The sequence below is a fragment of the Glycomyces sp. NRRL B-16210 genome (assembly GCF_000719515.1).
Taxonomy (GTDB): Bacteria; Actinomycetota; Actinomycetes; order Mycobacteriales; family Micromonosporaceae; genus Glycomyces.
On sequence record NZ_JOGR01000016.1, the window covers coordinates 1 to 57,671 of the forward strand.

The window sequence follows — 57,671 nt, forward strand, 5'->3', positions numbered from 1 at the left end:
GGGTGGGGGGGAGGGAGGGGGGAGGGCCCCCGGGGCGCAAGGTCGCAACCTGGTCGACTCGGCCGAGGCGGTTTGATCACAATGGCGTGTGTCCCGGGCCCGGGGGTAGCGGCGGACGCCCCCTGTATGCCTACACTCGCGCAATGGAGAAACACCGCTCTTCACCTGCGCAGGCGTCCGCCACCCGGTCGCCCGGCCGCCGCACCTACCTCATGTGCCGCCCCGCCTATTACGCGGTCGAATACGCCATCAACCCATGGATGGACACCACCGCGCCCGTCGACGCCACCCTCGCCTGCGCGCAGTGGGAAGAGCTGGCCGACGTCTACACCCGCCTCGGCCACGAAGTGCTCCGCATCGAGCCCGAGCCCGGCCTGCCCGACATGGTCTACGCCGCCAACGGCGCCTTCGTCGTCGACGGGATCGCCTACGGCGCGAGCTTCCGCTACCCCGAGCGCCGCCCCGAAGCCGACGCCCACGAGAAGTGGTACCGCAGCGCCGGATGGACCGTCGCCAAGCCCGAGTTCATCAACGAAGGCGAAGGCGACTTCACCTACCTGCCCGGCCGCGAGCTCATCCTCGCCGGATGGGGATTTCGCACCGACGCCCGCGCCCACGCCGAGGCCGCCGACGTGTTCGGCCGCCAGGTCGTCTCGCTCCGCCTCGTCGACCCCCGCTACTACCACCTCGACACCGCGCTCGCGCCCCTCGACGACGACCGCATCGCCTACTACCCCGAGGCCTTCGCCCCCGGCAGCCGCCTGCTCCTCGAACGGCTCTTCCCCGACGCGGTGATCGCCGACGCTGAGGACGCCGCCGGATTCGGCCTCAACTTCGTCTCCGACGGCCGCAACGTCGTCATCAACGCCGAAGCCACCGGCATGGCAGCGAAGCTCGGCGACGCCGGATACGAGCCCGTCCCCGTCGACCTCTCCGAGCTCAAGAAGGGCGGCGGCTCGGTCAAGTGCTGCACCGCCGAACTGCGTCGCTGACGCGGCGCCGGTGATCGCACCAACGTGACATGCGAGTGGGCGGGTGCTCCAGCAATGCTGGAGCACCCGCCCACTTTCTTCATCGACCGCGGCCCGCCGCAGGAACGGGACCGGTCTCGGACATCTGCCCGGATCGCGGGCCGGACGCCGCACGGCTCGCTTCAGTCGCCGGGCCCCACCAAGGCCCGGCGCCACCGCTAGACGATGGCCAGCGCGGTGTCGAGGTCCGTCGGCTGCGGTGCGAGGTGGCGCGGCCTCGTCGCGTGCCGGGGCGGGTTCTGCGCCTGCGCCAGCGCGGCGTGGGCTTCGATTCGGGTTTCGGTCTTGGGTTCGGCGCCGGGCTCGGCCTGGGGGGCCGTCTGCGCATCGGTCTGGGGTTCGACGGCCGCGTGGCGCGCCGGGGCCGCGTGCCTCGGCGCGGGCATCGGGCTCGCCGGGTGCTTTCCCGCCTCGGAGAACACCGCGTCGGCCATCGGCGCCGGGAGGATCGGGAACACCGCGCTCGCGGCGTCGACGGCGTTCGGGACCAGCGCCGGGTGCGGCGGCCGGACCGTGCGGGGCGCGTTCGCGGGCCGCGCGATCGCCTTCGGGCGGTGGAACGCCCGCGCCAGCAGCGCGTCGATCCGCCACACCCGCTTGGCGTGGCTCGCGGGGAGCCAGAAGTGCCAGCGGTGCGGGTCGGTCGCGCCCGGCCCTTCCATCACGGTGAAGTTCAGTTCGACGCCGGGTCCGGCCGGGTCGGCCGACCAGCGGAGGTTCTCGACGGCCGACACGGGCGCGTCCAGGCACAGGCGCACGCGCCCGAGCAGTCGGGACTGGCGGGTGACGACGATCCGCTCGCCGGTGAGCATGAGGACGTGGTCGCCGCTGCCGAGGCCGTCGGAGCCGACGCACCGGCCCAGGAGCGACACCTGGTCGCCCGGTCGGACGTTGCGGCGCAGGAGTGGAACGTGCCGCGACAGTGCGGTCGTGGTGAGTCCGGCTTCGGCCGAACAGGCGAGCATGGTGCGTGAGAAAGGATCCATTAGCTTGTACCCCACCTAAATCCGTGTGCGTTTGTCGCTCAGCGACGCGCTCTCGAAATGGCTAACGGCAATCCGCATGTGCAAGTTACGGCTTCGGCGTGTCCTTCCCCACAACTCACTCCTTCGTGCGAGTCTTCTCGGAAATGGTCCTCGCGTTGGGGTATCCGAAACTCGCGGTAAACGGGGCAAGCCCGGGGCCCTGGGGGTGGCCCGAAGCGGGTCAGTCGAGTCGGTTCGGCTCGGCGTCCTCGGGCTCTTCGTGCAGGTCACGGCCCTCGTCTTGGGTCCGGTCGCGGTCCTGGCCCTCGTGGTCGCCGTTCCAGTCGCGGCCCCACACGCCGTCCCAACCGTTCCAGCCGTCCCAGGCCCAGTCGTCGTTCCAGCCGCCGGGCCAATCGCCGTCCCAGCCGTGCTCCCAGCCGCCTTCCGGACTCTCGGCGTCCTCCCCGGGGTCGCACTCGGTCTCGGGATCGGGTTCCTCGACCGGCACCAGCTTCGGCGGCTCGGCCGACTCGACCGGGGCGCTCTCCTCGACGCGGTCGTGCTTCTCCACCGGAACCAGCTCCACCGGGGGTTCGACCGGGTCGGGCCTGCGCTCCGCCTCGGTCTCCGGCTCGCCTTCGGGCTCGACCGGGAACTCCAGGTCGTCCGGGCTGCCCAGGTCGATCTCGCCGCCCGTCCGCCCGTCGCCGCCCTCGGTCCCGTCCTCGCCTCCGGCCGGGTCGCCGCCGGGCGGCTCCTCGGCCTCGATGACGACCGTCCCGGAGTCGAAGGCGAGCGCCTCCCCGGCCTCCTCGCCCTCATAGAGCCCCATGGCGAAGGTCCACCCGACCATCCCGAAGGACGCGACGGTTCCCGCGCTCACCCCCACCAGGGCGAGCCACATCCCCACCGGCCAGCGTCCGCCCTGGTCGCTGCCTCTGCCGCGCACCGCGCGCTCCTTCCCACCACCCCCGTGCGACGAAACGGCCGTTCAGGACCGATGATGACGGAGGCTCAGCCGGTATCGGCTACTGAGTGTCAGACTTCAGCCCCGAATAGTAATCGGGTACCCGGTGTGACGCGCACCGCCCAGGGCTTTGGGATGCTTGGATATACCGGAATACGAATATGAGGAGGCAATCATGGGCGACCAACAGCGTCCTGCCAGGAAGACGGCCAAGAACCGTCCGAAACCCGCCTCAGCGAACGAACCAGAGTTCGTGCAACTGCTGACCCCCGAGGGCCGGCGCGTCAACCGTCCCGACTACGACCTCACCCTGACCGACGAGGAGTACCGCGGCCTCTACCGCGACCTCGTCGTCACCCGCGAGCTGGACGCCCAGGGCACCGCCCTGCAACGCCAGGGCCAGCTCGGCCTGTGGCCGAGCCTCCTCGGCCAGGAGGCCGCGCAGGTCGGCTCCGGCCGGGCCCTCAAGTCCCAGGACACCGTCTTCCCGGCCTACCGGGAGCTCGGCGTCCAGTGGTGCCGCGGTATCGACCTGATCTCGTCGTTCGCGCTCTTCCGCGGGACCGACCTCGGCGGGCGCGACGTGGCCGCCGACCGCTTCAACATGTACGCGATCGTCATCGCCTCCCAGACCCTCCACGCCGCCGGCTACGCCATGGGCGTGGCCATGGACGGCGCGGTCGGCGGCGAGGACGGCGAGGCCGTGGTCGTCTACCACGGCGACGGCGCGACCAGCGAGGGCGACTTCAACGAGGCCCTCATCTGGGCCGGGGTGTTCAATGCCCCGCTCGTGCTGTTCTGCCAGAACAACCAGTACGCGATCTCCGAGACCAACGCCCGCCAGTTCCGGCTCCCGCCGTACCGGCGCGCCGAGGGCTTCGGCGTGCCGGGCGTGCTCGTGGACGGCAACGACGTCCTCGCGACCTACGCGGTCACGCAGGCCGCGCTCGACCGCGCCCGCCGCGGCGAGGGCCCGAGCCTGGTCGAGGCCTACACCTACCGGATGCAGCCGCACACCACCTCCGACGACGCCACCCGCTACCGCGACGAGGCCGAGCTGGACTTCTGGCGCGCGAAGGACCCGATCGTCCGCTACCGCAAGTGGCTGACGAACGAGAAGCTCGCCGACGAGGCCTACTTCGCGGGCGTCGACACCGAGGCGGGCGAGCTCGTCCGCGAGCTGCGCGCCAGGGTCATGGCCCTGACCGACCCGGAGGTGACCGAGATGTTCGACAACGTGTACGCCCAGATGCCCCCCGGCATCGCGGCCCAGCGGGCGGAGGCCCTCGACTTCCAGGCCTCCCTCGAAGAGGGGAGCGAGGTCCGATGACGACGATGACCATGGTGAAAGCCCTCAACGAAGGTCTGCGCCGAGTACTCGAGGACCAGCCGAAGTCGCTGGTCATGGGCGAGGACGTGGGCCGCCTCGGCGGCGTCTTCCGCGTCACCGACGGCCTCCAGAAGGACTTCGGCGCCGACCGCATCATCGACACCCCCCTGGCGGAATCGGGGATCATCGGCACCGCGATCGGCCTGGCCATGCGCGGCTACCGGCCGATCTGCGAGATCCAGTTCGACGGCTTCGTCTACCCCGCCTTCGACCAGCTGGTCTCCCAGCTCGCGAAGATCCCCAACCGCTCCGGCGGGCGCGTGCGCCTGCCGGTGGTCGTGCGCATCCCCTACGGCGGTGGCATCGGCGCGATCGAGCACCACTCCGAATCGCCTGAGGCGTACTTCGCGCACACGGCCGGCCTCAAGGTCGTGACCTGTTCGAACCCGGCCGACGCCTACTGGATGATCCAGCAGGCCGCCGCCGGGGACGACCCGGTGATCTTCTTCGAACCCAAGCGCCGCTACCACGCCAAGGGCGAGGTCGCGACCGACGCGGCCGCGCTGGACCTGTTCAGCGCCCGCACCGTCCGCGAGGGCCGCACCGCGACCCTCATCTCCTATGGACCCACCGTGGACGTGGCGGAGAACGCCGCCGCCGCGGCGGCCGAGGAGGGCCTGGACCTCGAGGTCGTGGACCTGCGCTCGCTCTCCCCGATCGACTGGGAGCCGCTGTTCGCGTCGGTCCGCAAGACCGGCCGCGCCCTCGTCGTCCACGAGGCCCCCGGCAACGTGGGGATCGGCGCCGAGATCGCCGCCCGCCTCACCGAGGAGTGCTTCTACTCCCTGGAGGCCCCCGTGCTGCGGGTGACCGGCTACGACGTGCCTTACCCGGCGAGCCGCCTCGAAGACGACTACCTTCCGAACCTGGACCGGGTGCTCGACGCCGTCGACCGGTCGCTGGAGTACTGAGGAGCGGGACATGGGTCAGAAAATCACGTTCAACCTGCCCGACCTCGGTGAAGGACTCACCGAGGGCGAAGTCGCCGCCTGGCTCGTGGAGCCGGGCGGCTCGGTCGTGCTCAACCAGCCGTTCGTGGAGGTCGAGACCGCCAAGGCGCTCGTCGAGGTGCCCAGCCCTTACGACGGGGTGCTAGCCGAGCACCACGCGAAGGCCGGGGAGACCGTCGACGTCGGCTCGCCCCTGGCGAGCTTCGAGGTCGAAGGGGCCGAGGCCCCCGCGCCGCAGAAGGAGGAGAAGCGCACCCCGAACCTCGTCGGGTACGGCGCCCGCGAGGCCGGCTCCAAACGGCGCAAGCGCCGCCCCGGACCTGAGTCGCCGGTCGCTCCGGCGCCGGTGGTCGAGGCGCCGCCGGCCCCGGTCGCGGCCCCCGCGCCGCCGCCCCCGGTCCCGGTCCCGGCGGCCCCCGCCGCCGGACCGAACCTCGGCGGGCCCACGCTCGCCAAGCCCCCGGTCCGCAAGCTCGCCAAGGACCTCGGCATCGACCTCGCCGCGGTCACCCCGACCGGCCCGCACGGGACGGTCTCGCGCGCCGACCTGGAGGCGTTCTCGCAGGCCCTCGCGAGCCCCGGTGCCACCGCGCCCGAGCGAGAACGGCCCTCCGGCGAGGACGAGCGCATCCCGATCAAGGGGGTGCGCAAGCTGACCGCGCAGAACATGGTGGCCTCGGCGTTCACCGCCCCGCACGTCACGGTGTTCCTCACCTGCGACGTGACCGAGATGATGGACACCGTCAAGGCCTTCAAGGCCCGCAAGGAGTTCGCCGAGGTCAAGGTCTCGCCGCTGCTGTTCGTGGCCAAGGCGGTCCTGCTGGCCGCCCGCCGCCACCCGATGATCAACGCCCGGTGGGACGAGGCCGCCCAGGAGATCGTCGTCAAGCACGACGTGAACCTCGGCATCGCCGCCGCCACCCCCCGCGGCCTGGTCGTCCCGAACATCAAGGCCGCCCAGGAGCTGAGCCTGCTCGGACTGGCCGAGGCGCTCGGCGCCCTCGCCCGCACCGCACGGGAGGGGAGGACCCCGCCGTCCGACATGACCGGCGGGACCATCTCGATCAGCAACGTCGGCGTCTTCGGCGTCGACACGGGCACGCCCATCCTCCCTCCGGGGGAATCGGCGATCCTCGTGTTCGGCGCCGTCCGCCCGCAGCCGTGGGTGCACGAGGGCGAGATCGCCGTCCGCCAGGTGACCACGCTCGGACTGTCGTTCGACCACCGGCTCATCGACGGGGAACTCGGCTCGCAGTTCCTCGCCGACGTGGGCGCATTCCTGCAACACCCTGGGGAAACACTGCTCGCCTGGACGTGATCGAGAGCACCGACGATTCGTTGGCAGATCTCAGTATTCGGTGTTGTAATTGAGGCACGGAAACGACGAGGAAACATGACATCGAAGTTTCCGACCGTCTCGACCTCGGCGAAACCGGTGATCCACCGGCCTCCCGGGCACTGAGACCGCGAACTTCATCTCCTCCATGCGGTGTGGCGGACAGCGCCGAGTCCACACACCGCGGAGACCCTCTCCAGGGGGTTCTCACACCGGCCGGGTGCCGCGATTGCCATGAGGGGTGGGCAACCGCTGGCACCCGGCCTTTCTCTATGCCCGGATCCGCCCGAGGCGACCGCGGGCGCGGCGCTTTCCCGCCGCCCTCCCCACCGCCGGATTCGCCGCTCCGTTTTAACCCTGTCGAGTGAGCGTGAGCGCCGCTGCGGTAGCGTGTGACCCGTCTGGCGTGCCCCCAAGACGCCAGGCCGGAAGCAGCATTGAGGAGCAGCCGTGACCTCCGAGCAAGGCAACCCGCCAGCTAAGGGCGAGGCCCCTGACGACCGAGAAGTCGACCGGGCCCCCGAGACCGACGCCGCCGCCGAGGCGGGTTCCGCCGAGAGCCCCGCCCCCGAGGCGGCGAGCGCGGACGAGAGCGCCGCCTCCCCGGAGGCCGCCGCGCCCGAGTCCGCTGCTCCCGAGACTCCCGTCGCCGACGCCGAACCGGCGCCCGCTCCCCAGGCCCCTGCCGCGGAAGCGGCCCCTGAGCCGGAAGCGCCCGCTGAGCCGCCGGTCGAGGACACCACTGCGAACACTGCTGAGGCCGCTCCGAGCTCCGAGGCCTTCGACGTCCCCGCCGAGCCCGAAGCGCCGGCCGCTCCCGCGGCTCCTCCGGTCGACGAGGGCACCGCGCAGTTCGCGCCGCCGTCGGCGACGCCCGGTTTCGACGTGCCGCCGGCCCCCGCCGCCGACACCGCGCCCGAGCCGCCCGCTCCCGCGGCCCCCGAGCAGGCGCCGCCCGCGGTCTTCGAGGCCCCGGCCCCCAGCGCCGAGAGCGCGCCCTCCGGCCCGCAGTTCGACGAGGACGGCACCCAGATCCTGCGTCTGGGCCCCTCGCAGCAGTCCTCGCCGCCGGCTCCCGACGTGAACGAGGAGCGCACCGAGGTCCTGCCGCCCCAGGGCATCTCGGGCTTCAACGCGCCCGCGCCCTACGGCACGCAGCCGCCCTCGCCAGCCCAGCCCTCGACGCAGCCGTCGCCGCCCGCCTCGGCCTGGCCCTCCCCGCCGCCGAACCCGCTCGTGAACCCCGGCGCGGTGCCCCCGCCGCCGGCCTCGCCGTACGCGCAGCCGCAGTCGGCGTACCAGTCGGCGCCGCCGACCGGGCAGCAGCCCTCGCCCGCGCCGCAGGCGCAGTCGGACGACACCCAGAAGCTCATCATCGCCGCGCACAACCCGCACAGCGAGCCCCCGCCGACGCCGTACGCCGGGCCTTCCCAGCCGCCGCCGACCGGCCAGCAGCAGTACGGGCAGCAGCAGTACACGCAGCCGGGCACCGGCTTCCAGCCGACCGCGCCGCAGCTGCCCCCGCCGGCCCAGGGCGGCCGCAACAAGGCGCTCGTGCCGATCCTGGTGACGCTGGCGGTCCTCGTGGTCGCCGCGGCCGGCGTCGGCGCGTACTTCCTGTGGTTCTCCCCGCCCACGTTCGAGGCCGGCGGTTGCGTCACCAAGATCGGCAACGAGCAGGCCGAGGCGATCGACTGCGAGGACGCGGTCGACGGCGAGGACTACGAGATCGTCGACCAGGTCGACGACGGCAAGGACTGCGGCGACGCGGGCCGCGAGACCCTCAAGACCGAGTCCGAGACCTACTGCCTGCGCCTGCTCGGCGCCGACGAGGACGCCGGGAACGAGGGCGCCGACGACGGGGCCGATGACGAAGGCGCCGAAGAAGGCGAAGAAGCAACCGAAGACGAGTGACGAACCATCCCGAAGGCTGATAAATCACGATATATCCGGCCTTAAGGGACCCCTGGTTCAAAAATACCGCGCAGGTACGACAAGGCTTTCGGGGCCGACGGGCACGCCCGTCGGCCCCGGCCCGTAACGTGAGCGTCCTTCATCACCGTGGGATCGGCCGCCGACCGCGCTAATCTCGTCCGGTGACAAGTTCTCGCGTGCGCGCGGCCCGGCTCGAAGGCCGCGGCTGGCTCAACACCGGCGGCCGCGCCCTCGACCTCGAAAGCCTCCGCGGCAAGGTCGCGGTCCTCGACTTCTGGACCTTCTGCTGCATCAACTGCCTGCACGTCCTCGACGAACTGCGGCCCCTCGAAGCCAAGTACGGCGACGCGCTCGTCATCGTCGGCGTCCACTCCCCGAAGTTCGAGCACGAGCGGGACCCGCAGGCCCTCGCCGCCGCCGTCGAACGCTACGGCGTCGAGCACCCCGTCCTCGACGACCCCAATCTGACCACCTGGGACGCCTACGCCGCCCGCGCCTGGCCGACCCTCGTCGTCATCGACCCCGAGGGCTACGTCGTGTCCACCATGGCCGGCGAAGGCCACGTCGAAGCCCTCGACGCGATCATCGGCGACCTCGTCGCCGCCCACACCGCCAAGGGCACCCTCGACCCCGAGGGCAGCCCTTACGTGGCCGCGCCGCCCGCCGACACCCCCCTGCGCTTCCCCGGCAAGGCGATCGAGCTGCCCGGCGGCGACGTCCTCGTCACCGACTCCGCCCGCCACCGCCTCGTGCGCCTCGCCCCCGACCTCCAGACCGTCCGCGCCCGGATCGGCTCCGGCGAGCGCGGCCGCGCCGACGGCACCGCCGAAGCGCGGTTCAACGAACCGCAAGGGCTCGTCCTCCTCCCCGAAGCGGTCGCCGCGCAGGTCGGCTACGACCTCGTCGTCGCCGACACCGTCAACCACCTCCTGCGCGGCGTGCGCCTCGCCGACGGCGCGGTCACCACCGTCGCCGGCACCGGCCGCCAGTGGCGCATGGACGGCGACACCGACGCCGCCCTCGACGCCGACCTCTCCTCCCCCTGGGACCTCGCCTGGTTCGAGGACCGCGTGATCATCGCGATGGCCGGCATCCACCAGCTCTGGTCCTTCGACCCGGTCGCGGGCACCGCGGCCGCCTACGCCGGCACCACCGTCGAGAGTCTCAAGGACGGCCCCCTCGACCAGGTCTGGATGGCCCAGCCCTCCGGCCTCGCCGTCGCCCGCACCCCCGCCGGCGAGCGCCTCTGGCTCGTCGACTCCGAGACCTCCGCGCTCCGCTACGTCGAGCACGGCCGGATGCACACCGCGATCGGCCAGGGCCTGTTCGACTTCGGGCACGTCGACGGCCCCGCCGCCGAGGCCCTCATGCAGCACCCGCTCGGCCTCGCGGTCCTCCCCGACGGCCGCGTCGCCGTCGCCGACACCTACAACGGCGCCCTGCGCGCCTTCGACCCCGCGACCGGGAACGCCGTCACCCTCGCCGCCGGGCTCGCCGAACCCAGCGACGTGCTCGCCCTGGGCGAGCGGATCGCGGTCGTCGAATCGGCCGCCCACCGGCTGGTCGTCCCCGCGCTCGACGAGGCCGCCGTCTCCGGGCGCCACCACCGCGTCACCCGCAAGCGCACCAAGGTCCGGCCCGGCGCCCTGCGCCTCGAAGTGCTCTTCGAGCCGGCCGCCGGCCAGAAGCTCGACTACACCTACGGCTCCCCGATCCAGGTCACCGTCTCCGCCGACCCGCCCCAGCTCCTCGCCGAGGGCGCGGGCAAGGGCGAGGAGCTCGGGCGCGACCTCGTGCTCGCCGAAGGCGTCGAACGCGGCGTCCTCCAGGTCGTGGCCCAGGCCGCGACCTGCGACGCCGAGGCCGAGCACCCCGCCTGCCACCTCACCCGCCAGGACTGGGGCGTGCCGATCGAGATCGCCGAGGACGGCGTGCCCGCGCTGCGCCTGGTCCTGCGAGACTGAACGCGGCGACCGCACCGCCGGCCCGCGCAGCGGCCCGCATGTCGGGGCGCGTGCGGTGGGAACGCCCGTCGCGATCCGATCCGTATTTCCGCCGCCGGCCGCGTGTCATGAATCCGTGCAGCGCTCACGGAGGATTAGGTTGTTCGGATCGCGTCATCGCCCGAACCATCGCTTGCACCACCACGAGTCAGGGAGGAAACCGCTGTGACCGCCGAGGCACAGGCCGAAGAACGCTACTCCGAGTACGAGCACTGGCTGGTGCTCAACGCCGCCGATCAGATCGTCACCGTGGGCAGGCTGCTCGAACAGCAGGTCCGCACCCTCGAATACCTCACCCCCGACCAGGTCGGCGGCCTCGCCGCCTTCGAACCCGACCTCACCGGCCTGCGCCCGAACGGCTGACCCGACCGGGCCGCCCCGGCGGGCCGCCCCGGCGGGCGGGACCGCCGGGCGGGACCGCCGGACCGGTACGCAGTGGACACCCGGCGGCACCCGGCGTCACCGGCGCCGGGGCGGCCCCGAAGCCGCCGCTACGCTGACAGCGAAGTCGCGGCACAGCGGCGCGGGCGCGGCGCCCCGCGCTGATACCGTCGATGGGTGGAATCCTTCGAGAGGCCCTTCGGCGACGAGACCGGCCCCGTCCAAGCCCCCATGCACCCCGCGTGGATCCGCATCATGCCGTGCAGCATCGAGTTGTTCCGCACCGTCCCCTCCGTGAACCCGTTCCCGGCGACCTGGTGGGCGGACGCCTTCCCCGAGGACGACATCTGGAACGAGCCGGTCTGGTGCGACCCGGGCGACGTCGACGACTGGATCGCCGAGGCCACCGAGCACCACCTCGGCGCCTCCCCCGAGGTCATCGAGAAGGAGGCCCGCGAGGAGTACGACCGGGCCACCGCCGAGCGCAGCGAGCGCATCGACACCTTCACCACCCACTGCCGCCGCGCCGGCCTGCCCGTCCCGCACACCGTGCGCGACCTGCTCGAATTCCTCCTCGCCCTGGGCCTGTACCGCTCCGAGACGCGCGACGGGAAGCTTCTGGTCGCCCCGCTGCTGTACATCAACCCGTTCGACGTGCTCGCCTTCGACAAGGTCGAGGCGCTCGAGGAGGCCGCCGACCAGCGCGGCGACCTCGAAGAGCTGACGGCCATCGCGATCCGCCGCGTCGGAGGCCTCGACTTCGAGGTCGACGACGAGGGCCGCTTCATCCTGCCGGGCAACGCCAAGTCGGCCACGGTCCCGGTGAGCCTGGCGGCGCTCGCCGAGGACGCGGGCGTCCCCGCGCCGGTCATCCGCGGGATGCTCATGGAGCTGGCCGAGGACGGCGACGTGGCCGGGTCGGTCGACCTGGGCACCGTCCCGATCCAGGACGAGTTCAATCTCACCGCCTCCGACGACCTGCTCGGCGGCTACCCGAACGACGAGCTGCTGCCGCCCGAGCACGCCTGAGGGGCGCCGATCTTGCCTTGCGGCAGGTCGCAGCCCTAATGAAGGGCCGCGCGGCGGCGACGGCCCGGCCGGTCGGCGAGGCCCCCACCGGAGCATCGATTCCATTCACTCCCAGTTCACCTGCACGTCCTCCGCCGTGCACCTGCGTCGCGTTCCATGAGGGCAGGACACGTTAACGGCGGTTGACATTCGGTGATTGGAGTTCGGGTGACCGTGAACGAGAGTGGTATCCGCACCAAGGCCCCCATCGCGGGCCTGGCCCCGCAGGGGCGCGCGGCCTCGGGTACCGAGACGCAGACGGTCATCGACCTCAAGGGCGTCGGCATCCACTACGGCAAGGTGCACGCCGTCCGCGACGTCTCCCTGCCCGTCGCCCGCAACCAGATCACCGCGATGATCGGCCCCTCGGGCTGCGGCAAGTCGACCGTGCTGCGGTCGATCAACCGCATGAACGACCTCATCCCCGGCGCGAAGGTCTCCGGCGAGATCACCTACCACGGCACGGACATCTACGGCTCCGGCGTCGACCCGATCGCGGTCCGCCGCCACATCGGCATGGTCTTCCAGAAGGCCAACCCGTTCCCCAAGTCGATCTTCGACAACGTCGCCTACGGCCTGCGGATCAACGGCATGAAGGACGACCTCGCCGACCGCGTCGAGCGGGCCCTGCGCGGCGCGGCCCTGTGGGACGAGGTCAAGGACAACCTCAAGAAGAGCGCCCTGGCGCTCTCCGGCGGCCAGCAGCAGCGCCTGTGCATCGCCCGCGCGATCGCGGTGCAGCCGGAGGTCCTGCTCATGGACGAGCCGTGCTCGGCGCTCGACCCGATCGCCACCGCGCGCATCGAGGAGCTCATGAACGAGCTGGTGCGCGACTACACGATCGTCATCGTCACCCACAACATGCAGCAGGCCGCGCGCGTCTCGGACGCCACCGCGTTCTACTCGGCCGAGATCGACGAGGCCGGTGAGCGCTACGGCTTCCTCGTCGAGTTCGACGAGACCCAGCGGCTGTTCTCCAACCCGTCCGACCAGCGCACCGAGGACTACATCACCGGCCGCTTCGGCTAGCGGCCCCCGAACGCCCGAGCGGCGGCGCGACCAGTAGGTCGCGCCGCCGCTTCGTGTTCCGGTCCCGGCCGGTGGTCCGCGAGACCGGTGTCCTGCGCGTCCGTCGCCGTATCCCTCCCGGACGTGCGCGAGCGGGGGCGGCCTCAGGCCGCCCCCGCTCGCGAGTCCCTCGCAGCTCGGTCCGCTGCGTCCTGCCGGCTACACCTCGTCCGCGCAGATGATCGCCGTGGTGAGCCCTTCGGTGTTCTTGATCTGCCAGTACCACTGGCCGCCGCACGTGGCGTTCTCGGCGGCCTCTTCCTTGCTCATCTCGACCGGGTCGTCGTAGAGGACCGTGGCGACCACGACGTACGCGGCGATGGAGGAGGAGCAGGACACGATCCACCAGTCGTCGGCCTCGTCGAAGCAGTCGCCGGTGTCGGGGATGTACGGCAGGTGCTCGGGCTCGTTGGGGTCGGGCGCGCCGGTCGCCTGGATGCAGTAGAGCGAGTCCAGGTAGCCCGAGGAGTAGACGTAGTGCCAGTTGGTCCACAGCTCGCCGAGGTGGTTCGAGCCCCAGTCGTCGCCGCACAGCGCGAACGCGGGCGCGGTGTCGGTCAGGTTCCCCTCGCTGTCGACCGCGACGTCGCCGACGTCGTAGGTCTGCGCGGTGATCTTCCAGAACGCGGTCGTGTCGGAGCAGTCGACCAGTCCGAGGCCGTCGCCGGAGATCTGCGGCTCGTACGGCAGGCACTGGCCCACTTCGGTGGACGCCGCCTCCTCGGTGGTGGGGTCCTCCTCGGGCGAGGTGGGCTCCTCCTCGGTGGCCGACTCGGAGGTCTCGTCGCCTCCGGCGAGGTCGTCCTCCTTGCCGCCGTCGCGCAGGTTCAGCGTCAGCAGCAGCGTCCCGCCGAGCAGGACCACGGTGGCGGCGACGACGGCCGCCCCGATGAGGCCGAGGTTGCGCTTCGGCGGCTCGGGCGGCAGGGGAGCGCCGTAGGGCGCGGTCGGCTCCTGGCCGAACCGCGGGGCGGCGCCGAACTGCGGTTGCTGCGGTTGCCCGCCGTAAGGGCTCTGGCCGCCCGGCTGCGACGACTGGAAGCCGTGGCCGGGCGTCTGCGGCTGCTCCGGCGGGGGACCGTAGTTGGGAGGGACAGTCATGCCAGCCACGCTATAGGGGCTTGTCAAGCGCGACCTGCGTCAGGGTCCGGAATCAGTAAGGAAAATCGCAGCTTAACGGGGTCGGACGTGTCCGAACGGCCCGGCTTGTCGCCGATGCGTGGTGCGTGACCGGTCGGCGTCTTCGGGCCCGGCTGTGGCAGCCGGGCCCGCACTAACCGAATCCGCGGCTCAAAGAGTGTCCGGAAGGACGAGGACCCGGTCGACCGTGTAGTCCTCCATCGCCGACCGCACGCCCTCGCGCCCGACGCCGGAGGCCTTGACCCCGCCGTAGGGCATCTGGTCGGCCCGGAAGGAGGGCACGTCGCCGACGACGACGCCGCCGACCTCCAGGGTCCGGTGGGCGAGCATCGCCTGCGGGAGGCTCTCGGTGAACACCCCGGCCTGGAGCCCGAAGCGCGAGTCGTTGATCGCGGCGAGCCCGTCCTCGAAGCTCTCGACGCTCGAGAGCACCAGGACCGGCCCGAAGACCTCCTCGCGAAGGACCTTCGCGTCCGGGCGGACGTTCGCGAGGACGGTCGGCTCGATGAGCGCGCCCTGGCGCGGACCGCCGCCGCACAGGACCTTCGCGCCCTCGTCCACGGCCTCCTCGATCCACGCCTCGACGCGGGCGGCCGCGTCGGCGTTGATGAGCGGCCCGACCTTGCACGCGGGGTCGTTGGGGTCGCCCGAGGGCAGCGCCTTCACCTGCTCGACGATCCGGCCGGCCACGTCGGCGTAGGCGGGCGCCTCGATGAACACCCGCTGCACCGCGATGCACGACTGCCCGGCCTGGTAGTTGCCGAACATCGCGATCCGCTCGGCCGCCCAGTCGCGCTTGGGGTAGTCGGCGGCGATGAGGGTCGCGCCGTTGCCGCCCAGTTCGAGCGTCACGTGCTTCTCGGGCACCCGGCGCAGGATCTGCTGGCCGACCGGGCCCGAACCGGTGAAGGAGACGACCGGCAGGCGCGGGTCGTCCACGAGCTGCTCGGCCCGGTGGTTGGGCACCGGCAGCACCGACAGCATCGCCGGGGGCAGGTCGGTCTCGGAGAACAGGGCGCCCAGGTGCAGCGCCGACAGCGGCGTGGCCGGGGCGGGCTTGAGCACGATCGGGCATCCGGCGGCGATCGCCGGGCCGACCTTGTGCGCGACGAGGTTCAGCGGGAAGTTGAACGGGGAGATCCCCAGGATCGGCCCGCGCGGGAAGCGCCGGATGATCGCCATGCGCCCGTCCGCGGCCGGGTCGGTGTCGAGGCGCTGCACCTCGCCGCCGAAGCGGCGCGCCTCCTCGGCGGCCCACCGGAACGTCGAGACGGCCCGGCGCACCTCCACCCGGGCCCACGAGATCGGCTTGCCCGACTCGGCGGTGATGAGCTCGGCGCAGGTCTCGGACTCCTCGTCCAGTCGCCTGCGCACGTGTTCGAGGGCTTCGGCCCGCACATGGGCGGGGAGGGCGGCGCACTCGGCGGCGACGCCCGCGGCCGCGGCCACGGCGGCCTCCACTTGGCCCGAGGTGGCCCAGGAGGTCGCGCCGACGGGGGATTCGTCGAAGGGGTGGGTGACGAAGAACTCCTCCTCGCCGTGCTGCGGACGGCCGGCCACCCAAATAGGAGAAACGGGTCGGAGACGTTGCGTCATGGCTCCAGACTACGGGTTCCGAGTCCCGGGATGCCCCCGATGGGCCCGCCGAATCCGGTCGGGGCCGAAGCCGAAGGGCCCGAGGAACGGTTCCGGGGACGCCGCAAGTGTCCGGACCAGCTTTGTAACCCGGATGCGCACATTTGCCTGGCCAAGGCATGATGAGGTCATGAGTGAACAGCAATCAGGTGCGGGGTATCCGCAGCAGCCCACTTCAGCCCAGCCTCAGCAGCAGCCGTACCAGCAGGCGTACGCCTCTCCTCAGGCGCAGTACCAGGCACAGCAGCAGTATGCGGCCTACGCCCAGCCGGGGCCGTCGCTGTTCGACCGGATCGGCGTGCCGGCGATGCCCGGGATCCTCGGCCTCGCCGGTCTCGGCACGTTGGCGCTGACCGGTCTCATCACCGGCACCAGCGACAGCACCACCCTTGAAGGAGAGGTCGCCGGGTCGCTCGGCGGCGGCGTCCTGTCGAACCTGTCGGCCGTCATCGTCATGTTCGCGCTGACGCTGTTCGCCGGCGAGCGGTTGCGCGGGCTGTGGAAGGCCCTGACCGTGGCCGCCACCGGTGTGTTCCTGGCGGGCTTCCTGTACGGCCTGCTGTCGCTGCCGGACAACAACTCCGCGTCGGACGCCTCGGCCTGGATCGGTGCGATCCTGCTCCTGGGCACCTACGCCTTGTTCGTCACCGGCGCGATCCTGGTCCCCGGCTCCTCGAGCGCCGCCCAGCCCGCCGCGCCGCAGGCCTACCCGACCGGGCAGCAGCCCGCGGTGCAGCCGCAGCAGCCGCCGCAGGCCGCCCCGGGCCAGCAGAACCAGTGGCCGCAGGCCCCGCAGCAGTAGCGACGACGAGAGCGGCGGCGCGACCGACAGGTCGCGCCGCCGCTCTCGTGTCGATTGGATCTGGATATCGCGCCCGCGCCGGTATCCGAACTACGTGTGCGACCGCCGCCGCCGCGTGCCCCAGGAACGACACGAGGGGCCGGTTTCGGATGCGGGATGGTACGGGCGCCCGCGAGGGCGCCTGTTCGCACTGGATATGGAGATCGCGGGTTTCGGTCGGCCAGGCCCGCCTGGTCGGCTCACCTTCGGCTGCGATGCGGGGCCGCCGCGGACGCTCCTGCGCACAGGGAGTCCGCCTGCGGCTCGCAGGCGTCGCCGAGGCTCGCTAACTGCTTCCTCGGCGGGAGCCAGTCATCTTCACGGAGGTCGTCTTCGTCTCCGTCGTACCGATCGTCGGCGTAAGCGTCATATGGGCCCGACTCCTCTTCTTCAGGAGGCTCGATGTCCCCGACATCCTCATGACCGACCGAAAGCTCGCGCTCAAGCGCGCGCAGGTCGGTGTTCGGAGCATGGTACTTGAGCTTCCGGGCCACTTTGGTCTGCTTTGCCTTAGCTCGGCCGCGCCCCATATGGCTCGACCCCCTCGCACAGAAATCATCGGGGCAGCCGATAAGGCGCCCCGGAATGCTTGCAATCTCTTCGTGGGTCCTACGGTACAACCTCACGGCGCCTCACTGCATCCCGGCCCATGAGTTGAATGCCACAGATTACCGGCGATGGACACCAGACCGGGACGAACACCCGCCCGAATCGTGAGAAGGGTTCTCACCGTTCGTAACCGGGCGGCGGCGCCCGGCGAGGGCGGTGAGACCCGCCACCCGCCGCGCGGGGTCCTACCCGAACAGGCGTACCCGCTGGAGGCGGCCGACGGCGGCCATCCGCTCCTCGGCCATCGCGTTCGCGGCGGCCAGGGGCGTGGCGCCCTCTCCCTTGGCCCGCTCCAGGATGCGCGCGGTGGTCTCGAAGATCCCCGCGGTGCGCCGCTCGGCCCGCTTGAAGTCGAAGGCGCCGTCGTACTCGTCGGCGACCTGGATGACCCCGCCGGAGTTCACGACGTAGTCGGGGCAGTAGAGGACGCCGGCCCGGTCGAGCTCGTCGGCGACGCCCGGCTCGGCGAGCTGGTTGTTGGCCGCGCCGCAGATGATCTCGGCGTCGAGGGCCTTGAGGGTCCGCTCGCTGAGGACGCCGCCGAGCGCGCAGGGGGCGTACACGTGGATGCCCGCGGCGATGAGGTCGTCGGCGCCGTCGACCAGGCGCACCTGCGGGAAGTTCGCGGTCGCCCAGCCGATCGCGGCGGGGTCCACGTCGCAGGCGACGACGTCGGCGCCGGCCTCGATGAGGTGCGGCAGGAGGTGGCGCCCGACCTTGCCCAGGCCGGCGACGCCCACGGTGCGCCCGTTCAGGTCCACCGCGCCCCAGCGGTGCTGCGCGGCCGCGCGCATCGCCTGGAAGACGCCGAAGGCGGTCAGGATCGAGGAGTCCCCGGCGCCGCCCGCCTCGGGGCTGCGGCCGCTGACGTGGCGCGTCTCGCGGGCCACGTGGTCCATGTCCTCGACGTAGGTGCCGACGTCGCACGCGGTCACGTAGCGCCCGCCAAGGGCCTCCACGAAGCGGCCGTAGGCCCGCAGCAGCGCCTCGCCCTTGTCGATGCCCGGGTCGCCCCAGATGACGGCCTTGCCGCCGCCGTGGTCGAGCCCGGCGATCGCGTTCTTGTAGGACATGCCCTCCGACAGGTGGAGCACGTCGGTGAGGGCCTCGTCCTCGGAGGCGTAGGGGTAGAAGCGGGTGCCGCCCAGGGCCGGGCCGAGCGCGGTGGAGTGGATCGCGATGATCGCCCGCAGTCCCGACTCGGGGTCGTTGCAGAACACGACCTGTTCGTGGCCGCCGGCGTCGAAGATGCTCATGGCTTGCTCTCCAGTTCTGGAACCGTGCGGAGGCGGCCGGGTCTCGGCCGACTCGTCTCTGTAGCGCGGGTGTGCCTACGCCCTCAGCATATGACCGCCCGTTCGCGGCCAGAGCCCGGTCCTCGGGCGACGGGCGCTCCGCGGCGGTGACGCGGCGTCGCGCCGCCGCGGTCGCGCACCCCGCGGTCCCCGCCCATCAGGGCGCAGGGGAGGCGGATGTGGAAGTATTCGCTTCGTGTACGCACCCAACGCGTCCTATCTGCGCGTCTACGAGCCGGCGGCGGCGTTCGCCGACGCCGACTACTGGCGCGCGTACGCCGCTTCGGGGCGCGCGGCCGACCCGCTCGAAGGGCCGCGGCTGCGCCGCGAGGCCCTGTACGAGCGCATCGGCTGGCCCTGGCGCGGCGTCCCCTCCTTCGGGCGCGAGGCGTACGTCATCGACCGCGGGCGCGAGGCCGACCCCCTCATCTGCCCCTGGAACCTGCGCTACCGGATCGCCGCCTCCGCGCTCGAAGTACGGCGGCTGACCCCCGAGACGGTGGCCGAGGCGCTGTTCCCGCCGGAGTTCCTGGCCTCGGCCGAAGAGATCGTCGCGCTCGACGACGGCGCCGACCGCCGCGACCCGCCCGCCGACTCCCACGAGCACGTCGCCTCCTGGTCGGTGCCGCTGCGCTGGTTCGCGTGCGTGCGGCCCGAGGACCGCGAGCTGGTCATCCAGCCCGGCCACGCGCAGCTGCGCTACCGGACCCCGATCACCAAGTCCCGCACCGGGCTCGCGGTGGCCCGCAACCTGGTGCGGGCCGAGTTCGGCGAGGGCGCCGACCTGGTCGAGGCGCTCGCCGACACCGGCAAGTGGCTCGACGGCTTCCACCGCGACTCGGTGGTCGAGCTCGACTACGGCGGGCTGGTCGCCCGGCTCGGCGTCGAGGAGCTGCGCGACGAGGACTCGGTGGACCTCACCTGGCAGGCCCTCGACCACCTCGGCGCCTCCGAACCCGAGGACGCCCAGGAGTGCTACGCGCGATTGATCGACCGATGGCGTGATCGTCGTCTCGCCGAGCGTTTGAACTGACCTCGGACGCAGCGGCACCGCAAGCCCGCTACCAGCGTGTTCGCTTGTGGACTGATCACTCGGATGAGGGAGCCGAGCGGAAAGTCCAAGCAAATTCGGCCGTTCGGCCTATGTCGGACACCTAGGACAAGCCGGACGATTAGCGGTAGGAACGAATCAAGGCTCGGCGCCGGTGATTCGCAGCCCGTCTGTGGAGGAGAAGAACGATGACGACAGAGCTGAACCTTCCGGTGGAATCCGAGGCCCTGCTCACGCCTTCCGAGGTCGCCGCGATGTTCCGCGTGGACCCGAAGACCGTGACCCGCTGGGCCAAGGCGGGGAAGATCTCGGCGATCCGGACGCTCGGCGGCCACCGCCGCTACCGCGAGTCCGAGATCCGCGCCCTCATCAACGGTGACATCCCGACCCAGCGCGAGGCCGTCGACTAGCCCCGGCGTCCCCAGCGGTACTGCGCCGAACCCGGACCACTGCCGTCAGTGTCCGAAAGCAGCAGTCGCACTACGTAGGCCGGACCACCCTTCCGGCCGCCGCCCGATCGAGACCGCGGACGTCGGCGCCGCGGACAGCCCGATCTTCGAGGAGGCGGGCCCTCCCTCAGGGCCCGCGCCGCGAACGCACCGGTTCCCGCCCCGCCGGTGCGAACCCGAGACATCGAACCGCCACACCGAGGCCGCCCGGCCCGGTAGGGCGGTTCCTTCGTGTAGGCCCGAGCCTTCGTTTCGGGCTGCACCGCCGTTTCGGCATGGACCGCCCGGAACGTCCCCCGCCCACTCCGCTGGCGCTGCCGTTCCCGTGCCGATTGGCGGGTGTTCCCGATGCGCCGCCGGGGAAGGCGTGCCACGCTTGAGTCGTGTCACGCAAGAGGAGCCTCGCCGTCGCTGCCGCCGTCGCCGCCGTGGTCGTGCTCTTCGCACTCGGCGTCCCCCTGTTGAACAAGGCCGTCTCGCCCGCGGTCGATGTGGGCGGTGAGACGTTCGTGCTCGCGGGCGTCACCGTCACCCTCCCCGAGGAGGTCTGGATGCGACCGGGCCTGTACCGGCCCGAGTCGGGCCGCGCGGAGTTCCTCGTCGGCAACGCGGAGGTCGACATCGTCGTCGCCGGCCCCTACAGCTTCGACGCGGAGTACCTGGCGGCGGAGATGGTCCGGCTCCTGGAGGTCCAGCCGGGCGTGCAGCTCACCGAGCCGCGCGAGTGCGCCGCGGACGGCGTCGAGGGTGCGGGGCAGAGCTTCGTGACCGAGACCGGGGCGGGGTTCGCGTGCGCGTTCGTGCATGACGAGATCCGCGCGGAGGTCACGGCCACCGGCGCGTCGCTGGATTCGGGCACTGTGGACAGGATCGACGCGCTCATAGCCCAGCTGTCCTTCGGGGCGGCCTGATGCGGCCGGATCCCACCTCGCCCACCCAGTGGACGGCCGTGCTGCTCATCGGCGCGGCCGGGATTCTGCTGCTGTACAACACGCTGCCGGTGGCGCTCGCGTATCCGCGGGCGGGGACGACGGCGCTGGTGCTGTTCTCGCTGTTCGCGGTGCCGTTCTGGTTGCTGCGGCGCCGCTTCGCCGACCGGCTCACGCTGCCGGCGGGCGCTCTGGTGCTGGGGCTGATCTGGGGCGCGACGGTGGCGGTGATGTCCTCGATCTTCGGTTCCCGTGCGCTGCACGGGTTGATGGCGACGGCGTGGGGGCCGGGCTGGGCCGAGCGGTGGTCGCCGGTGCTGGCCGCGCCGCTGGTCGAGGAGGTCGTGAAGGCCGCCGGTGTGGTGCTGGTGGTCGCGATCGCGTGGGGGCGGGTGCACGGGGTGCTCGACGGGATCGTGCTGGGGGCGTTCTGCGGGGTGGGCTTCCAGATCGTGGAGGGCTACGCGTTCGCGATGTCGAGCACGGTGGTGAACCGCGCGGGGGACGTGGTGGAGCCGGTGGTCGCGGTGTTCCTCGTGCGCGGGGTGCTGGCGGGGTTGTGGAGCCATCCGGTGTTCACGGCGATCGTGGGCGCGGGGGTGGCGTACGCGGCGACGCGGCGGACGAGTCGGTCGGTGTGGGTCGCGGCGGGTTCGTTGGTGGCGGTGATCGTGCTGCACGCGGTGTGGAACTCGCCGCTGCTGCGGGACGGGCTGGGCCTGGGCGCGCCGGGCGTGCTGGTCGGCGTGATGATCAAGGGCCTGCCGGCGGTGTGCATCGTGTGGTGGCTGGTCCGCTGGGCCAAACGCGAGGAGGCCCCGGTGGAAAGGCCGCTGGAGCCGGCGTGAACGGTACTCAAATGGATTTAGGGCAGCGCTACGCGGATCGGGATTCCCTGGGCCCCCGCCTTCGGCGAAGCTTGCGAGCCGTCAATATGCACAGGAATTACCGTGCCACAGGGGTCTGACAATTCGGCCGGTGGCGGTGGAGGTGAGAAAGATGCACTTTCGGTGAGTTGCGCGAGCTGAGCGGTTTTTGGGCAGCGCTACGCGGAACGGAAACCGCTGGGCCCCCGGTTCAACTACCGTGCCATAAGGGTCCGACAATTCGGCCGGGCGCATCGGATGCAATGAAGATTCACGTTCGGGGCGGGCGTAGCAATGCCGCCCGGGTCTGAGCGCGCGGTACCCCGACGGCATTGCATTTGCTCGGTCGCGTCGGCCCTCTCAGACCTCCGCTCCCACCTGGCCCGCTTGACGTGCAGCCGGTCCGCGGTCGACGCGACGGTAGTTGGCGCGAGCCGCGTCGTCGTGTCCTGGCCGGCCGCTCGGGGGCGGCCCTGCGGTAGGCGTCTCGGACCTGGCACCGCTGGTGAGCCGGACCGGGATGGTCCGCACGGTGCCCCACTCGTCGAGGGAGTGAGGTTCGACCCAGGCCCGCCGATCGGTGAATCGGCGCCGACCGAGCTTCATGAAGTTCTCTCGGTTCTGACGCTACCAGCGGCCGGACGGTTTGTCATTGACTCGGGAGTTCGAACCGCCCCGCCTCATCGGTGCCGATCAGCCCCTCGGCGATGAGCTGCGCGACGGCCTCGTCGAGCATCCGCGCCTCGGGCCACACCGCGTCGATCCGGGCCCGCTCCACCGGCCCCTCCGCCTCCCGGAGCAGGGCCATCACCTCACCGCGCACCTGCCGGTTGGTCCCCTTGTACCGCTGGCGCTTCCGGCTGGGACCGGCCGGCACCTCCTGCCCGGCGAACCCGCACACGTCGGCGACCGGGCAGTCCCCGCACTCGGCCTTGCGCGCCGTGCACAGCAGCGCGCCCAGCTCCATCAGCGCCACCGAGACCAGAGCGGCCGTCGGCGGGTCCTGCGGCAGCAGCGACGCCGCCGCCGCGAGATCGGCCTTCGAAGTCGCGGTCCCCGCGTCGCTGCGCCCGCCGAGGCGGGCCACCACGCGACGCACGTTCGTGTCCACGACCGGGTGCCGCTCGCCGTAGTGGAAGACCGCGACCGCGGCGGCCGTGTAGACCCCGATGCCCGGCAGTTTCTCGAGTTCGGCCGGGTCGGAGGGCACCACCCCGTCGTGCTCGGTCGCGACGATCCGCGCGCACTCCTGCAAACGCAGCGCCCGCCGCGGGTAGCCCATGCGCCCCCACGCGCGCAGCACCTCGGCGGTCGGGGCCGCGGCGAGGTCGGCCGGCGTGGGCCAGCGCGCCATCCACGCCTCCCAGACGGGCGCGGCGCGGGCGACCTGGGTCTGCTGGCTCATGACCTCGGAGACGAGGACGCCCCAGGCGGTGGTGCCGGGCCTGCGCCAGGGCAGTTCGGTGCGGCCCTGCGCGTCGAACCAGGGGAGGAGGCGTTCGGCGAGCAGGTCGGGGGAGGGCAGTGCTTGGGGGACGACGGTTTCGGGGGCGGCGGTTTCGGCGGCACGCATGTCCCCCATTGTCGGCGCGGGGTACGACGCCCGTCGGGGTGGGTCCGGGCCGCGGGATCGGCCGGGCCCCGTCGCCTCGTCGTGGGCCCGCAGGCGTGGGGTGCGATCCCCCGCGGGCCGGTGGCGTGTATTTCCGCTCGCGTGCGGCCGGTCTGCGTTAGCGTCCCGGCGTGCAGGGTTTCAAGGGCAAGTTCGTGAAGGGTTCGGAGCCCGAGTCGGTCTATTGGAAGCGGCGGGGGATCGTGGCGGGGGCGGTGGCCGCCCTCGTCCTGCTCGTGGTGGTGCTGGTCGGCACGCTCGGCGGCGGTGACGGCGAGGCCGACGAGGTCGAGGTGCGGGCCGAGACGACGCCGGGCGAGTGGGTGGCGCCGACGCCTTCGGAGACGATCCAGAGGCCGTACATCCCCGAGACGCCGACCGCCTCGCCCAGCGAGTCCCCGAGCCCGACCGAGCCGGAGGTGTCCGACTGCCCTGCGGACGAGTTGATGCTCCAGGTGGTGGCGGCGTTCGACGAGGTGCGGTCGGGTTCGAAGGTGCCGGTGAGCGTGCTGGTGGCGAGCGGCGCGGACGAGGAGTGCGTGGCGGATCTGCGCGAGGTCGCCGTGGAGCTGGCCTCGGGTGAGGACGTGGTCTATTCGACCGCGCACTGCGAGACCCCTTCGGGCGAGGAGGTCGAGTTGAGCGACGGGTCGGGTCAGACGATCGAGTTCACCGTGGACGGCCTGGCCTCGGCGGAGGGCTGCGAGGGCGCGCGCCGCGCGCTGCCGGCCGGGGAGTACGACCTGCGGGCCCGCCTGGGCGAGGCGGTCTCGTCGCCGACGAGTCTGCGCCTGAAGTAGGCGGCCTCAGAGGTAGCGGTCGAGGATCGAGACCTCGGCGAGCCTGGTGAGCGATTCGCGGATGCTCTGGGCCCGGCCGGGGCCGACGCCGTCGACGTCCTGGAGTTCTTCGACGGTGACGCCGAGCAGATCGGGCAGGGCCCCGAAGTGGCCCACGACCCGTTCGATGACGGCTTCGGGGAGGCGGGGGACCTTGGCGAGCATCCGGAAGCCGCGGGGGCTGACGCGCCGGTCGAGCACGTCGGGCGTGTTGGGGTAGCCGAGCGCGCGGGCGACGGCGGTCAGGTCGAGCAGTTCGGGCGAGCTCATCTCGTCGACGGTGCGCAGGGCCGTGACGTAGGCGGCGCCGTCGGGCAGGTAGTCGCGGACGATGAGTTCGCGGTCGGCGTCGACGCCGGCCATGAGCTCGTCGAGTTGCAGCGCGAGGAGGCGCCCGTCGGTGCCCAGTTCGATGACGTGGCCTTCGACCTCGTCGGCGATGTGGCGGGCCATTTCGAGCCGCTGGAGCACGGTGACGGCGTCGCGCACGGTCACGAGGTCTTCGATCTCCAGGCTCGAGAGGTTCCCGGCGACCTCGTCGAGGCGCTGCTTGTAGCGTTCGAGGGTGGCCAGGGCCTGGTTGGCGCGGGAGAGGATCTGCGTGGAGGGTTCGACGAGGTGGTGGATCTCGCCCATGTAGAGGCCGATGGTGTGCATGGACTGGCTGACCGAGATCACCGGGAAGCCGGTCTGGATGGCGACGCGCTCGCCGGTGCGGTGGCGGGTGCCCGATTCGTTGGAGTGGATCGAGGGGTCGGGCATGAGGTGGACGCCGGCGCGCACGATCCGGGAGCCGTCGGTGGTGAGGACCACGGCGCCGTCCATCTTGCACAGTTCGCGCAGGCGGGTGGCGGAGAACTCGATGTCGAGTTCGAAGCCGCCGGTGCAGATGGTCTCGACCAGCTGGTCGCAGCCGACGACGATGAGCGCGCCGGTCCGGCCGCGCAGGATGCGTTCGAGGCCGTCGCGCAGCGCGGTGCCGGGCGCCATGGTGGCCAGGGTCGCGCGCAGGCCCTCGTCCGGGATCGACGCCACGGGATACCCCCCAATGCTGGACTGTCCTCCGGCGGTTCCCGCCGGTCGGTGAAATGACCTCGCGTCGGTGTCCAGTTATGGCTCGCAAGCCATGACCGGGCGGGGCGCCGGGTCGCCTCCAGTGTACGGATCAGTCGGGGGAGGCAGGGGGCGGCATTTGGGGCAAGCCGTGCAACTCGGAAGTCGACCTCGTCACGACTGGTGTCCCAGGCGTGCCGTCTGGTCCTCAGAGGCGGTCGACGACCTGGACGTGGCCGGGCGCGTACGAGGCCAGGCGCGCGAGGAGCTGCTGCGGTTCGAGCGCGAAGTCCTTGCAGCGCACCGCCAGGTCGAATCCGGCGACGAGTCCCTCGGTGGCGCGGTTGGCCTCGCGCAGCACCGAGCGGCCGAGGAAGCCGGGCCGGTCGGAGCCGCCGCGCCCGAGGTAGACGTCGGTGGCGAGCAGGAGGAAGGCGCTGCCGCGGCGGCGCGAGCCGACGTTGATCGCGGCGAGTTCCTCGACGTTGCTCCAGGGGATGAGGAGGCTCTTGCCGAAGCCGGGCCGCACGCGCAGGCCGAAGTGGTTGACCATGAGCCTCGGGGGGCGCACGAGCGGGACGAGGAAGCAGACGGCGCCGATCACGGCGATGACGGTGAAGAAGCCGGGCAGGGCGGCGACCGGGTTGGGCTCGCCGGAGTCGAGGGTGCCCGGTTCGGTGCGCACGAGCCCGACGAGCGCGGCGATGACGGTCGAGCAGGCCAGCGCGTAGAGCACGAGGGACGAGATCCGACGGGAGGGGGAGCTGGGCTCGACGACGATCCACTCAGAGCTTCTTCGCACAGCTCACCTCCGAGACGCAACTCTAGCGATGCGTATCGATCCGTGCCACGTGCGTCAGGGCCGCGGGTGCGGCCGGCCCGGCCGCACCCGCGGCCCTGACGCACGTCTACGGCTGCCGAGCGAAGCGGCGGACGGCCTCGGCGAGGGCGCGCGGCCGGTCGATCGGGATGAGGGTGCCGCATTCGTCGAGCTCCACGAGTTCGGCGCCGGGGAGGAGTTCGGCGAGGCGGCGGCCGTGCTCAGGGGGCATCATCCGGTCCTGCCGGCCCCAGACGACGAGCGCCCGCCCCGGGTAGTCGGGGAGCCGCTCGGCGGCTTCGAGCATCGCTTCGCGCCGGGTGGCCTTGAGGTACTTGACGAGGTCGGCCCGCGCGGCGCGGTCGGAGCGCAGCGGCCGCAGCCAGGAGTCGGTGAGGTCGTCGGGGACGCCTTTGAAGGACATGACGGCGTAGCCGGTGCCCGGGATGCGGCGCATCGGGCGCGGGGTGAGCGCCAGGGCGATCGCGCGGAGGCCGCCGGGGATCTTCGCGGCGGTCGCGAGCAGCGTGCCGCCCGATTTCGGCGGGTAGTTGTCGAACGCCTCGCATCCGGCGATGACCATGCGGCCCACGCGTTCGGGGCGCTCGGCGACGAGCTGCTGGAGGCGCCCGGAGTCGTTCTCGACGAACACGGTGTCGCCGGGCAGGTCGAGTGCGTCGGCGAACTCGCCGATCAGGAGCGCGGCGGTCCGCGGCGAGAAGTCGGCGTCGGGCCGCAGCGCGACGGCGTGGCTGCCGTAGGGCAGGGTCGGGGCGATGACGCGGTGGTCGGCGGCCAGGTCGGCGGCGACCTCCCGCCAGACGTTCGCCGACTGCAAGAGCCCGTGCAGCAGCAGGACGACGGGTCCCGAACCGGTGTCCTCATAGGACACCGGACCGAGGGAGAGCTCGACGACAGGCATTGTGGACCTTTCCGGATCGATCTCGTCGCCGCTCCGAAGCGAATCCGCTTGAGCGGCATGCGACTCGACTGTAACTCCCGATCCCGCCGGAGGCGGCGACCCGATTGCGCGAACCGTGCGGTCTCGCTCACCGGCGGCCCTCAGCACGGGCGATCGGACCTGTCGGCCTCCAGGATCCGGGCGGCGACGTCCTTGACCGGCTCGGCGTCCGCGAAGCGCTCGGCGAGCAACCGCGCGCCGATCGCGTTCCAGGGCTTGAACTTCGAGCGCTTCGACTTGAAGCCGACGACCGTGCCGAGCACGCGGCCGGTGGCCGCGTCCGACACCCGCACCCGCTGCGTGCCGATGACCACCGCGAAGTCCAGGAACCGCCCGGCGACCTTGCGCCGGACGGGCCTCGCCGTCGGCGCCGGGTCCAGGACGCTTCCGGACGCGAACGCGAAGATGCCCAGCACGATCGCGGTGAGCACCAGGACCGGGTACACCCACGCGCGCGGATCGAGGTCCTCCCCGGGCGTGCTCGTCATGTCCCTGGACCAGAACGAGCCCACCCCGATCGCCGACCCGATCACGACCGTGACGAGCGCGGGGAAGTGCGGCCGCGTCAGCAGCAGGTCCGCGGCGGACTGGACCGGGTTCCGGCGCAGCAGCCACCGCACCATCAGCCGCAGGCGCCGCACCCGCTGCACGGCGGGAAGCGTGAGCAGCAGCCCCGCCAGCAGGAACACCAGCGCCAGCCCGAGGCACCACCAGCGCGGCGACTGCCAGGCCGGGCACGCCTGGCCGCAGCTGTACCGCCACGAGCTGTCGAGCAGGTCCGCCATCAGGCTGACGACCACCGCCGGGCCGACCGCGGCCACCGCCCACCGGGTGGTCCGCGCGCTCGACTGCGTCAGGTCGTGCGTGGCCATGGCGAGGTTCAGCGCGTAGAACAGCGACAGCACCGCCGGGCCGAGCACCGTGCCGCACAGGGAGAGGCCGAGCAGGACCCGGCCGGGGGTGTCGGAGTTCCCGGCGAGCCTCGCGTACAGGAACGCGCAGATGACCAAGGCGCACATGGCGTAGAAAAGCGTCTTGACGACCGAGGTGGGGTCGATGTGCCGGTAGCGGGTGGCCGACCGGCCGTGCCCTTTGGGGCGGTGCTGCTGGCGCTCCAGGTACAGCACGAGCCCGGTGAAGGCGAAACCGGCCAGGACCGCCGCGAGCGAGCCGTACATCTGCGCGGCCGGGCCCGACTCCGACAGCGACACGGTCTGCGCGGCGAGGGTGGATCCTGTCGGCGGGCCCGGGTACGAGTGCATGGGACGCTCCTTGACCTCACGGCTCCCGCAACCGGGTTCGACCAGCACCGCCGAGGATCACCGGCCGGGCATGGGCGGCGCGTGATCGGGTTCGGGGCGGTCGAGCCGGATCGAAGCGGTTCGGCTGCATGGGAAGAGGGGCATCAGGCTAACCGTCCCGTGCCACCCGCGGCGCCCCGTTCATCCGTACGTGGCGGGCATGTCCGCCGACCGCAGCCTCGGCGACAGCGGTCGGCACACGCGGTTTCGCTATGTCGGCGGCGGTCTCTCGCCGCGGCGACTGTTCGACCTCCTGACAGCCGGTTCGCTACGCCTGGGGCGCTTTGACCTCCCCGGGAGCTGTGCCTTCGCTTGCGGTCGCCGACTAGGGTGGGATGGCCTACGTCACTTTCCATGGCGAGTTGCCGCCCGGACCACCACGGAATCGGAGTGCAGATGTCGACTTCTCCCGCCCCCCAAGAGATCCCGCCACCGCAGCCGCCCCAGCCTCCTCAGCCGCCGACCGGCGGCGGCCGCGCGCTCTTCGGCTGGCTCCTGCTCATCGTCCCGCTCGTCGCACTGGTCTACGCCTACGTGCTGCCCACGCTCCGAGCGATCGACGAAAGCACGAGATCCGGAAGCGGCTTCGGGGCCGAAGGCGCGCCCGTCGGCGGCGAGAACTACTCGAAGCTCTTCGGCGACCAGGCCTTCCTCGAAGGCGTGCTCACCTACGGACTGGTCGCCCTCGGCTCGGCCCTCAGCGGCGCGGTCGTCGCCTTCCTCGTCGCCTGGTGCGTCCACCTCGCCGGACGCGGCGTGCGCCTCGCCGGCCGGATCATCGCGGTCCTGGCCGCCCTCTCCTTCGCCCCCCTCGCCTGGACCGTCGCTCTCAAGGCCGACGAGTTCGAGCGGTTCACCGAACCCGGCTCGCAGATGGCCGAAGCGGTCTCCCTGTCCTCCTGGGTCGCGATCGCCTCGGGCACCGTCTTCGGCATCGGCCTCCTGGTCGGCCTCGCGGCCTTCCGCGGCGGCGCCGACACCGGCAGACGCGTCGGCACCGTTCTGGCAGCCGCCGGCCTGACCGGCCTCGCGATCCTCGCCGCGGGCCTCCAGGCCTACACCTTCAGCGCCCTGACGGGCCTGCGGCCGACCAGCCCGCTCGCCCACGTCTACGGCATCAGCTTCCGCAATGCCGACTTCGGCCTCGGACAGGCCGCCTCGGTCGCGGTGCTCGTCCCCTTGGCGCTCTTGGGACTCGCCGCCGCGTTCCTGGTCATCGGCGCGCGAGTGCGCATCGACATCGCACCCGGACCCGAGCAGCCGCGCCCGTTCCGCGCCGGCCCCGGGATCGGCGCGATCGTGCTCCTCGCACTGTTCGCGACCGGGACGCTCATGACCCTGTGGCCGTGGCTCTCCCGGATCGGCGACGGCTCGGCCGAACCGTACGAGTCCGGCACCGTCCTGTCGAACACGTGGGGAACCGCGCTGGTGACCACCGGGATCGGGTTCGCGGCGGCGCTGGCCGGCGCCATCGCGATCGGGACGCTCCGGCCCCTCGGCGACAAGTCCCTGTGGCTGCTGCTGCCGTTCGCCCCTTGGCTTTTCGTCGGCTCCGGCCCGCTGGCCCTGTCGAACTACATGGGCCTGCGCGACGCGGAGGACTACGGGACGTACATGAGCCTGGCCCCGCGCGCGTGGATCGCCGTTCCCGCGCTGTTCCTGCTCACCGCCCTGTTCTGGGGCCTGGAGAACCGCCGCCGCGCCATGCTCAACGAGGGCTGGTCGCCCGGGGCCGCCGGCGCCACGCTGTTCCGCGCGGGCTGGCCGCTGGCCGCCCTGGTCGGCCTGGCCGTGCTGGTCGCCAACGGCCAGGACTCGTACTGGCAGTCGCTGACCGGCCTGCCGGACCAGCCGAACGCCTGGGTCGCGATGGTCTCGAACCTGACGAGCCTCATGAACTTCGACGCCGGCTTCGGCGTGGGCGTCGGCTACCCGGTGGCGATCTTCCTCCCCCTCGCCGTGGCCGCCGTGGCCGCCGCGATCTGGTACCTGCCGCGAGTCGCCATCCACATCGGAAAGTAATCGCAGGCCGGAACCCGGGTTCCGGCAGACAGGACGACACGGGACGGCCCTCGTCGACACGGGGGCCGTCCCGGTCCGCGCCAAACGCCGGTCCATCCCCGTGAAACCGAAGTGGACGACCCCGAAATGTGTTTGGGTGAGCACATTGCGCTTTTCAGCGCTGCCGACGACTTGCCCGATCAGCGAACACACTGCCTCACGGCAGAAACGGAGTCATCCAATGACGGCACGGCAACGGACCTCGCGGCTGCGCATGCGCGCGTTCATGATCGCCATTCCAGCGGCCGTAGGCCTCGTCGCGGGCCTGATGATGTGGCACCCGAGCGGCGCCTACGCGCAGAGCGCCCCGGTCGGATTGGGAACGGCCGCCGACTTCTCGGTCCTGGCGGGCTCGACCGTCACCAACACCGGAGACACCTTCCTCGAACAGAACCTCGGCGTGCACCCCGGCAGCACCGCCCCGGGCTTCCCGCCCGGCGAGGTCGGCGGCGCGATCCACCTCGCGGACGCGGTCGCCGAACAGGCGAAACTCGACCTCACCACCGCCTACAACGATGCGGCGGGACGCACCCCGTTCGTCTCCCTGCCCGCCGAACTCGGCGGATCGACCCTGACACCCGGCATCTACCGGATCGCCGCGGCGCAACTTACCGGCCAACTGACACTCGACCTCCAGGAGAACCCGGAGGCCGTCTTCATCTTCCAGATCGACTCGACGCTCATCACCGCCTCGAACAGCAGCGTCATCTTCATCAACGGCTCCTCGCCGTGCAACGTCTACTGGCAGGTCGGCAGCTCGGCGACGCTCGGCACCGGATCGGACTTCATCGGGAACATCATGGCCTCGACCGCGATCACCATGAACACCGGCGCGACCCTCGAAGGCCGCGCGCTCGCGCAGACCGCCGCGGTGACGCTCGACGACAACACCATCACCGAACCGGAGTGCGCACCCGACGTGCCCCCGTCCCCGACCACGGACGCTCCTACGGACGGGCCCACCACCGACGGCCCGCCGACGGACGGCCCCACCGGCGGCCCGACCACGAACGGGCCCGGAGGCCCGACCTCCGGCGGTCCCTCCAACGGAGGCCCGGGCGACGGGAACGGTTCGGACGGGAACGGTTCGGACGGGAACGGTTCGGACTCCGGCTTCAAGCCGGGAGCCGGACTGGCGGCCACCGGCGGCGGGGCGTGGCCGGTCATCGTGACCGCGGGACTCGCGCTGGCCGCGGTCGGCGGCCTGTTCGTGCTCCTCGCCTGGCGCAGAGCCCGACTGGAGAGTTAGCCGAGGGCAGCCGGCCCGCTCGTGAGCGGACCGGCTGCCCGTTCGGGACTCCTGGAAGGGACCGATGCTGGACCGCTCGATAACGTTGCGGCCCTGGACAGTTCGGCCTTGACCTCGTGGGCGTCCCGCTGCATGTGGTACCGGAAGTGGACGTTCGATCCGGTGAAGGGCGTCTCGGGATCGACCAGGAAGAGCCGGTCCTGGATCTGGCGGGCCTCGACGGCGACCGTCGCCCCGTCGACCTCGACGCTCCAGGTCGTGTTCGATCCGAGGCTGAATTCAAGGGCGATCAACGCGATCGCCTCGCCGAGCGTGACCACTTGCGGCAGTAGAATAGTCGTGGCGTGACTGTCGACATCGTCGCCCATGGAGACCGAGTCGCGGTCGGCGGCGACACTGATGAAACCGCCGTCCGCGGAGGCATCGGACATAGAGGGCTCCTTCCAGAGAGAACTCGCCCGCAGGCTACCGCGACAACGCCGAGCCCGCAGCCCGCGCGGCTTTCCGCCCGAACGACCCACCACCGAAATCGCTGCACCGCAACGCAATCCCACCTGCAGGCAGCGGTTCCTGAGACGGCGAAGCGGGCCCCGGCTCTGCCGGGGCCCGCTGCTTTGCTTGTGCTGTCAGATCATCGGGTGGCGGATGATGTTCTCTTCGCGTCCCGGGCCCACGCCCACGACGCTCACCCTTGCGCCGCAGAGCTCTTCGAGGCGCTCGATGTACGACTGGGCCGCGGCGGGAAGCTCGTCGAACTTGCGGCAGTGGCGCACGTCCTCGAACCAGCCGTCGTGGTACTCGTAGATCGGCTTCGCATGGTGCACACCGGTCTGCGTCATGGGCATCTCCTCCACGCGCTCACCGTCCACTTCGTACGCGACGCAGATCGGGACCCGCTCGAGCTCGGAGAGCACGTCCAGTTTGGTCACGAACAGGTCGGTGATCCCGTTGACGCGCACCGCGTACCGGCCCAGCACCGCGTCGAACCAGCCGCAGCGGCGGCGGCGGCCGGTGGTCACGCCGTACTCCCCGCCCTTCTTGAGCAGGAACTCGCCGAACTCGTCGAACAGCTCGGTCGGGAACGGACCGGAGCCGACGCGGGTCGTGTAGGCCTTGATGATGCCGATCGAGGTGGTGATCTTGTTCGGCGCGATGCCGGTGCCCACGCACGCCCCGCCCGTGGTCGGGTTCGAGGAGGTCACGAACGGGTAGGTGCCGTGGTCCACGTCGAGCATGGTCGCCTGCGCGCCTTCGAGGAGCACGTTCTTGCCCGCGTCGAGCGCCTGGTTCAGCAGCAGGCGGGTGTCGGCGATGTACGGCTTCAGCCGCTCGGCGTAGGCCAGGTACTCCTCGACCACCGCGGCCGGGTCGATCGCCTTGCGGTTGTAGACCTTCACGAGGATCTGGTTCTTCTCGCGGAGGATCTGCTCCAGCTTGATGGAGAGGATCTTCGGGTCGAGCAGGTCCTGCACGCGGATGCCCTGGCGCGCGACCTTGTCTGCGTAGGCCGGGCCGATGCCGCGGCCGGTGGTGCCGATGCGCGCGCCGCCCAGGTACCGCTCGACCACGCGGTCGAGGGCCCGGTGGTGGGGCATGATGAGGTGCGCGTCCGCCGAGAGCTTCAGGTTCGAGACGTCCACGCCGCCGGTGGTCAGCTCGTCGAGCTCGGCGATGAGGAACTTCGGGTCCACGACCACGCCGTTGGCGATCACCGGGACCACGCCCGGGGTCAGGATGCCCACCGGGACGAGGTGGATGGCGTACTTGGTGCCGTCCGGCGTCACCACGGTGTGGCCCGCGTTGTTGCCGCCCTGGTAGCGCACGACGTAGTCCATCTCGGCGCCGAGCAGGTCGGTGACCTTCCCCTTGCCCTCGTCGCCCCACTGCGTTCCGACGACCGCGATCGCTGGCATCTGCCCATCCTCCCGGGAAGTTGATCACCCGATTACCTGGTAAGCCTACTTGCATTCATTTATCCGGGGTCTCAGCAGGGCTGAGCACTATGAATCGGGTCCCCGTCACACCGTAGGGTGGCGGGCGTGAACGTTGTCGTGTTGACACTCGTGGAGACGAACTGCTCGAATCCCGGGCCGCGCACCCAGACGCTGCACCTGGTCGACGATCTCCGAGCGCGGGGCGCGCAGGTGCGCACCGTCGAGGCCGCCAAGCCTGAGGAGATCGACCCCGTCCTCGAGGATCCCCACGCGCGCATCGTGCTCGCGGCCGACACGGACGAGCAGGTCAACGCGGTGCTGGCGCGGCTGGTGCGGCACGCGATCCCGGCGCCGAGCAAGCGGCCCGAGGGCCTGCCCGACGGGCGCACGATCCCCGACCTGCCCGCACTGGCGGTCCTGCCGCTGGGCGCGGTCCCGGGAATCGTCACGCGACTTGAACTGCCAGAGAAGCCCGCCGAGGTCGCCGAGGCGGTCGCGGCGGGACGGGTGAAACGGACCGATGTGCTGCGCCACGACGGCGGCGGGATCGCGATCGACGGGGTGCGGCTCGGCGGCGGCGACCGGCCGTGGCGCGGGGTCGTCAACCTCGACGACGTGGTGCTGGCGGACGGCAGCGAGCAGATCCTCGCGTGCGTGGTCGCGAACGCGGACGGGTACGCGGCGGCGGACGACATGGTGCTGGCCGAGCCCGACCCGGCCGACGGGAAGGTCGACGTCGCGGTGGCGGTGCCGGTGACCGTGGGGCGCCTGCGCAAGAAGCTGCGGATCGAGGTGCGCCGGGCCCGTGGCCGGGCCGTGGCGGTGCACCCGGACGACTCGGTGACGTTCGTGCAGGACGGCCTGGTCGGCGAGCTCAAGCGCAAGCGCACCTGGTGGATCGAGCCCGGCGCGGCCGGCTGGTACGCGGGGGCCTGAGCCGGGGCTGACGGCCGACCGATTCGAATATCGTCCAAAGTGGACATGCGATGGGTCCCCCGCCACAACCCTGACATGGGGGTCCGACGTTCCAGGGATGCGAGGCATCCTCGGTGCTCGGAGAGCGGTTTCGAGACCTCCGCCACTTAATGAAACGGTGTGAAAAAGCTGGTCGAAGGCCTTGAAGCTTGCAACCGGTTGCCGTAGCCTTGGGTGCGCACCCAACCCTCTGCGAGCGAAGGAGCTCCACCATGGCCATCGTCTACGGCGGTGACTACAACCCCGAGCAGTGGCCCCGCGAGACGTGGGCCGAGGACATGCGGCTCATGCGCGAGGCCGGCGTCAACCGCGTCAGCGTCGGCATCTTCTCCTGGGCCCAGCTCGAACCCGAAGAGGGCCGCTACGAGTTCGCCTGGTTCGACGAGGTCCTCGACCTCCTCGCCGCCAACGGCATCGAAGCCTGCCTGGCCACCCCCACCGCCTCCCCGCCGCCCTGGTTCGCCGCGACCTACCCCGAGGCCGGCATGGTCGACGACGAGGGCCGCCAGCTCACCCACGGCTCCCGCCAGGGCTTCGACCCCTCCTCGGACGTCTACCTCGTTAAGGCCCTCGCCATCACCGAGCAGCTCGCCCGCCGCTACGCAGACCACCCCGCCCTCGCCCTGTGGCACGTCCACAACGAGTACGGCTGCCACAACGCCCGCTCCTACTCGGGGGCCGCGACCGCGAAGTTCCGCGTCTGGCTGCGCGAACGCTACGGCGACCTCGACGGCCTCAACGACGCCTGGGGGACCGCCTTCTGGTCCCAGGCCTACTCCTCCTGGGACCAGGTCTACGCCCCGCTCCCGACCCCGACCATCCCCAACCCCGGCCAGGTCCTCGACTGGAAGCGCTACTCCTCCAACCGGCTCGTCCGCAACTACCTCGCCGAGGCCGAGGTCATCCGCAAATACTCCGACAAGCCCTTGACCACCAACTTCATGACCGGCTCCCACGCCGACATCGACCTGTGGGAGTTCTCCGAAGTCGTCGACGTCGTCTCCACCGACCACTACCTGGTCGGCGAAGACCCGCACGTCAACCTCGCCTTCGCCGCCGACTACGCCCGCTCCCTCGGCGCCGGCAAGCCCTGGATCCTCATGGAGCACTCCACCTCCGCGGTCAACTGGCAGGGCCGCAACCGCGCCAAGGCCCCCCGCGAGATGCTCCGCAACTCCCTCGCGCACTTCGCGCGCGGCGCCGACGCCGTCATGTTCTTCCAATGGCGCGCCTCCAAGCAGGGCGCCGAGAAATGGCACTCCGGGATGGTCCCGCACGCCGGCACCGACTCCAAGATCTGGCGCGAGGTCTGCGAACTCGGCGCCCGCCTGGGCGACCTCGCCGAACTCGAAGGCTCCCGCGTCAGCGCCGACACCGCGATCCTGTGGGACTTCCCCAACCGCTGGGCCCAGGAGCACGAGGCCCGGCCCACCACCGACCTCGACCCGCAAGCGGTCTTCAACGACTACTACGCGGCCCTGTGGCGCGCCGGGATCACCACCGACGTGGCCGAACCCGAAGGAGACCTCACAGGCTACAAGCTCGTCGTCGTCCCCGCCCTCTACCTGCTGTCACACAAGGGCGCGGCGAACCTGCGCCGCTACGTCGAAGGCGGCGGCACCGTGCTCGTCACCCCCTACTCCGGGATCGCCGACGAGACCGACACGGTCTACCTCGGCGGCTACCCCGGCGCGATCCGCGACGTGCTCGGCGTGCGCACCGAGGAGTTCTACCCGCTCGTCGACGCGACCGTGGCGCTGGCCTCGGGCGGGACCGGGACCCTCTGGAGCGAGGCGGCCGAGTCCACCGGCGCCGAGGTCCGCGACACCTACGCCGACGGCACCCCGGCCTGGCTGGTCAACCGCTTCGGCGAGGGCACCGCGCACTACCTGACGACCTTCCCCGACGCGGCGACCCTCGACCGGATCGTCGCCGCCGCAGCCGGGGACGCGGGCGTCGCCCCGGTCGCCGAGGCGCCCACGGGCGTCGAGGTCGTGCGCCGCGCCCACGAGGACGGGCGGAGCTGGCTGATCTGCGTCAACCACACCGAGGCCGACGCGAAGGTCAAGTCCGCCGACGCGGTGGTCGAGGTGCCCGCCGGGGAAGTGGTCGTCCACCGCGAGCACGCCTGACGGACAGGGCCGCCAGTGGGGCTGGACGGACACCGGGTGCGAACCGGGCGTTCACACCGGTGTCACAGGCCCGACAGTCCGATCCGCGACAGCGCTGAGAACACAAGCGGCCGAAGGGTTTCGACCCTTCGGCCGCTTGCGTCCCGCGGGCCCCCGAACGGCTGTGGCCTCGCTCGCCACCTGATTGCAATCCGATCGTTATCTTCGTGAGGCATGCTGGTCAGCGCCCACGCGGTTGCATCGCGGGGCGCAGCGGCGAATACGGAGGTGGGGGGCATTGGCGACGGCGTACTCGAGTTTCGTGGCCATCGGCGACAGTTTCACCGAAGGGGTCGGCGACCCGGACCCGGGCAGTGACCGGTTCCGCGGTTGGGCCGATCTGTTCGCCCGCCGTGCCGCCGGGCAGTGGCCCGGCTTCGCCTACGCCAACCTCGCCGTGCGGGGCCGCCTGTTCGACCGGATCGTCGACGAGCAGGTCGTGCCCGCCATCAAGCAGAGCCCCGACCTGGTCTCCTTCGCCGCGGGCGGCAACGACGCCCTGCGCCCGGGCTTCAACGCGACGCAGCTGTCCACCCGCGCCCACGAGGTGGTCCGCCTGCTCAAGGCCTCCGGCGCGGAGGTCGTCCTCTTCACCTGCGCCGACATCACCCCGCACATCCCCGGCATCTCGGTGCTGCGCAAGCGCTTCATCGCCACCAACGACGCGTACAAGCGCGTCGCCAAGCGCCACGACGCGATCCTGGTCGACCTGTGGGCGGACCGGGCCTTCGACGACCCGCGCCTGTGGTCGGCCGACCGGCTCCACCTCAACACCCTCGGCCACGAGCGCGTCGCCTACGACGTGTGCCGGGCGCTCGAGGTCGAACCGGACCCGGCCTGGGCCGAGCCGCTGCCGGACCTGCCGAGGCCGCGCCGCGAGATGAACGGCGTGCAGTGGGCCGGCAGGCACCTGGCGCCGTGGGTCAAGCGGCGCTTGACCGGGAAGTCCAGCGGGGATACCGTCGCTCCGAAGCGCCCCGACCTCACCGAGGTGCAATGATGCACGCCACGAACCCGATTGCGAAGTGCTGATGGGCCTCCTGCTCAAACTCCTGGCGATCATGGTCATCATCATGACCTGCGCCTTCTTCTTCGGCATCCTCTTCCGAAAGGGCCGCGGCCGCTAGGCCGCGACGCGCGGCGCGAAGTCGATCACGAGGTCCACCTCGAGCGCGGTGGCAAGCCGTTCCAGGAGCGGGATGGTCGGCGTGACGCCGCCGCCTTCGAGCCGGGAGAGCTGCGGCTGGGTCATCTCGGCGCGCTCGGCCAGTTCGACCTGGCTCAGCCCGAGCGCCCTGCGGCGCTCGTAGACCATGCGCCCCAGCAGGAACGCGCGGCGGGCGTCCTCGTAGTCCTCGGAGTGGCCACCGGATCGGCGCCACACGGTGTGATCCCCAGACTTGCGCATCATTGCTCCTCCCAGTCCCGATCGTAAACGGCGGTCGCGTGGTCGTGCCACGACTGGCACTCGATCAGCGCTTGGCGCGCCCGCTCGACCTCGGACCGCTCCCGAGGCCGCGTCTTCGCGAACACGGTGAGCAGGACGATCCGCCGGTCCGGGGCCAACCAGTAGGTGATCCGGACCTGCCGGTTCGGCAAGTGGAATCGCAGCTCGCGGAGTTTGCCGCCCAGATGGCGCGTATAGGGCTCCCCGAGGTCCTCCCCGAACTCGGCGAGCAGGTCCCCGTAGAACTCGACCCTGTCGTACTCCGATCGCGGCAGCGCGTCCAGCCACTTCTTCACCTCGGGTTCCAGCTCGATGGAGAAGTACAGGCTCATGCATTCGACGGTATATGCCATCGATGGTATAACTCATGAGCGACACGCGCAACGACTCGGCGACCGAATCGGGGGTGGGCGTGGCGCGGCGGAGCGGGACAGGGCATCATGGAGAACTGTGGGACTTCTCCAGCGTCTGTTGGGGCGCCGGGACACACCTGATTCAGTGCCAGATCCCGCCGCCCAACCCTCAGCGAACCCTGAGCCCGAGCCGGCCTCCGAGCCCGGCCCGACCTCAGGCGCCCTCGACGATGCCGCCCCCGAGACCGACCGGGAAGCACCCCCGGCCGACGCCCCCGAGGAGGACAGCATCGCTCTCGCAACGCCGGCCGCCACCGGCCTCAGGCTCGTGCCCGCGCTCGAACCGGAGCCCGAGGACCAGCCCGACGGCACCGTGCTGACGGCCGAGCCCGAACCGGACGGGGACCGGCCCGTGCCACCCGAGATCTTCGTGCCCGAGCGGCCCCGCCGCGAACTGCTCTCCCTGGACAAGCCCGAGCCGCCGCGCCAGCCGGGCACCGGCCGCGACGAGATGATGCCCCGCATCGACGCCGACGAGGCCATGGACATCGCCGGCTCCCCCCGCGCCGACCTGCGCGCCGCCGGCCTCGCCGTGCCCAAGATGCACCAGCTCGTGCGTCGCGGCGACACCGCCATGTGGGCCTTCGGCGTCCGCGCCTCCGAGGCCCTGCGCTGGTGGCTCGACATCCGCCAGGCCGCCGAGGCCACCGGCTGGATGCCCGTGCTCCTCGGCGCCCCCGAGGAGTGGCGCGACAACGGCGAGGCGATCATCCACGAAGGCGACGACGAACTCGCCCGCGCCGACGAGATCGACCCCGCCGAGCTCCTGCACGACAAGGCCGCCGAAGCCGGCGAGCCCGCCCGCGGCGTGCCGATCCTGCCCCGCCGCGGCGACACCGACTTCGCCACCCCCCAGCGCGAGGGCATGGTCGGCCTCGTCGAGACCGACGCGGGCTGGAAGATCCCCGCGATGTTCCCCTGGAAGGGCTCGACGAACTGGGAGCTGTACGGCGCCGAGCACGCGGCCGTCCTGCGCAGCTGGAACCGCCGCTTCGAGGCCGAGCTGGTCGCCATGACCTACGACGTGGTCGAGCTGTACGTCCCCCACCCGCCGAGCGCCGAAGAGGCCATCGGGGTCGCAGGCGAGGCCTACGCCTACTGCCCCGACCTCCTCGACTCCGGCGTGCCCACCCTGGAGGACCTGGCCGAGCACATGATCCGCTCGCGGGCCTGGTACTTCAGGTGGTCTTAGGCCGCTCCACGCGGCTGGCCTCCATGCGGGCGGCGATGCCGTCGAGGAACGTGTCGAGGGCGTAGCGCATCGCCTCCTGCGCCTGGATCTCCCAGGCGTTCTCGTCCTGGACGCGCCCGAGCGCGGGGAAGCGCCCCGACGCGACCGCGCGCTCCAGGTACGGCAACTGCGCCTCCCACCACTCCTCCTCGGTGCTCACCGGCCCGCCCTGCTCGGCGGGCGTATCGCTGACCATGTAGGACAGCGCGGTGCCGGTGACGATGCTCCAGATCGCCGTGACGATCAGGTTCGCCTCCCGGTTGGGTATCGTGTGGCGCTCGAACGCCGTCAAAGCGAGCTCGTACCCCGCGAGGCTCCCGGGCCCGAGCACCGGGCGACGCTGGTTGATCTCGAGCATCCACGGGTGGGCCTGGTAGAACTCCAACGTGGAGTCGGCGACGTACTCGAGGACCTCCCGCCACCCCATGCCGGCGGCCCGCGCGGCGTCCTCCTTGGGGTCGGAGACGATGTCGACCATGAGGTCGAGCAGCTCGCCCTTGCCGGGGACGTACCGGTAGAGGGTCATCGTGCCCACGCCCAGCTCGGCGGCGACGTCGCGCATGTTGACCGCGGCGATGCCGTCGCGGTCGGCCAGGGCGACCGCGGCCTCGGCGATCTGCTCGATGGTCAGGCGGGGTTTGGGCCCGGGGCGGCTGGACTGCGGCTCGAACTCGCGCCAGAGCAGTTCGAGGCTTCGTTTGGGGTCGCCCGCCCCCGTCTGTGGTGTCGCCATAGGGGCCTCATAATAACGTGCTTGCAAACCGGGTACGTTGTACTCTAATATCTGAGTACCGCGTACCCGATTACTCCGTACCCGATTATAGAGGGGCAGTCCATGGCCACCACGACTGTCGAGGCCAACAACCTCGGCAAACGATTCAAGGACACCGCCGCGCTCGACGGTTTCGACCTCGTCGCCGAGTCCGGGAGCGTCCTCGGACTCCTCGGCCCCAACGGCGCCGGCAAGACCACGTGCGTCCGCATCCTCACCACCCTGCTGCGCTTCGACACCGGCAGCGCCACCGTCGCCGGGTTCGACATCGCCCGCGACGCCCGCCAGGTGCGCCGCCGCATCGGCCTCACCGGCCAGCAGACGGCGGTGGACGACCTGCTCACCGCCCGCCAGAACCTCGTCCTGTTCGGCAAGCTCTTCCGGCTCGACAAGAGCCGCGCCCGCGAGCGCGCCGACGAACTGCTCGACCAGTTCGGCCTCGCCGAGGCCGCGAACCGCCAGGCCAAGGGCTTCTCGGGCGGCATGAAGCGCCGCCTCGACCTGGCCGCCAGCATGATCCTGGCCCCGCAGGTCCTGTTCCTGGACGAGCCGACGACCGGGCTCGACCCGGCCGGGCGCCGCGAGGTCTGGGACGCCGTCTCGGGCCTGGCCGCCGACGGCACCACCGTCGTCCTCACCACCCACTACCTCGACGAGGCCGACCGGCTGTGCGACCGGATCGCCGTCATCGACCACGGCCGCAACCTCGTCGACGACACTCCGGCCGGGCTCAAGCGCCGCATGGGTGCCGACCGGCTCGAGATCGTCGCCACCGACCCCGCGGACCTCCCGGCGCTGGGCGAGATCGTGGGCGCGGTCGCCGAAGGCGACGTGACCGTGGACGAGGTCGCCTCCAGCGTCTCGGCGCCGGTCAAGGATCCCGTCGCCGCGCTGACGGCCGCCGCCACGGCGGTCCAGGACCGCTCGCTCACGGTCGCCGACATCGGACTGCGCCGCCCGACGTTGGACGAGGCCTTCCTCGAACTCATCGGCGACACCGAGAAGGAGGACCAGCAGTGACCACCCTCGCACCGCTTCCCGACGAGACCCGCGCCGATCGGCTCAAGTGGACGCTTCACGACTACCGGACCATCGTCGGCCAGGAGTTCACCCACCTGGTGCGTCAGCCCGCGACCTTCGCCTGGCAGCTCGGCTTCCCGATCGTCATGGTCCTGCTGTTCGTGTACGTCTTCGGCTCGGCCATGGACGTCACCGGCGAGGGCGCCGGGGTCGACTACGTCGCCTACGCCATGCCCGGGCTGTTCGCCATGACCATGGCCTTCGGGTTCACCAACACCGCCTGGGCGGTGGCCGAGGCCAAGGAGAAGGGCTTCATCGACCGGGTCCGGTCGATGCCCATGGCCTCCTCGGCGGTCGTGGTCGGGCGCAACATCTCCGACACCATCCACGCCGGTGTGGACCTGTTCATCCTGTTCCTCATCGCCCTCGCCATCGGCTGGCGCAGCGAGGGCTCGGTGATGGAGACGCTGGGCGCGTTCGCGCTGCTGCTGTGGCTGCGCTTCGCGCTCATCTGGGTCGGGGTCTGGATGGGCCTGCTGGTCAAGAACGTCGAGCAGGCCGGGAACCTCTTCGCGATCGCGTTCCCGTTCGGCATGGTCTCGTCGGTGTTCACCCCGCCCGAGCTCATGCCCGGCTGGCTCGGCACCATCGCCGCGTGGAACCCCGTCTCGGCGACGGCGACGGCGATCCGGGAGCTGTTCGGCAACCCGAGCGCGGTCGGGAACTCCTGGCCCGAGCAGCACGCGCTGGGCGCGGCCCTGATCTGGCCGCTGGTGATCACGCTGATCTTCCTGCCGCTGGGTGTGCGCCGCTTCAAGAACCTCGGCCGCTGAGGCCGCAGGGAAACCGGAAACGGGCCCGCGCCGCGAAGCGGCGCGGGCCCACTCTGGCCTGTCGAACGTGAACGGAGCGTTCGCCATAAAACGGACACTGGGGACCCCCCAATTCAACTTTAGGCCGGGGGTGTGACAAGTCGGGAATGCGAGGAGTATTCACTCATACGTTTCGAGCCGAGCCGAGCCGCTGAATGTGAACGGAGCGTCCACCGCAAATCGGACACTGGGGACCCCCCAATTCAACATTAGGCTGGGGGTGTGACAGCGTCCTAATGCGAGAGCATTTCGCCAACTGCCTGCGGCAATGCCCTCGCCAAATCCGAAGCGGTCATCGTCCTGTGGCCCTCGGCCGCGATGCCCGCCGCTTTGCCGTGCAGGAACGCCGCGGCCACCGCCGCCTTCACCTCGTCCATGCCCGAGGCCAGCAGCGAGCCCATGAACCCCGCCAGCACGTCCCCCGACCCGGCCGTCGCCAACTGCGGGCGTCCGGTCGGATTCGCCCACACCGTGCCGTCGCTCGAAGCCACCACCGTGTGATGCCCCTTGAGCAGCACCGTGCAATTGAGCCGCTTCGCCAGCGCCGCCGCCGCGCCCGCCCGGTCCTCGCTCGGCGGCGAACCGTACAGCCGCTCGTACTCCCGGTCGTGCGGCGTCAGCACCACCGGGGCCTCCCGCCTCGCCAGCACCGACGGGTACTCGCCGATGAGCGTCAAGGCGTCCGCGTCCAGCACCGCCGGCGCCGGTGCTGCCAGCACCTCCACCAGTTGCGCGAGCGCGGCCTCATCGGTGCCGAACCCGGGCCCGGCGAGCCACGCCTGCACCCGCCCGGCCTCCTTCACCGTCGGCGTGCACACCACCTCGGGCCTGCTGCGGCGCACGTACTCCGCCGCGGCCCCCGCGTAGCGCACGTACCCGGACGGCCCGGCCAGCGCCCCGTTCACGGCGAGCACCGCCGCGCCCGGATAGCGTTCGGACCCGGCCGCGACGCCGATGACGCCCCTTGTGTACTTGTCGTCGTCCGCTTCGGGCCGGTGCCACCAGGTGGCGATGTCGGTCCCGCTCGCGACGCGCACCGCCGGGTGCGGGTCGAGCGAAGGCCCGAGTCCGATGTCGACGAGCACGAGCCGCCCGGTCAGCAGCGCGGCGCGTCCGAGCACGTGGCAGGGCTTGCGGCAGCCGAAGGCGACCGTGACGTCGGCGGTGACGGCGCTGTCGGGGACCGCGCCGGTGTCGACGTCCACCCCGGACGGCACGTCCACGGCGACGGTGGTGTCGGCTTCGATGCGGCTCAGTTGGTCGAGTGCGCGGGCGGGGAGTCCGGGTCTGCCGCCGATGCCGAGGACGCCGTCCAGGAGCAGGTCGCAGTGCGCGGGCGGGTGGGAGACGAGGCGTCCTCCGGCGCGGGTGAGCGCGGCGGCGGCGAGGGGGTGGACGCGGTCGCCCATGACGGGGACGGCGAAGACGCGGGCGCCGCGGCGGGCGAGTCGCGCGCCGGCGTAGAGGGCGTCGCCGCCGTTGTCGCCCGGTCCGGCGAGGACGACCACGGTGGAGCCGTACACGCCGCCGGGGTTGCGGCGCTTGCGTTGCTTTTGCAGCAGCCGTGCGCATTCGGTGGCGAGTCCGGCCGCGGCGCGTTGCATGAGGGTTCCCGGCGGGAGCCGGGACATGAGTTGGGCTTCGGCGCGGCGGACCGCCGCTGCTGTCCAGGCACCGTCCATGGCTGTCCCTCTCAGGCCCGGTGGGCCGTCATGCCGTCTCGGCGATCACCACCGCTGTGGCGATACCGCCATCATGCGACAGCGATACGTGCCAGCGCGAGACGCCACGCTGGGCGGCGGCTGCGGCGACGGTTCCGGTGATGGACAGGGAGGGGCGCCCGTCGGGGAGGGAGAGGACTTGGCAGTCGGCCCAGTGCATGCCGCCGGGGGCGCCGAGGGCTTTGGCCACGGCCTCCTTGGCGGCGAAGCGGGCGGCGAGGGATTCGGTGCGGCGCGCGCGGCCGTCGGGGGCGCGGCGCTCGGCTTCGGTGAAGAGCTTGTCGGCGACGTGCGGGGTCCGTTCGAGCACGCGCTCGAACCGGTCCACTGCCACTACGTCGATGCCCACGGCGACGATCACCCGTCAAGAGTGCCACGGGATCGGCGGGAGCGCCCTCTTTCCGGACGGTTCACCGCTCCGAGTGACGGTTTGCCCGTGGCCGTTGGGGTTTCGGTGGCGTGCGCCGGGCGGGTTCAGTGGGCGGGGTCGAGGCCGATGGCGGGGAGGATCGCCTGGTCGACGATGGCGGCGAGGTAGTCGTCGCCGGGGTCGGCGCCGGTGTCCATCATCCGCTTGGTGACGAGTGCTTCGCCGAGGTCGACGACGACGGGGGTGAGGCGGGCGGGGTCGAAGTGGCCGTGTTCGGCGTAGTGGCGCAGGACGGTCTGGGTGAAGGTGCCGCCGCGTGCGGCGAAGACGCGTTCGTAGAGGGCTTCGACGGCGGCGCTGTCGCGTCCGGGGTTGGCGACGATGGCCATGACGGCTCTGCCGGCGGGGCTGAAGGCCCAGTCGCACATGAGGCGCAGGGATCGGGTGAGGTCGCCGCGGAGGTCGTCGGCGCCGGGGGCGGGCTGTTCGACGGGGTGGAGGTCGGCGAGGGCGTCGAGGAGGAGGTCGGTGGGGTCGTTCCAGCGGCGGTAGAGGGTGGAGCGGGCGGTGGCGGCGCGTTTGGCGATGGCGTCCATGGTGAGTCGGCCGCCGCGTGCGACTGCGGCCTCTTCGACGGCGGCGGTGTAGATCGCGTCGAGGAGCGCTTTGCCGCGTCTGCGCGTGCGGCCGCCGGTCGGGGTGCCGTTCTCGGTCGCGGCGCCGGTTTCGGTGTCGTCTTCGGCATCGCTGTGGGTGCCGTGTTCGGCACGAGCTTCGACGTCGTCGCCGAAGTCGCCTTCGGCATCGCCTTCGGGCATGAGCCGTCCCCCATTATTAGCTACAGTCGTGTATCTTAAAGTTTTAGATACAGTCCTGTACCTAAAACCTGGAGGCGAGATGACCCTCTCCCCGCCCGCCATTATGAGCACTCCGCTGCGCGAGCGCTCCCTCGCACCCGATCTGGCCAGGGGCCTCATGCTCCTGCTCATCGCACTCGCCCACGCGCACATGTTCCTCGCGCACGAGACCACCGGCTTCCGCGGGTACGCCGTGGACGGCGCCGCGCTCGACCGCGTCGTCGCCGGCCTCCAAGTCCTCCTCGTGGACGGCCGGGCGCTGCCGATGTTCGCCGCCCTCTTCGGTTACGGCCTCGCCCGACTCGCCGCGCGCCGCCAGGACGCGGGACTCGAAGAGCGCCAGGTGAAACGGCTCGTGCGCCGCCGCTCGGCCTGGCTCCTCGCCTTCGGCTTCGCCCACGCGCTCCTGCTGTTCTTCGGCGACATCCTTGCCGCCTACGGCCTCATCGGCCTGGTCTTCGCGCGGCTGCTGTGGAGCCGCGACCGGGTCCTGGTCCGCACCGCCGTCGTCACTGCCGTCGTCCACGTCCTCGTCGTCGCCGGGCTCGGCGCCTCGGCCGAGGCCGCCGGCCACGTCAACTCGATGCCGACGATCATCGCCGACCCGGTCGAGGCCGCCTTCGCGCGCGTCATGGTCTGGTCGGCGCTGACCACCACGTTCTACGTCGTCAGCGTCCTGCCGGCCTTCGCCTTCGGCATCTGGGCGGCGCGCCGGCGCCTGCTCGACGAGCCCGCCCGCCACCTCCCGATGCTGCGGCGCACCGCCTTGTGGGGCATCGGGATCGGCGTCATCGGCGGCCTGCCGCTCATGCTGGTGGACACGCGGCTGTGGGAGGTCGACGGGGCGGGCGGCGTCGCGCTGTACGCCCTCCACAGCGTCACCGGGCTCGCCGCCGGGCTCGGCTACGCGGCGCTCATCGCGGCCTTCGCCGCCCGCCCCGGCCGCGCCGAAGGCCCGATCGCGAAGGCGCTCGCCGCGTGCGGGCAGCGGTCCCTGACCTGCTACCTGCTCCAGTCGGTCGCGTTCGTCGCGCTGTTCACGCCGCTCGCCGGGAACCTCGGCGCGCACTTGGGCGACGCGGCCGCCTCGGGCGTCGCCGTCCTCATCTGGGCCGCAACGGTACTGATCGCCGCCGGCATGGCCCGGGCCGACATGCGGGGCCCGTTCGAGGTCCTGCTGCGCCGACTCACTTACGGCCGCAGCCGATAGCGGTTCGCCCACATAAACCGCGCGCAGCGAAGGGCCCGGCCTGCAAGGCCGGGCCCTCACCGTTCAATCGGCGTGCGACCGGTCAGGTCAGCAGACGGCCGGTTCGACCCAGGTGCATTCGAGGTTGTGGTTCGGGTCCTCGTCGGGGAGCTCGTCCACCGCTTCGGCCTCGGCGAACGCGGAGATCTGGCTCTGCGTGGCCGTGGCGCTGTATCCGGCGAGCGCGGCCGCGATCTGGTCCTCGAGGTCCTTGACCGTGGAGTACAGGTAGTCGTTGAAGATGGCGCTGAAGACCAGTTCGCGTCCGTCCGCGTCGGTGACGTAGCCCGACAGCGCCGAGACGCTCGTCATCGACCCGGTCTTGGCGTGCACGTTCCCTTCGGCGGGGGTGTCGCACATGCGGCCCGCGAGGGTCCCCGCGTCGTCGCCGCAGGCGATCGGCAGGGCCTCGTACCAGGTGTCGAACCAGGGGGCGTCCTGCACGCCGACCAGGAGGTCGGTGAGCATCCCGGCGGTGAGCAGGTTGTGGCGCGAGATCCCCGAGCCGTCGACCTGGCGGACCGGCCCGGTGTCCACGCCGTACGGTTCGATCGCCGCGTAGACGGCGGCCTTGCCGCTCTCGAAGGTGCCCTTGCCGGACGCCTCGTAGCCGAGGGTCTTGAACAGGGCTTCGGCCATGGAGGCGTTGGAGGGCTTGAGGACTTCGGCGGTCAGCTCCGAGAGCGGGGCGGACTCGTGGGCGGCGAGGACCTCGCCGTCTTGCGGGGCGGCCTCGCCGAAGCGGATCTCGCCGTCGACGGTGATCCCGGCTTCGGCGAGGGAGTCGGCGAAGACGTCGGCGACCAGCTGGGTCGGTTCGATGACCGCGCGGGTAGCGAAGGTGCCCTCGCCGCCGGCGGCGACCGTGCCGCCGACGCGGATGACGTTGTCGTGCGGGTCGCGGTCGACGGTCACCTCCGTCGCGGCGCCGGTCGTCGCGTTGTTGACGATCTCGACGTAGTCGTTCGCCGGGACCACGCTGATCTCGGCCGGGTCGCCTTCGGCCGCGCCCGGTTCGATGAAGACGCGCACCGACCCGGCGTTGAAGTCGTCCCCGGAGGCCACGGTGAGCGCCGAGACCTCTGCGGCGTAGGTGTACTGGAGGTCCGACCAGCCCCATTCGGTGCCGGAGCGGACCGCGTCGAAGGCGGTGTCGTCGGCGATCAGGTCGCCGCTCACGCTGGTCACGCCCAGGCCCGCGAGGTCCTCGGCGAGCTTGTCGTAGTCGGCTTCGAGCACCGTGGGGTCGCCCGTGCCGCGCAGGTAGAGGTCGCCGGAGACGAGGCCGTCGACCGGTTCGCCGCCGATGACCTCGGTGACGTAGGTGAAGTCGCCGCCGAGCGCGTCGAGCGCGGCGGCCGTGGTGGTGAGCTTGTCGTTCGAAGCCGGGATGGCGCGCTTGGCGCCTCCGCGGTCGTACAGGACCTCTCCGGTGGCGGCGTCGGCGACGACCACGCCGGTCTGCGAGTCGGTGAGTCGGGGGTCCTGGAGGATGTCGTCGAGGACGGCGGCGAGTGCGGCTTCACCGGTCTCCTCGGCCTGCGCAACGACCGTTGCGGCGAGAGTGACGGCGCCGGCGGCGGTGACCGCCACGGCGCTCGCGATCAGAGTGCGTTTTCTCACAAGGCGAGTCTAGGCCCAGCGGACGCGAGGCTCGCACCCATTCGGGTGGAGGTGTCCTAGATTGCTGCCCCGCAAAGCAACCGAATCGGGCCATAATGAATGCGGCGCGCCCGCCGGGGCGCGCCGCATCCGCTCACGATTCGACGTCCGAAACCGCCGCTCCACAGTGCGGTGATGCGATCGTGCTGCCGCACAAAAGCTTTGAAGCGATCGCTTCGACGCTCGTCGCGTCGCTACTCCACAGTGACCGACTTGGCGAGGTTTCGCGGCTGGTCGATGTCGCGGCCCAGGGCCGTGGCGAACTCGATCGCGAACTCCTGGAGCGGCACGGCCGTCAGCAGCGGCGCCAGCAGCGTCGGCGACGCGGGCGTCTCGATCACGAAGTCCGCGTGGGCGCTGGTGATCCGGTCGCCCTCCTCGCACACGGCGATCACGCGGGCGCCGCGGGCCTTGACCTCCTGGATGTTCGAGATGATCTTGTCGTGCAGGAGCGAGCGCCCCCGCGGGCTCGGCACGATCGCGATGACCGGCGTGCCCTCCTCGACCAGCGAGATCGGGCCGTGCTTGAGCTCCCCGGCCGCGAAGCCCTCCGCGTGCAGGTACGCGAGCTCCTTGAGCTTCAACGCGCCTTCGAGCGCGACGGGGTAGCCGACGTGGCGGCCGATGAACAGGACCCGGCCCCCGCCCGACCCGCCGTTGAGGGCGCAGTCGCGCGCCATCTGCCGCACCGGTTCGAGCCCCTCGATGACCTGCGCGATCTTGCCGGGCGCGGCCACCAGCTCGTCGAGCACCGCCGAGACCTCGTCGGCGTACTTGATGCCGCGCACCTGCGCGAGGTGCAGGCCCACCAGGTAGCAGGCGGCCAACTGCGTCAAGAACGCCTTCGTGGACGCCACGGCCACCTCGATCCCGGCGCGCGTGTACAGCACCGCGTCGGACTCGCGCGGGATCGTCGACCCGACCGTGTTCGAGATCGACAGCACCCGGGCCTTCTGGTCCTTCGCGTGGCGCACCGCCATCAAGGTGTCCATGGTCTCCCCGGACTGCGAGATCGCCACGACCAGCGTGGACCGGTCGAGCACCGGGTCGCGGTAGCGGAACTCGCTCGCCAGCTCGACCTCGCAGGGGATACGGGTCCAGTGCTCGATCGCGTACTTGGTGACCAGACCGGCGTGATACGAAGTGCCGCAGGCGATGATGAACACCTTGTCCACGTCCCGGAAGTCCTGATCGGACATGCGCACCTCGTCGAGGACGATCTGCCCCGACTCGTCGATGCGCCCGCGCAGGGTGTCGGCGACGGCCTGCGGCTGCTCGCGGAGCTCCTTGGCCATGAACGTCTCGTAGCCGCCCTTCTCGGCGGCGGTGATGTCCCAGTCCACACTGAACGGCTTCCCCTCCGAAGGGCTGCCGTCGAAACCGCGCACCGACACGCCCGAGCGGTCGATGGTGACGATCTGGTCCTGGCCCAGCTCGATCGCGTCGGTCGTGTAGGCGATGAACGCCGCCACGTCCGAGGCCAGGAAGTACTCGTCCCGGCCCAGGCCCACCACGAGCGGGGAGTTGCGCCGGGCCCCGACCACCGTGTCGGGGTCGTCGGCGGCGACGGCCAGGAGCGTGAACGCCCCTTCCAGGCGCGAGCACACCCGCGTCATCGCCTCGGTCAGGTTCCCCTCCATCACGTACTCGCGGCCCAGCAGGTGGGCGGCGACCTCGGTGTCGGTGTCGGAGGCGAACTCGATCCCGTCGGACTCGAGCTCGGCCCGCAACTGCGCGAAGTTCTCGATGATGCCGTTGTGGATCAGGGCGATCCGCCCGTCCGCCGACAGGTGCGGGTGCGCGTTCCGGTCCGAAGGCACGCCGTGGGTCGCCCAGCGCGTGTGCCCGATCCCGCAGAACGACTCCGGGAGCGGGTGATCGGCGAGCGCCGCCTCGAGGTTCGCGAGCTTCCCCGCCCGCTTGTCGACTTCAAGGCCGCCCGCCTCGCCGTCCGCGACGAGTGCGACGCCCGCGGAGTCGTACCCGCGGTACTCGAGACGGCGAAGGCCGTCGATCACGACGTCGACGGCACTGCGGCGGCCGACGTATCCAACGATTCCACACATGCGAGCCACCCTACCGCAGTTTCGCGCATCACTCATGCGCGGATTACCGGTAATCGATCACACCATTTGATCGTTATCGAGGTCAGGCGCCGTTCACCCTCAAGAGACCATCGCGATGCCGCGCGTTCCGTCCTCGTTCACGAAACTCACCGCGCCGCCCGAACCCACCGCGCTCAACTGCGCGTCGTGACACCACGCGGCCGGAATCGGCGACTCCCCCTCAGAAGCGCCCTCCGCCAGCTCCTCCTCGAACGCGAGCTGCTCGACCTCGGTCCCCACCACCTGGTACAAGCGGCAATCGGGACTGTTCGGGTCCAGCGAGAGATCAGCGGCCAGCAGCGCCCGGTTGTCCGACAGCACCGTCGCCCACCCGCGCGCCACATCCGGATCCAGCGGCGTGAACCCCAACCGCACCGACTTGCGGTGCAGCTTCTCGCCGGTGTCGGCGTCGAAGGCCATGACCCCCAGCCACGAACCCCCGCGGTCCTTCGCCGTGTAGCACTCGATGATCTGCACCGTCCGCCGATCCGCCAGCGGCGCCTGCGCCTTCACGTCCCCCGCCGGAGCCGCCCCGGCCGCCGGCACCAGCGTCGGCTGCGACAGATGCAGCGTCCCCCCGCACGCCGACGAGTTCGTCGACCCGAACGACTGCCCGTCCGCACGCCAGAGCTCGGACCCGTCGACCACCGCATACGCGATCAACCCGTGCTCGAAGCGCCGCGCCGAGAACGGCCCGTCGGTCACCCGATGCTCGATGCGGCTGTCGATGACCACCGCGTCCCCGGTCACCAGGAACGACTCCGGCACCACCTCGGCCTTCAGGTCCAACTCCTGCTCCCACACGGCCGCCCCGTCGTCCAGGTCGAAGGCCAGCACATAGTCGCGGGCGACCGGCCGGTTCGGCGCGGGCACGCAATCGGCGAGCAGCACCACGCGCTCACCCGCGATCTGCGCGGCCGTGCCCTCGCATCCGGCCGGCATCTCCGCCTCCCACAACCGCTCCCCGTCGAAGTCGTAGACGCGGAACAGGGCACTGCGGTCGCGCGCATACAGCAGGCGGTCGTCGGCCAGCGCCAGCAGCACCCCCGGCGACCCGTCGAAGGCCGCAGTGGCGACCTCCTCGCCGCTGCGGGCCTGGAGGACGCGCGTCTGGAAGTCATCGGCGTTGTCGGCGCGCGGCCCCGAGAGCGCCACGAGATCCTGGCCGTGCGAGAGCACCGGCGACTGGGAGGCGACCCAGTTCCAGCGGCGGTGATACCAGATCGCCGCGCCCGAGGCCGGGTCGAGCATCGTCACCGCCTGCGGGGTCGGCTTGCCGGGATGGTCGGTGCGCAGCAGGCCGTACGGCGTGTCGGTGAACCGCTCGACCCCCGCCAGGGAGACCATGCCGTCCAGGCCCGCCTCGGCGGCGGTGGCACTGGCGACCCGCACGTCCTGGTTCGCCAGCTCCGCCCAGCGCTGCATGGCCGGGGCGAGCGCTGCCGCGACCATGAGGATGATCGCCGAGGCGAGGACCGCGACCTTGCGCCGCAACGGCTTCGGCGTCGGCACCCGCCCGCCCGCGTAGCCCTCGACGACGAACTCGGAGAGGGCGAGCAGGCCGCCGCCGACCACGCCGAAGGCGTAGGCGAGCGCGGCGACCCCGGCGCGGTGGGTGATGAACTGGCCCGGGCCGGCCTCGGGCATCGAGGAGTAGACCGCCCAGCCGGCGGCCGCGGCGAAGACCGCGGCGAACAGGGCGCCGATGATGGTGCGCAGGCCCGCGTGGGCGGCCGCGACGGCGACGACGATCGCGACGGTGAGCACCGAGGCGACGGTGCCGATGATCATGTAGACCCCGGAGGAGCCGGTGCTGGCGCCGTTGCCGAAGGACGCCCAGGCGAGGAGCGCGGCCCAGCAGATGAGGGCGGTGATGCCGGCGGCGCGCAGGAAGACGCGGGCGACCGGGCGGCCGGTCTTCGCCTGGGGCGTGCGCGGGGCGGCGGAGGCCGCGTCGGTGCGGTGGCGGCCGATGCCGGAAGCGCTGTGGGACATGCGTTCTTTCTACCGGTCACCAGCGCCTTGATCCGGGCTTTCGCACAGATCGCGAGCGAGTTTCTCCCTTGAGGCCGGCCATGGGTTCAGGCGCGGCGGGGGAAGCCGCCGATTGCGCGCGGCGATCGGTTTTTGGGCAGCGCTTCGCGAACCGGAAATCGTGTGCACAGCAGCAACCGGGCCACGGGGGTCCGAAGATGTCGGACCCCCGTGGCCGGGTCAGCCGATTGGGTTCTTCGCTCAGATCTCGCCGAGGGGGGCGCTGGCGATCGGGGTGTAGTGCGGCTGCACGCCGACCGGGCCCTTGCCGAAGTCGGACTTGTAGAGCACGACCTCGTTCGCGGTCCAGCTCGGCCCGTAGTAGCGGCGCAGCGTCAGCAGGTCCTGCGCGGCCTGCTGGTTGGTGACGCGGTCGCCGGGGCGCGCGAGGGTCACATGGGGGCGGTACTGCTTCTGGTCCACCGGCAGCCCGCCCGCGATGAGCCCGGCGCGGAGGCGGTGCACGAGGTCGACCAGGGCCGCCACATCGCCGTCGAGACCCGCGTAGACCACCGAATAGCGCCCGCGGCCGAACCTGCCGCCGCCCGAGACGCACAGCCGCATCGGCTCGCTCTCGCTCGCCGCCGCGGCGACGACCTCGGCGGTCTCGGTGCAGCGCTCGACGGGCACCTCACCGAGGAAGGCCACGGTCAGGTGCCAGTTCGCGGCGCGCACGAGCCGCCCGGAGGCGGGTCGGCGGCCGACGGCACCGGGTCTGCTGGGTGCACCGCGTCGCGCGATGTTGAGGTCGGAGACGACCTCGGCCAGATCGGCGACGGCGTTGTCGGGAAGCGGGAGCGCCGCGAAAAGGCGCTCGGTCCGCACCTGGGGTGCGGCCTGTGGAACCGCGGTGGCGGAAGCACTCACTGGATTCCCTCCAGGGGCTCAACTCGGGGTCTGTGACACGCGTCCGCGCTGATTTGTGTGTCCTCGCGGCGTGGTCGGGGCTGTCACGATGTGACCTATCCTCGCAGCAACAAGTCCTGTTAATTCAGTGAAATCCCACAGAACGGGACAGTAATTTCGTAGAAGTAACGCTCAAGTCAGCCCTTGCGGTGGTCGGGACGCAGGAGGTTCACGGCAATTCTGGAGCTTTCGGTCAACTCGTGTGAGTGTCGCGATTGGCGTAGTTCAACCAGTGGGATTCAACGGATAACAACTCGACCGCTCGAGAAGCACCATTCCAGGCCTTCCCACCGTGCCGTCCGGTCCGGTCGACGGCCCGGAGGCCGACTCGACGCGAGGCCGAAAGCGAGCGCCTGGAGCGAGCCCTTCCGGTCCGCGAGCCGCCTTGCCGACCTGCGTCGGCTACGGCATCGCCTTGCCCGGCAGGGCCAGCGCCCGGCGCCGGATCTGCGCGCGCTTGGCGAGCACGACCACCCCAGGGGTGATGATCGCGACCACGCCGCCGAGCCACAGGCCGGCCCTGGCCCCGAACTGCTCCATGAACCAGCCGATCATCGGCGCGAACACGGCGGTCGAGCCGAGGAACACCAGCATATAAAGGCTCAGCACGCGCCCGCGGAAGTCGGCGCGCACGCCGAGCTGGATCCGCTGGTTGGCGGCCTGGGCGTAGTAGATCATCGCGAAGCCGGTCGGCGCGAGCAGCGCCATGGCCCACCACAGGTCCGGGGCGAAACCGACCACGAGCGTGCCGATGCCGAGCAGCGTCGAGGCGGTGAGCATCGTGTTGAGCGTCGGGCGCGCGGACCGGCGCCCGGAGACGAGCGACCCGGCCAGGGCGCCGACCGAGAGCGCGGTCAGCAGCAGGCCGAAGCTGTCGGCGCCGGTGGCGAACTCGGTGCGGGCGAGCATCGAGAGCGTCAGCGGGAAGTTGAAGGTGAAGCCCGAGACCAGGAGCGAGACGAACAGGACGGCGATGAGGTCGGGCCGCTGGGCGGTGTACCGCAGTGCTTCGCGGATGCCGCCGCTGCCGGAGCGGCGGCGCACCGGGTTCGCCAGGGTGCGGCGCAGCAGCACAGTGCAGGCCAGCGCGGGGCCGAGGAAGACCACGCTGCACACGGCGATGACCAGGCCCGTGGAGGTGAGGGCGATGAGCATCCCGGCGAGGGCGGGGCCGACGATGCGGCTGGAGTTGAAGATGGCGCTGCCCAGGCTGACGGCGTTCGGCAGGTCCTCGGTGTCGACCAGTTCGGAGTAGAAGGCCTGGCGGGTCGGGCCCTCGATGACGGCGACCGAGCCGAAGGCGAACATGCCGAGGTAGATCATCCAGATCTGGATGTGCCCGGAGAGGACGACCGCTCCGAGGGTGGCGGTCACGGTGGCCGAGCTGAGGGAGCACAGCAGGAGGATGCGCCGCTTGTCGAAGCGGTCGGCGAGCTTGCCGCCTTGGAGGGCGAACAGGAGATAGGGGCCGAACTGGAGGGCGAGGGACCAGCCGAGGGCGGTGCCGGAGTTCCCCGAGAGTTCGAGCACGAGCCAGCTGACGGCCGTGGTCTGGAGCCAGAACGCGAGGGTCCCCACAAGCTGACCGGAGGCGTAGATACGGAATCCGGGGTAGGCGAGGGCACGGAACGTGCGGCGCAGCTGGCGCAGAATAACCGGGGACATCGCATTCAATGATATTTACTTACCGGTCGGCTAGCTAGTGACTATGACCGACTTCTCTCCCGGCTTCCCAATAGCTGGAATGCGCGCTTTGCGAATTCTCCAGATTCGTTGTGCTGCAAAGAAAGACAAAAAATAAGCGGAACGGGCTGGAAAGCCCGTCCCGCAACGAAACGGAAACCGAACCGCCGCTGTGTTACAGCATTTCGGCCCCGGCACTCGCGTATTTCACTCCGGCCCGGCCCCGGAAAGCGTCTTTTCGGATCGGGCCGCGACGCCCTTTTTCGCGCCTTTCGCCGCCGGACGACTCGCAGTGGCTCCGCCTATGCGTCGCTTCTGCTCGGCACGGCCGCTGGACGACTGCTCCATGGCACGGTCGCCGGGCAATTTCTTCTCGGCTCGGCCGCCGCACTACTGCTTCTCGGGTCCGCAGCTGGACTACTTCTTCTCGGCTCCGCCGAACAAGACATCGTCCCAACCGGGGAGCTGGTTGCGCGGCTTCGATCCCGCGGCGGCCAGCGGCGGGTTGTTCATGTCGTCGTCGGCGACCGAGCGCTTGCCCGGGCGCAGCACCGCGAGCGAGGGCACCTCGGGCGTCTCGCGCTGCTCCTGCGATGTGGTCCCGGGCAGGCCGAGCTGCGAGGTCCGCTTGCCGCGGCCGTGCATGTCGTCGAGCGGGCGCTCCAGGACCTCCCGGAGGCGGTCGCGGCGCAGCGGATCGGAACGCGAGCCGTCGTCGTCCTCGCGCAGTCCGTGCATCGGGTCGCGCGAGGGCCGCACCGGGTCACCGGGGCGCACTCCCAGTTCGGAGGGCGCCTCCTTGGTCCCGGGCACCTGCTGCGGCAGCGGCGTCGAGAGGAACTGCGCCATCTCGTCGTCCGGCGTCACCGTCTGGCGGGCGCGGTCGAGCTTCCAGCGGGCGCGGGCGGTCGTCTTGCCCGAGGACCATGAGGCCTGCACGAGCCACGAGCCGTCCTCGGTGCGCCAGGCGTCCCACGAGACCGCCTCGGGGTCGACCCCGTGCGTGCCGAGCTTCACGTCCACCACATTGGACATGCGCTCGCCTCGCTCGGAGGTCGCCAGCCGCGAGCGGCGGGCCGCCTGGGCGAGCATCGCCCGCTCCTGGAGCACCGGTCCCGCGTAGCGCAGGACCCGGTCGACCGCGACCTGCGCGGACGCGGCGATGTCCTCGGCGCTCTCGCCGGAGCGGATGCGGGTCTGGATGTCGCGGGGGGAGAGGCTGACGGCGGCGGGGCGCTGCTGGGCGGGGCGGTTCGGGCGCTCCGGCTTCGCCGGAGGCGTGTCCACTTTGGCCCGGATCGCGTTGCCGGCCTCGGGCACGTCGACGACGGCCGCGACGCGTTCGTCGAGCGGCAGTGCCAGCAGCCTTCCGAGTTCGTCGGCGAGCACCAGCGCATGACCGTCCTCTGAGAGGGCTACGAACCGAACCGGCCTCATGCCTTCCACCCCTCGCGTGTCTCCGTCAGCGCCGCTTTGCCAGCTTGCCAGCTCATCCGAGCGTACGCCCAACCCTACCGGCGGACCACAACCGGCGGGGTGCCGATAAGGGAACGCCTTCCACGAACTGGCGAGCGGCGCTCCGCACGGCCGTCCCCGCGGTGAGACGACGCCTCATGTGCACGTGACCGATTGTCGCAGGGACTGACGCAGCGTACATTGGCTGCGTGTCCACGGAAGGAAATTCCCAGCCCCCGGCCGCGCCCGGATCCTCGGCGAAGTCGCGCGAGGCCTATCAGCGCGTCAAGCGCTCCCCCGAGCTGCCCGCCCCCAAAGCGGTGCAGATGCGCATGACCCCGATCGCCGCCGCCGGGACCCTATTGTGGATGGTCGCGCTGATCCTCACCTGGATCTTCCGCGACGAGCTGGCCGAATCGGGCCGCGAGTGGTGGGGCGCGTGCGCGCTCACCGGCGTGATCATCGGCCTCCTCGGCACCACCATGATGATCGTGGCCGACCGGCGCCACTTCGGCAAGTCGGACCAGGACCGCACCTGACGGCCGCAGAGGCCGGGTCAGAGCGACCGGTTCTGGAAGTCCGGTCGCCGAGATGCCTTACAGCAGCTCGGAGCCCTCGTCGTCGTAGATGATCTCGGACTTGTCCACGCCCTGCGGGGTGGTGTCCACGAACTCGCTGATCTGGGAGTGCGCGCCGCAGCCGTGGTCGGCGGAGACGACGCGGGCGTCCTCTGAGGAGTACAGGTTCGCGCAGGCCCCGAAGGCCAGGCGCATCGACCCGGCGAGCGGCAGGAAGAATCCGCAGGTGCCGCAGCGCGCGGGCGCCGGAGCGGCCTCGGCGATCGGCGCGGTGGGTCCGCGGTCGCCGTCGTACCAGCGCTGCGCGACCTCGGCGCGGCCCTCGCGGTTCATCACGCGCTCGCGCCCGAGCCCCAGCTCGCCGGCGATGTCCTCGACGGCGTCGTCGTCGGAGTACTGGTAGGCGGG

Annotated in this window: 50 protein-coding genes and 1 pseudogene (1 of these 51 running past the window's edge); 25 read left to right on the forward strand and 26 right to left on the reverse strand. The window is 71.2% G+C overall.

The features are described 5' to 3' along the window. The first annotated feature begins 143 nt into the window (after positions 1–143). On the forward strand, positions 144–992 hold the full coding sequence (ddaH, locus tag IF12_RS0121000; RefSeq protein ID WP_051704710.1) for a dimethylargininase: 849 nt from the start codon (positions 144–146) through the stop codon (positions 990–992). Positions 993–1,189: 197 nt separating this feature from the next. Here the strand turns inward: ddaH and IF12_RS26340 are convergent, their stop codons facing one another. Both IF12_RS26340 and IF12_RS0121010 read right to left on the reverse strand, forming a co-directional pair. Then, positions 1,190–2,017: a hypothetical protein gene (locus IF12_RS26340; protein ID WP_197034824.1), complete on the reverse strand. Its 828-nt coding sequence runs from the start codon at positions 2,015–2,017 to the stop codon at positions 1,190–1,192. Positions 2,018–2,237: 220 nt separating this feature from the next. Then, positions 2,238–2,948, reverse strand: a complete 711-nt coding sequence (locus IF12_RS0121010; RefSeq protein WP_030162010.1) for a hypothetical protein — start codon at positions 2,946–2,948, stop codon at positions 2,238–2,240. A 193-nt stretch (positions 2,949–3,141) separates the two neighbouring features. Here IF12_RS0121010 and IF12_RS0121015 point away from each other — a divergent pair, with 193 nt between their 5' ends. The 8 genes from IF12_RS0121015 to pstB all read left to right on the forward strand — a co-directional run bounded on the left by IF12_RS0121015 (position 3,142) and on the right by pstB (position 13,058). Further along, positions 3,142–4,296 (forward strand): thiamine pyrophosphate-dependent dehydrogenase E1 component subunit alpha, encoded by a 1,155-nt coding sequence (locus IF12_RS0121015; protein ID WP_030162012.1) that lies wholly within the window; start codon positions 3,142–3,144, stop codon positions 4,294–4,296. Next, a complete protein-coding gene (locus IF12_RS0121020) occupies positions 4,293–5,267 on the forward strand; it encodes an alpha-ketoacid dehydrogenase subunit beta (RefSeq protein WP_030162014.1) in 975 nt (324 codons plus the stop codon). The genes IF12_RS0121015 and IF12_RS0121020 overlap by 4 nt, the downstream gene beginning before the upstream one ends. Before the next feature lie 10 nt (positions 5,268–5,277). Continuing rightward, positions 5,278–6,624, forward strand: coding sequence for a dihydrolipoamide acetyltransferase family protein (locus IF12_RS0121025; RefSeq protein WP_030162015.1), 1,347 nt, complete (start codon positions 5,278–5,280; stop codon positions 6,622–6,624). A 468-nt stretch (positions 6,625–7,092) separates the two neighbouring features. After that, a complete protein-coding gene (locus tag IF12_RS24470; protein WP_030162017.1) occupies positions 7,093–8,556 on the forward strand; it encodes a hypothetical protein in 1,464 nt (487 codons plus the stop codon). 182 nt (positions 8,557–8,738) lie between these two features. Beyond that, positions 8,739–10,541, forward strand: coding sequence for an NHL domain-containing thioredoxin family protein (locus IF12_RS0121035; protein WP_030162019.1), 1,803 nt, complete (start codon positions 8,739–8,741; stop codon positions 10,539–10,541). Between the two features lie 204 nt (positions 10,542–10,745). Continuing rightward, entirely contained in the window at positions 10,746–10,943 is a 198-nt protein-coding gene (locus IF12_RS0121040) for a hypothetical protein (protein ID WP_030162021.1), read from the forward strand. 195 nt (positions 10,944–11,138) lie between these two features. Next, positions 11,139–11,990, forward strand: a complete 852-nt coding sequence (locus tag IF12_RS0121045) for a DUF6042 family protein (RefSeq protein WP_030162023.1) — start codon at positions 11,139–11,141, stop codon at positions 11,988–11,990. Between the two features lie 207 nt (positions 11,991–12,197). Beyond that, positions 12,198–13,058: a phosphate ABC transporter ATP-binding protein PstB gene (gene pstB, locus IF12_RS0121050; protein ID WP_081913817.1), complete on the forward strand. Its 861-nt coding sequence runs from the start codon at positions 12,198–12,200 to the stop codon at positions 13,056–13,058. Between the two features lie 198 nt (positions 13,059–13,256). Here the strand turns inward: pstB and IF12_RS0121055 are convergent, their stop codons facing one another. Both IF12_RS0121055 and IF12_RS0121060 read right to left on the reverse strand, forming a co-directional pair. Further along, on the reverse strand, positions 13,257–14,198 hold the full coding sequence (locus IF12_RS0121055; protein WP_030162027.1) for a hypothetical protein: 942 nt from the start codon (positions 14,196–14,198) through the stop codon (positions 13,257–13,259). Between the two features lie 189 nt (positions 14,199–14,387). Next, complete coding sequence (locus IF12_RS0121060; RefSeq protein ID WP_030162029.1) at positions 14,388–15,833, reverse strand: aldehyde dehydrogenase family protein; 1,446 nt, start codon at positions 15,831–15,833, stop codon at positions 14,388–14,390. Between the two features lie 169 nt (positions 15,834–16,002). On the opposite strand from IF12_RS0121060, the gene IF12_RS0121065 reads away from it, so the two are divergent. Beyond that, on the forward strand, positions 16,003–16,674 hold the full coding sequence (locus IF12_RS0121065) for a hypothetical protein (protein ID WP_133884070.1): 672 nt from the start codon (positions 16,003–16,005) through the stop codon (positions 16,672–16,674). 374 nt (positions 16,675–17,048) lie between these two features. Here IF12_RS0121065 and IF12_RS27320 read toward each other — a convergent pair. Beyond that, positions 17,049–17,243, reverse strand: a pseudogene (locus IF12_RS27320) (DUF3073 domain-containing protein); the annotation flags it as partial. A gap of 264 nt (positions 17,244–17,507) precedes the next feature. Next, positions 17,508–18,578, reverse strand: a complete 1,071-nt coding sequence (locus tag IF12_RS0121075) for a Glu/Leu/Phe/Val dehydrogenase dimerization domain-containing protein (protein WP_030162034.1) — start codon at positions 18,576–18,578, stop codon at positions 17,508–17,510. A 235-nt stretch (positions 18,579–18,813) separates the two neighbouring features. Here IF12_RS0121075 and IF12_RS0121080 point away from each other — a divergent pair, with 235 nt between their 5' ends. The 4 genes from IF12_RS0121080 (at position 18,814) to IF12_RS0121095 (ending at position 21,894) form a co-directional block, all read left to right on the forward strand. Then, complete coding sequence (locus IF12_RS0121080) at positions 18,814–19,650, forward strand: hypothetical protein (protein WP_030162036.1); 837 nt, start codon at positions 18,814–18,816, stop codon at positions 19,648–19,650. A 206-nt stretch (positions 19,651–19,856) separates the two neighbouring features. Beyond that, positions 19,857–20,078, forward strand: coding sequence for a BldC family transcriptional regulator (locus IF12_RS0121085; RefSeq protein WP_030162038.1), 222 nt, complete (start codon positions 19,857–19,859; stop codon positions 20,076–20,078). A gap of 422 nt (positions 20,079–20,500) precedes the next feature. Continuing rightward, entirely contained in the window at positions 20,501–21,028 is a 528-nt protein-coding gene (locus tag IF12_RS0121090) for a hypothetical protein (RefSeq protein ID WP_030162041.1), read from the forward strand. Positions 21,029–21,066: 38 nt separating this feature from the next. Continuing rightward, positions 21,067–21,894, forward strand: a complete 828-nt coding sequence (locus IF12_RS0121095) for a PrsW family intramembrane metalloprotease (protein WP_166659543.1) — start codon at positions 21,067–21,069, stop codon at positions 21,892–21,894. Positions 21,895–22,561: 667 nt separating this feature from the next. On the opposite strand, the gene IF12_RS0121100 is transcribed toward IF12_RS0121095, so the two are convergent. Beyond that, positions 22,562–23,485 (reverse strand): A/G-specific adenine glycosylase, encoded by a 924-nt coding sequence (locus IF12_RS0121100; RefSeq protein ID WP_081913826.1) that lies wholly within the window; start codon positions 23,483–23,485, stop codon positions 22,562–22,564. Positions 23,486–23,655: 170 nt separating this feature from the next. On the opposite strand from IF12_RS0121100, the gene IF12_RS0121105 reads away from it, so the two are divergent. Then, positions 23,656–24,324: a hypothetical protein gene (locus tag IF12_RS0121105; protein WP_030162047.1), complete on the forward strand. Its 669-nt coding sequence runs from the start codon at positions 23,656–23,658 to the stop codon at positions 24,322–24,324. A 6-nt stretch (positions 24,325–24,330) separates the two neighbouring features. Here IF12_RS0121105 and disA read toward each other — a convergent pair whose 3' ends face one another. The 4 genes from disA to IF12_RS0121125 all read right to left on the reverse strand — a co-directional run bounded on the left by disA (position 24,331) and on the right by IF12_RS0121125 (position 28,459). After that, positions 24,331–25,473, reverse strand: coding sequence for a DNA integrity scanning diadenylate cyclase DisA (gene disA / locus IF12_RS0121110; protein ID WP_030162049.1), 1,143 nt, complete (start codon positions 25,471–25,473; stop codon positions 24,331–24,333). A gap of 151 nt (positions 25,474–25,624) precedes the next feature. Further along, on the reverse strand, positions 25,625–26,218 hold the full coding sequence (locus IF12_RS0121115; protein ID WP_133884069.1) for a hypothetical protein: 594 nt from the start codon (positions 26,216–26,218) through the stop codon (positions 25,625–25,627). A 106-nt stretch (positions 26,219–26,324) separates the two neighbouring features. Then, on the reverse strand, positions 26,325–27,158 hold the full coding sequence (locus IF12_RS0121120) for an alpha/beta fold hydrolase (RefSeq protein WP_030162055.1): 834 nt from the start codon (positions 27,156–27,158) through the stop codon (positions 26,325–26,327). A 140-nt stretch (positions 27,159–27,298) separates the two neighbouring features. Further along, positions 27,299–28,459, reverse strand: a complete 1,161-nt coding sequence (locus tag IF12_RS0121125) for a hypothetical protein (RefSeq protein ID WP_030162056.1) — start codon at positions 28,457–28,459, stop codon at positions 27,299–27,301. A 435-nt stretch (positions 28,460–28,894) separates the two neighbouring features. Here IF12_RS0121125 and IF12_RS0121130 point away from each other — a divergent pair, with 435 nt between their 5' ends. Beyond that, positions 28,895–30,520 (forward strand): sugar ABC transporter permease, encoded by a 1,626-nt coding sequence (locus tag IF12_RS0121130; protein ID WP_030162057.1) that lies wholly within the window; start codon positions 28,895–28,897, stop codon positions 30,518–30,520. Positions 30,521–30,740: 220 nt separating this feature from the next. Continuing rightward, a complete protein-coding gene (locus tag IF12_RS0121135; RefSeq protein WP_030162058.1) occupies positions 30,741–31,808 on the forward strand; it encodes an ice-binding family protein in 1,068 nt (355 codons plus the stop codon). On the opposite strand, the gene IF12_RS0121140 is transcribed toward IF12_RS0121135, so the two are convergent. Further along, a complete protein-coding gene (locus IF12_RS0121140) occupies positions 31,805–32,239 on the reverse strand; it encodes a hypothetical protein (protein WP_030162059.1) in 435 nt (144 codons plus the stop codon). The genes IF12_RS0121135 and IF12_RS0121140 overlap by 4 nt on opposite strands. Positions 32,240–32,434: 195 nt before the next feature. Next, entirely contained in the window at positions 32,435–33,721 is a 1,287-nt protein-coding gene (locus IF12_RS0121145; RefSeq protein WP_030162061.1) for an adenylosuccinate synthase, read from the reverse strand. A gap of 126 nt (positions 33,722–33,847) precedes the next feature. Here IF12_RS0121145 and IF12_RS0121150 point away from each other — a divergent pair, with 126 nt between their 5' ends. From IF12_RS0121150 to IF12_RS0121160, 3 genes are all read left to right on the forward strand, one after another. Then, positions 33,848–34,678 (forward strand): hypothetical protein, encoded by an 831-nt coding sequence (locus IF12_RS0121150; protein WP_030162063.1) that lies wholly within the window; start codon positions 33,848–33,850, stop codon positions 34,676–34,678. Positions 34,679–34,929: 251 nt separating this feature from the next. Beyond that, complete coding sequence (locus tag IF12_RS0121155) at positions 34,930–36,849, forward strand: beta-galactosidase (protein WP_030162065.1); 1,920 nt, start codon at positions 34,930–34,932, stop codon at positions 36,847–36,849. A gap of 277 nt (positions 36,850–37,126) precedes the next feature. Beyond that, positions 37,127–37,888: an SGNH/GDSL hydrolase family protein gene (locus IF12_RS0121160; RefSeq protein ID WP_030162067.1), complete on the forward strand. Its 762-nt coding sequence runs from the start codon at positions 37,127–37,129 to the stop codon at positions 37,886–37,888. A gap of 123 nt (positions 37,889–38,011) precedes the next feature. Here IF12_RS0121160 and IF12_RS0121170 read toward each other — a convergent pair whose 3' ends face one another. Both IF12_RS0121170 and IF12_RS0121175 read right to left on the reverse strand, forming a co-directional pair. Beyond that, complete coding sequence (locus IF12_RS0121170) at positions 38,012–38,296, reverse strand: helix-turn-helix domain-containing protein (protein ID WP_197034825.1); 285 nt, start codon at positions 38,294–38,296, stop codon at positions 38,012–38,014. Then, entirely contained in the window at positions 38,296–38,667 is a 372-nt protein-coding gene (locus IF12_RS0121175; protein ID WP_030162071.1) for a type II toxin-antitoxin system RelE/ParE family toxin, read from the reverse strand. Before IF12_RS0121175 ends, IF12_RS0121170 begins: the two co-directional genes overlap by 1 nt. A gap of 166 nt (positions 38,668–38,833) precedes the next feature. Here IF12_RS0121175 and IF12_RS24475 point away from each other — a divergent pair, with 166 nt between their 5' ends. After that, positions 38,834–39,940, forward strand: coding sequence for a DUF4253 domain-containing protein (locus IF12_RS24475; protein WP_030162073.1), 1,107 nt, complete (start codon positions 38,834–38,836; stop codon positions 39,938–39,940). On the opposite strand, the gene IF12_RS0121185 is transcribed toward IF12_RS24475, so the two are convergent. After that, positions 39,927–40,712 carry a TetR/AcrR family transcriptional regulator gene (locus IF12_RS0121185; protein WP_035749912.1) on the reverse strand — a complete coding sequence of 262 codons (786 nt, stop codon included), beginning with the start codon at positions 40,710–40,712 and terminating at the stop codon, positions 39,927–39,929. The two genes, IF12_RS24475 and IF12_RS0121185, sit on opposite strands and share 14 nt — an antisense overlap. Positions 40,713–40,814: 102 nt before the next feature. Between IF12_RS0121185 and IF12_RS0121190 the strand changes: the two genes are divergently transcribed. Both IF12_RS0121190 and IF12_RS0121195 read left to right on the forward strand, forming a co-directional pair. Next, positions 40,815–41,771 carry a daunorubicin resistance protein DrrA family ABC transporter ATP-binding protein gene (locus tag IF12_RS0121190; RefSeq protein WP_030162077.1) on the forward strand — a complete coding sequence of 319 codons (957 nt, stop codon included), beginning with the start codon at positions 40,815–40,817 and terminating at the stop codon, positions 41,769–41,771. Next, entirely contained in the window at positions 41,768–42,604 is an 837-nt protein-coding gene (locus IF12_RS0121195; RefSeq protein WP_030162079.1) for an ABC transporter permease, read from the forward strand. Before IF12_RS0121190 ends, IF12_RS0121195 begins: the two co-directional genes overlap by 4 nt. A 272-nt stretch (positions 42,605–42,876) precedes the next feature. On the opposite strand, the gene IF12_RS0121200 is transcribed toward IF12_RS0121195, so the two are convergent. The 3 genes from IF12_RS0121200 to IF12_RS0121210 form a co-directional block, all read right to left on the reverse strand. After that, complete coding sequence (locus IF12_RS0121200) at positions 42,877–44,325, reverse strand: bifunctional ADP-dependent NAD(P)H-hydrate dehydratase/NAD(P)H-hydrate epimerase (RefSeq protein WP_030162081.1); 1,449 nt, start codon at positions 44,323–44,325, stop codon at positions 42,877–42,879. Between the two features lie 28 nt (positions 44,326–44,353). Continuing rightward, a complete protein-coding gene (locus IF12_RS0121205; RefSeq protein WP_030162083.1) occupies positions 44,354–44,725 on the reverse strand; it encodes a holo-ACP synthase in 372 nt (123 codons plus the stop codon). A 113-nt stretch (positions 44,726–44,838) separates the two neighbouring features. Then, positions 44,839–45,552, reverse strand: coding sequence for a TetR-like C-terminal domain-containing protein (locus IF12_RS0121210; RefSeq protein ID WP_081913819.1), 714 nt, complete (start codon positions 45,550–45,552; stop codon positions 44,839–44,841). A gap of 103 nt (positions 45,553–45,655) precedes the next feature. Here IF12_RS0121210 and IF12_RS0121215 point away from each other — a divergent pair, with 103 nt between their 5' ends. Continuing rightward, positions 45,656–46,801, forward strand: coding sequence for a DUF418 domain-containing protein (locus IF12_RS0121215; protein WP_197034826.1), 1,146 nt, complete (start codon positions 45,656–45,658; stop codon positions 46,799–46,801). An 87-nt stretch (positions 46,802–46,888) separates the two neighbouring features. On the opposite strand, the gene dacB is transcribed toward IF12_RS0121215, so the two are convergent. The 6 genes from dacB to sepH all read right to left on the reverse strand — a co-directional run bounded on the left by dacB (position 46,889) and on the right by sepH (position 56,667). Continuing rightward, positions 46,889–48,463, reverse strand: a complete 1,575-nt coding sequence (gene dacB, locus IF12_RS0121220) for a D-alanyl-D-alanine carboxypeptidase/D-alanyl-D-alanine-endopeptidase (RefSeq protein ID WP_030162089.1) — start codon at positions 48,461–48,463, stop codon at positions 46,889–46,891. A 233-nt stretch (positions 48,464–48,696) separates the two neighbouring features. After that, positions 48,697–50,568 (reverse strand): glutamine--fructose-6-phosphate transaminase (isomerizing), encoded by a 1,872-nt coding sequence (gene glmS, locus IF12_RS0121225; protein WP_030162091.1) that lies wholly within the window; start codon positions 50,566–50,568, stop codon positions 48,697–48,699. 99 nt (positions 50,569–50,667) lie between these two features. Further along, positions 50,668–52,602, reverse strand: a complete 1,935-nt coding sequence (locus IF12_RS0121230) for a PQQ-binding-like beta-propeller repeat protein (protein WP_030162092.1) — start codon at positions 52,600–52,602, stop codon at positions 50,668–50,670. A 240-nt stretch (positions 52,603–52,842) separates the two neighbouring features. Beyond that, positions 52,843–53,508 (reverse strand): RNA 2',3'-cyclic phosphodiesterase, encoded by a 666-nt coding sequence (gene thpR, locus IF12_RS23450; protein WP_081913820.1) that lies wholly within the window; start codon positions 53,506–53,508, stop codon positions 52,843–52,845. Positions 53,509–53,949: 441 nt separating this feature from the next. Continuing rightward, a complete protein-coding gene (locus tag IF12_RS0121240; protein WP_081913821.1) occupies positions 53,950–55,212 on the reverse strand; it encodes an MFS transporter in 1,263 nt (420 codons plus the stop codon). 435 nt (positions 55,213–55,647) lie between these two features. Continuing rightward, positions 55,648–56,667, reverse strand: a complete 1,020-nt coding sequence (gene sepH, locus IF12_RS0121245; protein WP_030162098.1) for a septation protein SepH — start codon at positions 56,665–56,667, stop codon at positions 55,648–55,650. Between the two features lie 227 nt (positions 56,668–56,894). Between sepH and IF12_RS24480 the strand changes: the two genes are divergently transcribed. Beyond that, positions 56,895–57,224: a DUF2530 domain-containing protein gene (locus IF12_RS24480; RefSeq protein WP_051704713.1), complete on the forward strand. Its 330-nt coding sequence runs from the start codon at positions 56,895–56,897 to the stop codon at positions 57,222–57,224. Positions 57,225–57,281: 57 nt separating this feature from the next. Here the strand turns inward: IF12_RS24480 and IF12_RS0121255 are convergent, their stop codons facing one another. Beyond that, positions 57,282–57,671, reverse strand: partial view of a DUF3027 domain-containing protein gene (locus IF12_RS0121255; RefSeq protein WP_051704714.1) — the 3' end only. The gene runs 390 nt beyond the window's last position; 390 of the gene's 780 nt are visible here — the last part of the coding sequence; its start codon lies beyond the right edge, outside the window; it ends in the stop codon at positions 57,282–57,284.

Excerpts from the sequence above, each read along its gene's own strand:
- ddaH (WP_051704710.1), top strand. The coding sequence starts at position 144 with ATGGAGAAACACCGCTCTTCACCTGCGCAGGCGTCCGCCACCCGGTCG.
- IF12_RS0121120 (WP_030162055.1), bottom strand. The coding sequence starts at position 27,158 with ATGCCTGTCGTCGAGCTCTCCCTCGGTCCGGTGTCCTATGAGGACACC.
- IF12_RS0121100 (WP_081913826.1), bottom strand. The coding sequence starts at position 23,485 with ATGCGTGCCGCCGAAACCGCCGCCCCCGAAACCGTCGTCCCCCAAGCA.
- IF12_RS0121200 (WP_030162081.1), bottom strand. The coding sequence starts at position 44,325 with ATGGACGGTGCCTGGACAGCAGCGGCGGTCCGCCGCGCCGAAGCCCAA.
- IF12_RS0121170 (WP_197034825.1), bottom strand. The coding sequence starts at position 38,296 with ATGCGCAAGTCTGGGGATCACACCGTGTGGCGCCGATCCGGTGGCCAC.
- IF12_RS0121065 (WP_133884070.1), top strand. The coding sequence starts at position 16,003 with ATGAGTGAACAGCAATCAGGTGCGGGGTATCCGCAGCAGCCCACTTCA.
- IF12_RS0121145 (WP_030162061.1), bottom strand. The coding sequence starts at position 33,721 with ATGCCAGCGATCGCGGTCGTCGGAACGCAGTGGGGCGACGAGGGCAAG.
- IF12_RS0121210 (WP_081913819.1), bottom strand. The coding sequence starts at position 45,552 with ATGCCCGAAGGCGATGCCGAAGGCGACTTCGGCGACGACGTCGAAGCT.
- IF12_RS0121140 (WP_030162059.1), bottom strand. The coding sequence starts at position 32,239 with ATGTCCGATGCCTCCGCGGACGGCGGTTTCATCAGTGTCGCCGCCGAC.
- IF12_RS0121175 (WP_030162071.1), bottom strand. The coding sequence starts at position 38,667 with ATGAGCCTGTACTTCTCCATCGAGCTGGAACCCGAGGTGAAGAAGTGG.
- IF12_RS0121075 (WP_030162034.1), bottom strand. The coding sequence starts at position 18,578 with ATGAGCATCTTCGACGCCGGCGGCCACGAACAGGTCGTGTTCTGCAAC.
- IF12_RS0121085 (WP_030162038.1), top strand. The coding sequence starts at position 19,857 with ATGACGACAGAGCTGAACCTTCCGGTGGAATCCGAGGCCCTGCTCACG.
- IF12_RS26340 (WP_197034824.1), bottom strand. The coding sequence starts at position 2,017 with ATGGATCCTTTCTCACGCACCATGCTCGCCTGTTCGGCCGAAGCCGGA.
- IF12_RS0121155 (WP_030162065.1), top strand. The coding sequence starts at position 34,930 with ATGGCCATCGTCTACGGCGGTGACTACAACCCCGAGCAGTGGCCCCGC.
- IF12_RS0121020 (WP_030162014.1), top strand. The coding sequence starts at position 4,293 with ATGACGACGATGACCATGGTGAAAGCCCTCAACGAAGGTCTGCGCCGA.
- IF12_RS0121240 (WP_081913821.1), bottom strand. The coding sequence starts at position 55,212 with ATGTCCCCGGTTATTCTGCGCCAGCTGCGCCGCACGTTCCGTGCCCTC.
- IF12_RS0121230 (WP_030162092.1), bottom strand. The coding sequence starts at position 52,602 with ATGTCCCACAGCGCTTCCGGCATCGGCCGCCACCGCACCGACGCGGCC.
- glmS (WP_030162091.1), bottom strand. The coding sequence starts at position 50,568 with ATGTGTGGAATCGTTGGATACGTCGGCCGCCGCAGTGCCGTCGACGTC.
- IF12_RS0121215 (WP_197034826.1), top strand. The coding sequence starts at position 45,656 with ATGAGCACTCCGCTGCGCGAGCGCTCCCTCGCACCCGATCTGGCCAGG.
- IF12_RS0121060 (WP_030162029.1), bottom strand. The coding sequence starts at position 15,833 with ATGACGCAACGTCTCCGACCCGTTTCTCCTATTTGGGTGGCCGGCCGT.
- IF12_RS0121055 (WP_030162027.1), bottom strand. The coding sequence starts at position 14,198 with ATGACTGTCCCTCCCAACTACGGTCCCCCGCCGGAGCAGCCGCAGACG.
- IF12_RS0121190 (WP_030162077.1), top strand. The coding sequence starts at position 40,815 with ATGGCCACCACGACTGTCGAGGCCAACAACCTCGGCAAACGATTCAAG.
- IF12_RS0121015 (WP_030162012.1), top strand. The coding sequence starts at position 3,142 with ATGGGCGACCAACAGCGTCCTGCCAGGAAGACGGCCAAGAACCGTCCG.
- IF12_RS0121135 (WP_030162058.1), top strand. The coding sequence starts at position 30,741 with ATGACGGCACGGCAACGGACCTCGCGGCTGCGCATGCGCGCGTTCATG.
- sepH (WP_030162098.1), bottom strand. The coding sequence starts at position 56,667 with ATGAGGCCGGTTCGGTTCGTAGCCCTCTCAGAGGACGGTCATGCGCTG.
- IF12_RS0121130 (WP_030162057.1), top strand. The coding sequence starts at position 28,895 with ATGTCGACTTCTCCCGCCCCCCAAGAGATCCCGCCACCGCAGCCGCCC.
- IF12_RS0121025 (WP_030162015.1), top strand. The coding sequence starts at position 5,278 with ATGGGTCAGAAAATCACGTTCAACCTGCCCGACCTCGGTGAAGGACTC.
- IF12_RS0121185 (WP_035749912.1), bottom strand. The coding sequence starts at position 40,712 with ATGGCGACACCACAGACGGGGGCGGGCGACCCCAAACGAAGCCTCGAA.
- IF12_RS0121125 (WP_030162056.1), bottom strand. The coding sequence starts at position 28,459 with ATGCACTCGTACCCGGGCCCGCCGACAGGATCCACCCTCGCCGCGCAG.